At 50.7% G+C, this 57,671-nt stretch carries 55 protein-coding genes and 1 rRNA gene (1 of these 56 running past the window's edge); 30 read left to right on the top strand and 26 right to left on the bottom strand.

The features are described 5' to 3' along the window. Nucleotides 1-409: the 5' portion of a transcriptional repressor LexA gene (gene lexA / locus A9180_RS01535; protein WP_064525560.1), read on the bottom strand. 200 nt of this gene lie to the left of the window's left edge; the window shows 409 of its 609 coding nt (coding positions 1-409); it begins with the start codon at nucleotides 407-409; the stop codon falls past the left edge of the window. A gap of 109 nt (nucleotides 410-518) precedes the next feature. Then, nucleotides 519-887 (bottom strand): diacylglycerol kinase, encoded by a 369-nt coding sequence (gene dgkA / locus A9180_RS01530; protein ID WP_000002907.1) that lies wholly within the window; start codon nucleotides 885-887, stop codon nucleotides 519-521. A gap of 170 nt (nucleotides 888-1,057) precedes the next feature. Between dgkA and plsB the strand changes: the two genes are divergently transcribed. Further along, the gene (gene plsB / locus A9180_RS01525) at nucleotides 1,058-3,481 is read left to right on the top strand and encodes a glycerol-3-phosphate 1-O-acyltransferase PlsB (RefSeq protein WP_064525556.1); all 2,424 of its coding nucleotides are present in this window, start codon (nucleotides 1,058-1,060) and stop codon (nucleotides 3,479-3,481) included. 166 nt (nucleotides 3,482-3,647) lie between these two features. Here plsB and ubiA read toward each other — a convergent pair whose 3' ends face one another. The 5 genes from ubiA to malK form a co-directional block, all read right to left on the bottom strand. Next, nucleotides 3,648-4,520, bottom strand: a complete 873-nt coding sequence (gene ubiA, locus A9180_RS01520) for a 4-hydroxybenzoate octaprenyltransferase (RefSeq protein WP_064525553.1) — start codon at nucleotides 4,518-4,520, stop codon at nucleotides 3,648-3,650. 12 nt (nucleotides 4,521-4,532) lie between these two features. Further along, nucleotides 4,533-5,030, bottom strand: coding sequence for a chorismate lyase (gene ubiC / locus A9180_RS01515; protein ID WP_064525550.1), 498 nt, complete (start codon nucleotides 5,028-5,030; stop codon nucleotides 4,533-4,535). Nucleotides 5,031-5,208: 178 nt separating this feature from the next. Next, on the bottom strand, nucleotides 5,209-6,147 hold the full coding sequence (malM, locus tag A9180_RS01510) for a maltose operon protein MalM (protein WP_064525545.1): 939 nt from the start codon (nucleotides 6,145-6,147) through the stop codon (nucleotides 5,209-5,211). Nucleotides 6,148-6,480: 333 nt separating this feature from the next. After that, nucleotides 6,481-7,821, bottom strand: coding sequence for a maltoporin LamB (lamB, locus tag A9180_RS01505; protein WP_064525542.1), 1,341 nt, complete (start codon nucleotides 7,819-7,821; stop codon nucleotides 6,481-6,483). 71 nt (nucleotides 7,822-7,892) lie between these two features. Further along, the gene (gene malK / locus A9180_RS01500) at nucleotides 7,893-9,008 is read right to left on the bottom strand and encodes a maltose/maltodextrin ABC transporter ATP-binding protein MalK (RefSeq protein ID WP_064525541.1); all 1,116 of its coding nucleotides are present in this window, start codon (nucleotides 9,006-9,008) and stop codon (nucleotides 7,893-7,895) included. A gap of 364 nt (nucleotides 9,009-9,372) precedes the next feature. On the opposite strand from malK, the gene malE reads away from it, so the two are divergent. The 3 genes from malE (at nucleotide 9,373) to malG (ending at nucleotide 13,258) form a co-directional block, all read left to right on the top strand. Further along, the gene (gene malE, locus A9180_RS01490) at nucleotides 9,373-10,563 is read left to right on the top strand and encodes a maltose/maltodextrin ABC transporter substrate-binding protein MalE (protein WP_064525535.1); all 1,191 of its coding nucleotides are present in this window, start codon (nucleotides 9,373-9,375) and stop codon (nucleotides 10,561-10,563) included. A 245-nt stretch (nucleotides 10,564-10,808) separates the two neighbouring features. Next, a complete protein-coding gene (gene malF, locus A9180_RS01485; protein WP_064525532.1) occupies nucleotides 10,809-12,353 on the top strand; it encodes a maltose ABC transporter permease MalF in 1,545 nt (514 codons plus the stop codon). Between the two features lie 14 nt (nucleotides 12,354-12,367). After that, nucleotides 12,368-13,258, top strand: coding sequence for a maltose ABC transporter permease MalG (gene malG / locus A9180_RS01480; RefSeq protein WP_001252058.1), 891 nt, complete (start codon nucleotides 12,368-12,370; stop codon nucleotides 13,256-13,258). Nucleotides 13,259-13,352: 94 nt separating this feature from the next. On the opposite strand, the gene psiE is transcribed toward malG, so the two are convergent. Further along, nucleotides 13,353-13,763: a phosphate-starvation-inducible protein PsiE gene (gene psiE, locus A9180_RS01475; RefSeq protein ID WP_000202902.1), complete on the bottom strand. Its 411-nt coding sequence runs from the start codon at nucleotides 13,761-13,763 to the stop codon at nucleotides 13,353-13,355. Nucleotides 13,764-14,051: 288 nt separating this feature from the next. Here psiE and A9180_RS01465 point away from each other — a divergent pair, with 288 nt between their 5' ends. After that, nucleotides 14,052-14,330 carry a hypothetical protein gene (locus tag A9180_RS01465; RefSeq protein ID WP_064525529.1) on the top strand — a complete coding sequence of 93 codons (279 nt, stop codon included), beginning with the start codon at nucleotides 14,052-14,054 and terminating at the stop codon, nucleotides 14,328-14,330. A gap of 46 nt (nucleotides 14,331-14,376) precedes the next feature. On the opposite strand, the gene A9180_RS01460 is transcribed toward A9180_RS01465, so the two are convergent. From A9180_RS01460 to pgi, 5 genes are all read right to left on the bottom strand, one after another. Beyond that, complete coding sequence (locus tag A9180_RS01460; RefSeq protein ID WP_064525526.1) at nucleotides 14,377-16,473, bottom strand: YjbH domain-containing protein; 2,097 nt, start codon at nucleotides 16,471-16,473, stop codon at nucleotides 14,377-14,379. Continuing rightward, entirely contained in the window at nucleotides 16,473-17,210 is a 738-nt protein-coding gene (locus A9180_RS01455) for a capsule biosynthesis GfcC family protein (protein WP_064525523.1), read from the bottom strand. Before A9180_RS01455 ends, A9180_RS01460 begins: the two co-directional genes overlap by 1 nt. Next, a complete protein-coding gene (locus A9180_RS01450) occupies nucleotides 17,207-17,845 on the bottom strand; it encodes a YjbF family lipoprotein (protein ID WP_064525519.1) in 639 nt (212 codons plus the stop codon). The genes A9180_RS01455 and A9180_RS01450 overlap by 4 nt, the downstream gene beginning before the upstream one ends. 114 nt (nucleotides 17,846-17,959) lie before the next feature. After that, nucleotides 17,960-18,202 (bottom strand): exopolysaccharide production protein YjbE, encoded by a 243-nt coding sequence (gene yjbE, locus A9180_RS01445; protein ID WP_000757333.1) that lies wholly within the window; start codon nucleotides 18,200-18,202, stop codon nucleotides 17,960-17,962. A gap of 511 nt (nucleotides 18,203-18,713) precedes the next feature. Beyond that, nucleotides 18,714-20,363: a glucose-6-phosphate isomerase gene (gene pgi / locus A9180_RS01440; RefSeq protein WP_000789986.1), complete on the bottom strand. Its 1,650-nt coding sequence runs from the start codon at nucleotides 20,361-20,363 to the stop codon at nucleotides 18,714-18,716. 293 nt (nucleotides 20,364-20,656) lie between these two features. Here pgi and lysC point away from each other — a divergent pair, with 293 nt between their 5' ends. Further along, nucleotides 20,657-22,006 (top strand): lysine-sensitive aspartokinase 3, encoded by a 1,350-nt coding sequence (gene lysC / locus A9180_RS01435; RefSeq protein WP_064525516.1) that lies wholly within the window; start codon nucleotides 20,657-20,659, stop codon nucleotides 22,004-22,006. A gap of 61 nt (nucleotides 22,007-22,067) precedes the next feature. On the opposite strand, the gene A9180_RS01430 is transcribed toward lysC, so the two are convergent. Further along, nucleotides 22,068-22,409, bottom strand: a complete 342-nt coding sequence (locus tag A9180_RS01430) for a Mor transcription activator family protein (protein ID WP_001402759.1) — start codon at nucleotides 22,407-22,409, stop codon at nucleotides 22,068-22,070. Between the two features lie 537 nt (nucleotides 22,410-22,946). Here A9180_RS01430 and A9180_RS01425 point away from each other — a divergent pair. From A9180_RS01425 to A9180_RS01330, 20 genes are all read left to right on the top strand, one after another. After that, nucleotides 22,947-23,234, top strand: coding sequence for a putative holin (locus A9180_RS01425; RefSeq protein WP_074399402.1), 288 nt, complete (start codon nucleotides 22,947-22,949; stop codon nucleotides 23,232-23,234). A gap of 2 nt (nucleotides 23,235-23,236) precedes the next feature. Then, nucleotides 23,237-23,842, top strand: coding sequence for a lytic transglycosylase domain-containing protein (locus A9180_RS01420; protein ID WP_064525510.1), 606 nt, complete (start codon nucleotides 23,237-23,239; stop codon nucleotides 23,840-23,842). A gap of 12 nt (nucleotides 23,843-23,854) precedes the next feature. Further along, nucleotides 23,855-24,208 carry a hypothetical protein gene (locus A9180_RS01415; protein WP_064525508.1) on the top strand — a complete coding sequence of 118 codons (354 nt, stop codon included), beginning with the start codon at nucleotides 23,855-23,857 and terminating at the stop codon, nucleotides 24,206-24,208. 231 nt (nucleotides 24,209-24,439) lie between these two features. After that, a complete protein-coding gene (locus A9180_RS01410; protein WP_064525505.1) occupies nucleotides 24,440-24,895 on the top strand; it encodes a Gp37 family protein in 456 nt (151 codons plus the stop codon). Further along, the gene (locus A9180_RS01405; protein ID WP_064525502.1) at nucleotides 24,892-25,089 is read left to right on the top strand and encodes a hypothetical protein; all 198 of its coding nucleotides are present in this window, start codon (nucleotides 24,892-24,894) and stop codon (nucleotides 25,087-25,089) included. Before A9180_RS01410 ends, A9180_RS01405 begins: the two co-directional genes overlap by 4 nt. Next, the gene (locus A9180_RS01400) at nucleotides 25,079-26,503 is read left to right on the top strand and encodes a phage tail sheath subtilisin-like domain-containing protein (protein WP_064525499.1); all 1,425 of its coding nucleotides are present in this window, start codon (nucleotides 25,079-25,081) and stop codon (nucleotides 26,501-26,503) included. Before A9180_RS01405 ends, A9180_RS01400 begins: the two co-directional genes overlap by 11 nt. Then, nucleotides 26,503-27,027, top strand: a complete 525-nt coding sequence (locus A9180_RS01395) for a phage major tail tube protein (protein WP_064525496.1) — start codon at nucleotides 26,503-26,505, stop codon at nucleotides 27,025-27,027. The genes A9180_RS01400 and A9180_RS01395 overlap by 1 nt, the downstream gene beginning before the upstream one ends. A gap of 50 nt (nucleotides 27,028-27,077) precedes the next feature. After that, nucleotides 27,078-27,395, top strand: coding sequence for a phage tail assembly protein (locus A9180_RS01390; RefSeq protein WP_064525493.1), 318 nt, complete (start codon nucleotides 27,078-27,080; stop codon nucleotides 27,393-27,395). A 188-nt stretch (nucleotides 27,396-27,583) separates the two neighbouring features. After that, nucleotides 27,584-29,959, top strand: coding sequence for a phage tail tape measure protein (locus A9180_RS01385; protein ID WP_064525490.1), 2,376 nt, complete (start codon nucleotides 27,584-27,586; stop codon nucleotides 29,957-29,959). Further along, nucleotides 29,959-30,912, top strand: coding sequence for a phage tail protein (locus A9180_RS01380; protein ID WP_064525487.1), 954 nt, complete (start codon nucleotides 29,959-29,961; stop codon nucleotides 30,910-30,912). The genes A9180_RS01385 and A9180_RS01380 overlap by 1 nt, the downstream gene beginning before the upstream one ends. Continuing rightward, entirely contained in the window at nucleotides 30,912-31,121 is a 210-nt protein-coding gene (locus A9180_RS01375; protein WP_001269711.1) for a tail protein X, read from the top strand. Before A9180_RS01380 ends, A9180_RS01375 begins: the two co-directional genes overlap by 1 nt. After that, a complete protein-coding gene (locus A9180_RS01370) occupies nucleotides 31,109-32,149 on the top strand; it encodes a phage late control D family protein (RefSeq protein WP_064525484.1) in 1,041 nt (346 codons plus the stop codon). Before A9180_RS01375 ends, A9180_RS01370 begins: the two co-directional genes overlap by 13 nt. A gap of 9 nt (nucleotides 32,150-32,158) precedes the next feature. After that, complete coding sequence (locus A9180_RS01365; protein ID WP_064525481.1) at nucleotides 32,159-32,860, top strand: phage baseplate assembly protein V; 702 nt, start codon at nucleotides 32,159-32,161, stop codon at nucleotides 32,858-32,860. A 98-nt stretch (nucleotides 32,861-32,958) separates the two neighbouring features. Beyond that, a complete protein-coding gene (locus A9180_RS01360; protein WP_064525478.1) occupies nucleotides 32,959-33,318 on the top strand; it encodes a GPW/gp25 family protein in 360 nt (119 codons plus the stop codon). Further along, nucleotides 33,309-34,424 (top strand): baseplate J/gp47 family protein, encoded by a 1,116-nt coding sequence (locus tag A9180_RS01355; protein ID WP_064525476.1) that lies wholly within the window; start codon nucleotides 33,309-33,311, stop codon nucleotides 34,422-34,424. The genes A9180_RS01360 and A9180_RS01355 overlap by 10 nt, the downstream gene beginning before the upstream one ends. Continuing rightward, nucleotides 34,417-35,049, top strand: coding sequence for a phage tail protein I (locus A9180_RS01350; RefSeq protein ID WP_064525473.1), 633 nt, complete (start codon nucleotides 34,417-34,419; stop codon nucleotides 35,047-35,049). Before A9180_RS01355 ends, A9180_RS01350 begins: the two co-directional genes overlap by 8 nt. Before the next feature lie 2 nt (nucleotides 35,050-35,051). Next, the gene (locus tag A9180_RS01345) at nucleotides 35,052-36,533 is read left to right on the top strand and encodes a tail fiber protein (protein WP_064525470.1); all 1,482 of its coding nucleotides are present in this window, start codon (nucleotides 35,052-35,054) and stop codon (nucleotides 36,531-36,533) included. After that, nucleotides 36,533-37,186, top strand: a complete 654-nt coding sequence (locus tag A9180_RS01340) for a DUF4376 domain-containing protein (RefSeq protein WP_064525468.1) — start codon at nucleotides 36,533-36,535, stop codon at nucleotides 37,184-37,186. The genes A9180_RS01345 and A9180_RS01340 overlap by 1 nt, the downstream gene beginning before the upstream one ends. Continuing rightward, on the top strand, nucleotides 37,183-37,638 hold the full coding sequence (locus A9180_RS01335) for a hypothetical protein (protein ID WP_064525465.1): 456 nt from the start codon (nucleotides 37,183-37,185) through the stop codon (nucleotides 37,636-37,638). Before A9180_RS01340 ends, A9180_RS01335 begins: the two co-directional genes overlap by 4 nt. Before the next feature lie 513 nt (nucleotides 37,639-38,151). Next, entirely contained in the window at nucleotides 38,152-39,294 is a 1,143-nt protein-coding gene (locus A9180_RS01330; protein ID WP_064525461.1) for a lipopolysaccharide N-acetylglucosaminyltransferase, read from the top strand. 70 nt (nucleotides 39,295-39,364) lie between these two features. Here A9180_RS01330 and A9180_RS01325 read toward each other — a convergent pair whose 3' ends face one another. Further along, entirely contained in the window at nucleotides 39,365-40,156 is a 792-nt protein-coding gene (locus A9180_RS01325; protein WP_064525458.1) for a nucleotidyltransferase domain-containing protein, read from the bottom strand. A 317-nt stretch (nucleotides 40,157-40,473) separates the two neighbouring features. On the opposite strand from A9180_RS01325, the gene A9180_RS01320 reads away from it, so the two are divergent. After that, the gene (locus A9180_RS01320) at nucleotides 40,474-40,746 is read left to right on the top strand and encodes a DUF3811 domain-containing protein (RefSeq protein ID WP_001207629.1); all 273 of its coding nucleotides are present in this window, start codon (nucleotides 40,474-40,476) and stop codon (nucleotides 40,744-40,746) included. On the opposite strand, the gene rluF is transcribed toward A9180_RS01320, so the two are convergent. The 3 genes from rluF to A9180_RS01305 all read right to left on the bottom strand — a co-directional run bounded on the left by rluF (nucleotide 40,747) and on the right by A9180_RS01305 (nucleotide 42,318). Beyond that, a complete protein-coding gene (gene rluF / locus A9180_RS01315; RefSeq protein WP_064525455.1) occupies nucleotides 40,747-41,619 on the bottom strand; it encodes a 23S rRNA pseudouridine(2604) synthase RluF in 873 nt (290 codons plus the stop codon). It lies immediately after the preceding gene. 88 nt (nucleotides 41,620-41,707) lie between these two features. Beyond that, nucleotides 41,708-42,025 carry a CcdB family protein gene (locus A9180_RS01310; protein WP_064525452.1) on the bottom strand — a complete coding sequence of 106 codons (318 nt, stop codon included), beginning with the start codon at nucleotides 42,023-42,025 and terminating at the stop codon, nucleotides 41,708-41,710. Then, on the bottom strand, nucleotides 42,025-42,318 hold the full coding sequence (locus A9180_RS01305) for a type II toxin-antitoxin system CcdA family antitoxin (protein WP_064525449.1): 294 nt from the start codon (nucleotides 42,316-42,318) through the stop codon (nucleotides 42,025-42,027). Before A9180_RS01305 ends, A9180_RS01310 begins: the two co-directional genes overlap by 1 nt. A 186-nt stretch (nucleotides 42,319-42,504) precedes the next feature. On the opposite strand from A9180_RS01305, the gene pepE reads away from it, so the two are divergent. Next, nucleotides 42,505-43,194, top strand: a complete 690-nt coding sequence (gene pepE, locus A9180_RS01300; protein WP_000421749.1) for a dipeptidase PepE — start codon at nucleotides 42,505-42,507, stop codon at nucleotides 43,192-43,194. 89 nt (nucleotides 43,195-43,283) lie between these two features. Here pepE and A9180_RS01295 read toward each other — a convergent pair whose 3' ends face one another. The 3 genes from A9180_RS01295 to metH all read right to left on the bottom strand — a co-directional run bounded on the left by A9180_RS01295 (nucleotide 43,284) and on the right by metH (nucleotide 49,508). After that, a complete protein-coding gene (locus tag A9180_RS01295; protein ID WP_064525446.1) occupies nucleotides 43,284-44,915 on the bottom strand; it encodes a Na/Pi cotransporter family protein in 1,632 nt (543 codons plus the stop codon). A 170-nt stretch (nucleotides 44,916-45,085) separates the two neighbouring features. Then, complete coding sequence (locus A9180_RS01290; RefSeq protein ID WP_064525442.1) at nucleotides 45,086-45,535, bottom strand: hypothetical protein; 450 nt, start codon at nucleotides 45,533-45,535, stop codon at nucleotides 45,086-45,088. A 289-nt stretch (nucleotides 45,536-45,824) separates the two neighbouring features. Next, nucleotides 45,825-49,508 (bottom strand): methionine synthase, encoded by a 3,684-nt coding sequence (gene metH / locus A9180_RS01285; RefSeq protein WP_064525439.1) that lies wholly within the window; start codon nucleotides 49,506-49,508, stop codon nucleotides 45,825-45,827. A gap of 199 nt (nucleotides 49,509-49,707) precedes the next feature. Between metH and iclR the strand changes: the two genes are divergently transcribed. Then, nucleotides 49,708-50,532, top strand: coding sequence for a glyoxylate bypass operon transcriptional repressor IclR (iclR, locus tag A9180_RS01280; RefSeq protein WP_000226399.1), 825 nt, complete (start codon nucleotides 49,708-49,710; stop codon nucleotides 50,530-50,532). Between the two features lie 16 nt (nucleotides 50,533-50,548). Here the strand turns inward: iclR and aceK are convergent, their stop codons facing one another. The 4 genes from aceK to metA all read right to left on the bottom strand — a co-directional run bounded on the left by aceK (nucleotide 50,549) and on the right by metA (nucleotide 56,715). After that, nucleotides 50,549-52,273 carry a bifunctional isocitrate dehydrogenase kinase/phosphatase gene (aceK, locus tag A9180_RS01275; protein WP_064525436.1) on the bottom strand — a complete coding sequence of 575 codons (1,725 nt, stop codon included), beginning with the start codon at nucleotides 52,271-52,273 and terminating at the stop codon, nucleotides 50,549-50,551. Between the two features lie 308 nt (nucleotides 52,274-52,581). Next, entirely contained in the window at nucleotides 52,582-53,886 is a 1,305-nt protein-coding gene (gene aceA, locus A9180_RS01270; protein WP_000857847.1) for an isocitrate lyase, read from the bottom strand. A gap of 29 nt (nucleotides 53,887-53,915) precedes the next feature. Next, nucleotides 53,916-55,517, bottom strand: coding sequence for a malate synthase A (aceB, locus tag A9180_RS01265; protein ID WP_064525432.1), 1,602 nt, complete (start codon nucleotides 55,515-55,517; stop codon nucleotides 53,916-53,918). A gap of 268 nt (nucleotides 55,518-55,785) precedes the next feature. Then, nucleotides 55,786-56,715 carry a homoserine O-succinyltransferase MetA gene (gene metA, locus A9180_RS01260; RefSeq protein WP_064525428.1) on the bottom strand — a complete coding sequence of 310 codons (930 nt, stop codon included), beginning with the start codon at nucleotides 56,713-56,715 and terminating at the stop codon, nucleotides 55,786-55,788. A 156-nt stretch (nucleotides 56,716-56,871) separates the two neighbouring features. On the opposite strand from metA, the gene A9180_RS01255 reads away from it, so the two are divergent. Further along, nucleotides 56,872-57,315, top strand: a complete 444-nt coding sequence (locus A9180_RS01255; RefSeq protein ID WP_064525425.1) for an acetyltransferase — start codon at nucleotides 56,872-56,874, stop codon at nucleotides 57,313-57,315. 124 nt (nucleotides 57,316-57,439) lie between these two features. On the opposite strand, the gene rrf is transcribed toward A9180_RS01255, so the two are convergent. Next, a 5S ribosomal RNA gene (rrf, locus tag A9180_RS01250) occupies nucleotides 57,440-57,555 on the bottom strand. Nucleotides 57,556-57,671 lie beyond the last annotated feature (116 nt).

Below are 57,671 nucleotides of genomic sequence, written 5' to 3'. Positions count from 1 at the left end.
GGGTTTTATGCACCGCCAGCAAGTCGCCGTCCATAATGCCGATATCTTTCATCGACATCCCACTGACGCGCAGCAGGAAATCGGCATTCGGTTTGAACAGGGAAGGATCGACCTGATAATGACCTTCAATATGCTGCTGCGCCAGAAGCGGTTCACCGGCAGCCACACGACCTACCAGTGGCAATCCTTCTTCCTCTTCCTGCAACAGACGAATCCCGCGCGATGCGCCGGAAACAATTTCAATCACGCCTTTGCGTGCCAGCGCCTTCAGATGTTCTTCTGCCGCATTTGGGGAACGGAACCCCAAACGCTGCGCGATTTCCGCACGCGTCGGCGGCATACCTGTCTGGCTGATGTGATCACGGATGAGATCAAACACCTCTTGTTGCCTGGCCGTTAACGCTTTCATTCCGCCCCCTGGGTGTATATACAGTTATGCTGTGAGTATATACAGCAAAAGGTGATTTTGGAACCATAAACTGCACAATAAACCAGAGATTTATCGAATTCTGGAAGCGTCATCCAAAATGCGACCATAACAGAATGCACCAGGTAATCACGGCGACGATAATGGCGATCAGCACCGCGGCGGAGCCCATATCTTTCGCCCGCCCGGAAAGCTCATGGTATTCAGAACCAATACGGTCAACCACCGCTTCGATGGCACTATTGAGAATTTCCACAATCATCACCAGCATGACAGAACTAATAAGCAGTACGCGGGTTATTGCATCCACATCCAGCCAGCAGGCAATGACCACTGCCAACAACACCGCCACGCCTTCCTGACGGAATGCCGCTTCGTTGATCCATGCGGCACGTAAACCTTTCCAGGAATAGCCAGCGGCTTTGATAATTCGAGTGAATCCAGTGGTATTATTGGCCATCGAAAGAACCTTTTTACATTATGAGCGTCAATATCAGTGTACCGTTGAATCCGAAGATTACGGTTAGCGTAACGTCGCGCGAAACATAAGCGGATACCACAGAATTTCCCATGACTTTCTGCTATCCTTCCCGCGCATTAGCATTATTAACCAGAGGCTTTACATCGTTTATGTCCGGCTGGCCACGAATTTACTACAAATTACTGAATTTACCATTAAGCATCCTGGTAAAAAGCAAGTCTATTCCGGCAGATCCTGCCCCGGAACTGGGACTCGATACCTCTCGTCCAATTATGTACGTTTTACCGTACAACTCAAAAGCGGATTTGCTGACGTTGCGCGCCCAGTGCCTGGCGCACGATCTGCCTGACCCATTAGAGCCGCTGGAAATAGACGGCACGTTACTGCCACGCTATGTGTTTATTCACGGCGGGCCGCGTGTTTTCACCTATTACACGCCGAAAGAAGAGTCCATTAAGCTGTTCCACGACTATCTCGATCTGCACCGTAGCAACCCGAATCTGGATGTGCAAATGGTGCCAGTATCGGTGATGTTTGGTCGTGCGCCGGGGCGTGAAAAAGGTGAAGTGAATCCACCTCTGCGCATGCTCAACGGCGTGCAGAAATTTTTCGCCGTGTTATGGCTCGGTCGCGACAGTTTTGTGCGTTTCTCTCCGTCAGTTTCGCTGCGCCGCATGGCTGACGAACACGGCACGGATAAAACCATCGCCCAAAAACTGGCGCGCGTGGCGCGTATGCACTTTGCCCGCCAGCGTCTGGCTGCTGTGGGGCCGCGTCTACCCGCTCGTCAGGATTTGTTCAATAAACTGCTCGCCTCGCGCGCCATTGCCAAAGCGGTAGAAGATGAAGCGCGCAGCAAAAAAATCTCCCATGAAAAAGCGCAGCAGAACGCTATTGCGCTGATGGAAGAGATTGCGGCGAACTTCTCTTACGAGATGATCCGCCTGACTGACCGTATTCTGGGCTTCACCTGGAACCGACTTTATCAGGGCATCAACGTCCATAACGCCGAGCGCGTTCGCCAGCTGGCCCACGACGGTCATGAGCTGGTGTATGTGCCTTGCCACCGTAGCCACATGGACTACCTGCTGCTTTCTTACGTGCTGTATCACCAGGGGCTGGTGCCGCCGCATATCGCCGCCGGGATCAACCTGAACTTCTGGCCTGCCGGGCCGATTTTCCGCCGTCTGGGGGCATTCTTTATTCGCCGTACTTTTAAAGGCAATAAACTTTATTCCACCGTTTTCCGTGAGTATCTCGGCGAGCTGTTCAGCCGTGGTTATTCCGTCGAGTACTTTGTGGAAGGTGGTCGTTCCCGTACAGGCCGTTTGCTGGATCCGAAAACCGGTACGCTGTCGATGACTATTCAGGCGATGCTGCGTGGTGGTACACGTCCGATTACGTTGGTTCCGATCTACATCGGTTATGAGCACGTCATGGAAGTGGGTACTTACGCCAAAGAACTGCGCGGCGCGACGAAAGAGAAAGAGAGCCTGCTGCAGATGCTGCGCGGCTTAAGCAAACTGCGTAATCTCGGTCAGGGCTACGTCAACTTCGGTGAACCAATGCCGTTGATGACCTACCTTAACCAGCACGTGCCAGACTGGCGTGAATCTATTGATCCAATCGAAGCGGTGCGTCCGGCCTGGTTAACGCCGACGGTGAATAACATTGCTGCCGATCTGATGGTACGCATTAACAACGCGGGCGCGGCTAACGCCATGAACCTGTGTTGTACTGCACTGCTGGCGTCACGTCAGCGCTCACTCACTCGCGAACAATTGACTGAGCAGCTTAATTGTTATCTCGATTTGATGCGCAACGTGCCTTACTCCACGGACTCTACTGTTCCTTCGGCCAGTGCCAGCGAGCTTATCGATCACGCGCTGCAGATGAACAAGTTTGAAGTTGAGAAGGATACTATCGGCGACATCATCATTCTGCCGCGCGAGCAAGCGGTACTGATGACCTACTATCGCAACAACATTGCGCATATGTTGGTCCTGCCTTCGCTGATGGCGGCGATTGTGACGCAGCATCGCCACATCTCCCGCGGCGTATTGATGGAGCACGTCAATGTGCTGTATCCAATGCTGAAAGCGGAGCTGTTCCTGCGCTGGGATCGCGACGAGTTACCGGGCGTGATTGATGCGCTGGCGAATGAAATGCAACGTCAGGGGCTGATTACCCTGCAAAATGACGAACTGCATATCAATCCGGCGCACTCCCGCACGCTTCAGTTGCTGGCCGCAGGCGCGCGCGAAACGCTACAACGTTATGCGATTACCTTCTGGTTATTGAGCGCTAACCCGTCGATCAACCGCGGTACGCTGGAGAAAGAGAGCCGCACCGTGGCACAACGTCTCTCCGTGCTGCACGGTATCAACGCACCGGAGTTCTTCGACAAAGCAGTGTTCAGTTCTCTGGTCCTGACACTGCGTGATGAAGGGTATATCAGCGACAGCGGCGACGCCGAACCGGCAGAGACGATGAAGGTCTATCAGTTGTTGGCGGAGTTGATTACGTCCGATGTACGTTTGACGATTGAGAGTGCGACGCAAAGCGAAGGGTAATCGGTGAGCGTTGCCGGATGCGGCGAAAACGCCTTATCCGGCCTACAATAACCTGCAAAATCAATAAATTGCGATGTGTTATGTAGGCCTGATAAGCGCAGCGCATCAGGCAGCTTTTCACAGAAAAAAAGCCGGATGACCATGATCCTCCGGCTTTTTTACATCGTCAGAAATGCCAGTAACTCATTGCCAGCCCTAAAAACAGCACCAGGCCAACATAGTTATTATTCATAAATGCTTTAAAGCAGGCTTCGCGCTCGCGGTTGGCAATCAGTTTTTGTTGATAAACAAACAGTGCGCCCGCGACCAGAATTGACCAGTAATATCCCCAGCCTAAGCCATTTAACTCGCCGACAATCGCCATCAGCACCAGTACGCCAATCTGCAAAATGCCGATAATCAACTTATCGTATTGGCCGAACAAGATGGCGGTGGACTTAATGCCAATCTTCACGTCATCGTCACGATCGACCATCGCATACTGCGTGTCATAAGCCACCGCCCACAGAATATTGGCAAGGAACATCAGCCAGCAGCTTAACGGCACCGATTCACTCACCGCGGCAAAAGCCATTGGAATCGACCAGCCAAACGCCGCGCCCAGCACCACTTGCGGTAAATGGGTATACCGCTTCATAAACGGGTACACCCACGCCAACGCCAGTCCGGCAATCGACAACAGAATGGTCATCGTGTTCAGCGTCAATACCAGTAGGAACGAAATCAGCACCAGCACCACAAATAGCGTTCGCGCCTCTTTCTCCGTAACCGCTCCGCTGGGAAGCGGTCGGTTTGCTGTGCGCTTCACATGACCATCAAATTTACGGTCAGCGTAGTCATTCACCACGCACCCGGCGGCGCGCATCAGCCAGACGCCAGCGACGAACACCGCCAGAATCCAGAGTTGGGGAACACCCGGCGTTGCCACCCACAACGCCCACAATGTTGGCCAGAGCAGCAGTAACGCGCCTATTGGCTTATCCGTACGCATTAAGCGATGAAACGCCAGCAGCTTATTCTGCGTCAGACTCCACTCCATATTTTTTTCCTCTTAGTACAACGGTGACGCCGGTAAAAACAGTTCAGTCAGCAACAGCGGCTTACCGCTTAATCGCAGGCGGGAACGGCGCCCCCAAAGTCCGGCATCACGGCCTATCTCAATAAAGTCCCGGGTTAATGTCGATGATGTGAACAGATAACGTCCTAATGGCGTTTTACCCAATTTTTGTAACGCCAGCTCGGGGCCACTTAACGTTGACACAGGGACGACGGTACGCCCGGCAAGCCAGGGTTCCCCATCGGCACATAGCAAAATTTCACGTAACCAGTAACGAGGTTCTTTCGGTAGCAGCGGTAATTCTTCGGGGATTTCATTCTGTTCGACAAATCCTTCGCGGATCATCGTCACGCTCACCGTTTTTCCCTGCTGTTCAAAACGTTTAGTCATGGAATCTTCGAGCAACAACCAGTCGAGTAGTTGCGGTTCCAGCGCAGGGATCTCTGCAAAATAGCGCAGCGCACGCAGTTGCGTTAACGCGGGGTGTGACATGCCGAACTCTCCGTTACATAACGTAAAGGCATTGTATCGCAGAAAAGCGATAACGGGAGATGTAAAGCATATTAAGTGATCTAATGCGCAACAAAAACGCAACAATCACATGGAAAGAGAAAAAAAGGTGCGCCAGGAGACGCACCAGTTGTTGCAAAATCAGCACTGTGGGGCGTAATTACCCCTTGCCTTTTACACTGCTGATAAAGGTGGAACGGGCAGATGTCGATCCCAGGCGTTCAGCTTCATCAAGCAGTTTTAACGCCTTATCAACATCACCTTTCGCGACAGCGTTTTTGATCGCGGTATTAAAATAACTTTCCGTGTCGTTGAGCATCGGTTCACTTTTCTTCGCTGGCGCCGGAGCTGGCGTTGCTGCGACTGGTGCCGTATAGGTCGCCGGAGCCGCAGTGTTGCCCACGGTCACCGGGCCTGGGCCAGATGAACCAAATAGCGGTCCCACCAGCACACTGGAGCTGGAGTTGGTTTTCACTTTCAGTTTCAGCAGACCATCGGTGGTATGACGGGCTACCGGGTCTGGAATATCAGGGATCGAGTTGCCGACGCCTTTGGCATAGGCTTTTGCCGGGTCGAGTAGTTGTGTCGTCTGCTGGAGATCTTTTTCAGTGGTAAAGACCAGAACATACAGTTTTTGCTGCCCCAACGCTGGCGTCAGGCGCATAACCCCTTCCAGACGATCTGCGCTCATGACGCCTGGTTCCTGGTAGGTGAAATAACTGCTGGGGAAGAAGGCTGATGGGGTCATGTTCTGATCAAGAATCAGCACGTTCGGCACAAATACGCTAGTTTGTTTGTTCACTTCGCTGGTCAGCGTAAGGGTCAGTTCGCCAATATTTGCCGGAACGCTGTATGCCGCAACCGGGCCGCTGATACCAGGAACGTTCAAACGTTGGCCGCCAGTCGCTAACTGGGTAGTCTGAGTTTTGGATTGATCGACGGGTGTCCAGGTTAATTGTTGTAGTGCGGCAGATGGAATAGCTGGTGCGTCACTGGTGTTTTGCGGTACGTAGTTGACGTCGGCAAGGCTAATTCCAGGCGCGCTCGCCAGCAACCCTGCTGATAAACAGAGGGCGATGAGACTTTTATTCATTTTCATTGTTTTCACCTCAAAATCTGGAGTTCAGCGGTAGCCAGGCAATAGCGCGCTTAACCCGATAATCAGAAGGGCTTACGCCCCTTATAGATAATGACAACCTGTTTTCATGCCGGATGCGGCGTGAACGCCTTATCCGGCCTACATTCGCCAACAGTTGTAGGCCTGATAAGACGCGACAGCGTCGCATCAGGCATTGATTACCGGATGCGGCGTGAACGCCTTATCCGGCCTACATTCACCAACAGTTGTAGGCCTGATAAGACGCGACAGCGTCGCATCAGGCGTTGATTACCGGATGCGGCGTGAACGCCTTATCCGGCCTACGATTAGCTATTACCACCAGATTTCCATCTGGGCGCCGAAGGTCCACTCGTCGCTATCGCCGCGACCGAAGCTTCCGCCTTCGAAGTTCGCCGGAACGGCTTTACCGTAGTTCGGGTTGGAAGAGGAACTACCGTTGTAGTCATAGCCCCATTTCTCATCCCACTTAGCGTAGGTTGCGAAGACACGGATTGCCGGGCGTGACCAGATGCTGTCGCCAGCCTGCCATTGTTGTGCAAGGGTGATTTTGTACTGATTGTTCTTGTCGCCAGTACGCTGGGATTCGACGTTGTCGTAGCCCACTTCCAGCAAGGTACTCATGATCGGCGTCCACTTGTACATCGGACGAATACCGACGGTCCACCATTTGGTGCCGTTGTCGTTATCCCAGTTGATGTCCTGGTACATACCCACGTACATCATGTCCCAGTTGTCACCCATAGAAATCGCACCATGATCCAGGATACGCAGCAGGTGACCGTTGTTGTTGATATTGTAGGCAAATTTTTCGTTATCAAACGCAACGCCAGAACCCTGCGACAGACCTTTACCCTGCGAGGTCATCGAGTCAGTAGCGTACTGAACAACAAACTTGTTAAAGCCTTTCAGGATGCTCTGGGTATGCTCGGCAGTGAACATCCAGCCATCTTTCGATGCACCATCAACCAGACGGTAGTTATCACGCAGGTTAGCGCGACCATAGTCGACACCCAGCTCTAAAGTTCCGCCCGGGTTGATTTCCATCTGCGCTAAACGCACGTCGAAGACATCGTTCGCTGTCTCGTTGGTATAGTCATAAATATTGTTGCTGGCGAAAGAGGAGGAACCACCTGCTTCAGAAGAGCGGGTTGCTGCCAGAGAGAGTTTACCGAAGCCAACATCAATGTTTTCCAGACCGGCACCAGGACCAGAAATATCCCAGTAGTAGAAGTCGATCATATGAACGTCATGACGCTGATAGAAACGCTTACCGGCCCAAATGGTGGAACCAGGCAGCCATTCAATCAGGTTTTTACCCTGCACGTTCGCTTCACGGAAGGCCGGATCGGTGGCTTCCCAGTCATTCTGTTGTGCTACGGAATAGGCCACGTTAGTGTCGAAATAGAAGCTCTTATCGCCCTCTTTCCACACTTCCTGTCCCAATTTTAATTCAGCATAAGTTTCACATTCGTTGCCAAGACGGTATTTACTTTGAGCACCGGTAGTCTGGAAACACTGTTGTTCACCGCCGCTCCCTGTCCAGCCGATACCGGAACGAGCGTAACCGTGGAAATCCACAGCCATTGCCTGAGCAGACATTACGCCCGCTGCGACGGCAACCGCCAGAGGAAGTTTGCGCAGAGTAATCATCATTCTATCTCCTGAGTCATTGCTTTTCTTTTTTCACATCACCTGTCACAGGTTTTGTGTCTTTTGTAGGGTGCTTAAACGCCCGGCTCCTGATGCAGTCGACGACACGCAGTGCCATCTTCACGGAACAGATGGCAACGCTCTGGCGGCAGGCCGATAGCGAATGTGGCACCTTCTTCTACCAACACTACGTCAGACTGGCGGTACACCAGGTTTTGACGAATGGAAGGGATCTGGATATGAATTTGGGTTTCGTTGCCGAGTTGTTCGACGACCTGAACTTCACCTTCAAGGATGACGTCGGCAATATCACTTGGCAGTAGATGTTCCGGGCGAATGCCAAGTGACATGTTGGCTCCGACCTGAACGTTGTGGCTTTCAACCGGAAGCCAGACTTGCTGGAGGTTTGGCATCGGCAGCTCAACCTGGACTTGATCGATTGCAACGGCGGTCACTTTTACCGGCAGGAAGTTCATCTTCGGCGAACCGATAAAACCGGCGACAAAGCGGTCGGCCGGGTAGTGATACAACTCAAGCGGTTTCCCGACCTGCGCCACGCGCCCGGCATCCAGTACCACGATTTTATCGGCCAGCGTCATCGCTTCGACCTGATCGTGGGTGACGTAGATCATCGTGCGGCCCAGACGTTTATGCAGGCGGGAGATTTCGATACGCATCTGCACACGCAGCGCAGCATCAAGGTTGGAGAGCGGTTCATCGAGTAAAAACACGCTTGGCTCGGCCACCAGTGTTCGACCAATCGCCACTCGCTGACGCTGCCCACCGGAGAGTGCCTTCGGTTTGCGATCCAGCAAGTGCGCCAGTTGCAGAACTTCCGCCACCTGGTTAACGCGCTGGTTGATCACCTCTTTCTTCGCGCCCGCCAGTTTCAGGCCAAAGGACATGTTTTCTGCCACTGACAGATGGGGATAGAGCGCATAGGACTGGAACACCATTCCGACGCCGCGTTCGGCTGGCGGGGTGTCGTTCATTCGTTTCTCACCGATGAACAGGTCGCCGCTGGTAATCGTCTCAAGGCCGGCAATCATGCGCAGTAATGTTGATTTACCGCAGCCAGATGGCCCGACAAACACCACGAATTCGCCTTCGTGGATCTCGAGATTAATATCTTTCGATACCACGACCTCACCCCAGGCTTTCGTTACATTTTGCAGCTGTACGCTCGCCATGCCCTTCTCCCTTCGTTACAACCTGTCATCGACAGCAACATTCATGATGCGGTGACTATGCTTCATCGACAGATGGCTTAAATCCTCCACCCCCAGGCTTTTTTATGGGGGAGGAGGCGGGAGGACGAGAAGAAGGCATCTGCATACTAATCCGATGAAAAGTACGGAAATTCGTGAAGTTGCTTGCAAAAATCATGGCGATTTTATGTGCGCCAACCCGCAATACTGCTGCTTCTGTGACAGAGATCACGCAAAGCGAAGGTGGGGCGTAGGGGCAAGGAGGATGGAAAGAGGTTGCCGTATAAAGAAACTAGAGTCCGTATAGGTGTTTTCACAAGCACTTCACCAACAAGGACCAGAGATTATGAAAATAAAAACAGGTGCACGCATCCTCGCATTATCCGCATTAACGACGATGATGTTTTCCGCCCCGGCTCTCGCCAAAATTGAAGAAGGTAAACTGGTAATCTGGATTAACGGCGATAAAGGCTACAACGGCCTCGCTGAAGTCGGTAAGAAATTCGAGAAAGATACCGGAATTAAAGTCACCGTTGAGCACCCGGATAAACTGGAAGAGAAATTCCCTCAAGTTGCGGCAACTGGCGATGGTCCGGACATCATCTTCTGGGCGCACGACCGCTTTGGCGGCTACGCCCAGTCAGGCCTGCTGGCTGAAATTTCCCCGGACAAAGCGCTCCAGGACAAGATATATCCGTTCACCTGGGATGCCGTGCGTTTTAACGGCAAACTCATTGCTTACCCAATTGCAGTTGAAGCGTTATCGCTGATTTATAACAAAGATCTGCTGCCGAACCCGCCAAAAACCTGGGAAGAGATCCCGGCGCTGGATAAAGAACTGAAAGCGAAAGGTAAGAGCGCGCTGATGTTCAACCTGCAAGAACCGTACTTCACCTGGCCGCTGATTGCTGCCGACGGTGGTTATGCGTTCAAGTATGAAAACGACAAATACAACGTGAAAGACGTTGGCGTGGATAACGCTGGCGCGAAAGCGGGTCTGACCTTCCTGGTTGATCTGGTTAAAAACAAACACATGAATGCGGATACTGATTACTCCATCGCAGAGGCAGCCTTTAACAAAGGAGAAACTGCGATGACCATTAATGGTCCGTGGGCATGGTCCAACATCGATACCAGCAAAGTGAACTACGGCGTGACGCTGCTGCCGACCTTCAAGGGGCAACCGTCCAAACCGTTCGTTGGCGTGCTGAGTGCAGGCATTAACGCGGCCAGTCCGAACAAAGAGCTGGCGAAAGAGTTCCTCGAAAACTACCTGCTGACCGACGAAGGTCTGGAAGCGGTGAATAAAGATAAACCGCTTGGCGCCGTGGCGCTGAAGTCTTACCAGGATCAGCTGGCGAAAGATCAGCGCATCGCCGCCACCATGGATAACGCCAAGAATGGTGAAATCATGCCGAACATCCCGCAGATGTCCGCCTTCTGGTATGCCGTGCGTACCGCAGTGATCAACGCAGCCAGTGGTCGTCAGACTGTTGATGCCGCGCTGAAAGATGCACAGGGTCGTATCACCAAGTAATGCTGTGAAATGCCGGATGCGGCGTAAACGCCTTATCCGGCCTACGAAAACGAAACGTATGTAGACCTGATAAGACGCACCAGCGTCGCATCAGGCAGTTGTTGCCGGATGCGGCGTGAACGCCTTATCCGGCCTACGAAAACGAAACGTATGTAGGCCTGATAAGACGCACCTGCGTCGCATCAGGCAGTTGTTGCCGGATGCGGCGTAAACGCTTTATCCGTCCTGGAATGAGGAAGAACCCCATGGATGTCATTAAAAAGAAACATTGGTGGCAAAGCGACGCGCTGAAATGGTCAGTGTTAGGTCTGCTCGGCCTGCTGGTGGGTTACCTTGTTGTTTTAATGTACGCACAAGGGGAATACCTGTTCGCCATTACCACGCTGATTTTGAGTTCAGCGGGGCTCTATATTTTCGCCAACCGTAAAGCTTACGCCTGGCGCTATGTTTATCCGGGAATGGCAGGAATGGGGCTATTCGTCCTCTTCCCTCTGGTTTGTACCATCGCCATCGCCTTCACCAACTACAGCAGCACCAATCAGCTTACCTTTGAACGCGCTCAGGAAGTTCTGTTGGACCGCTCCTGGCAGGCAGGGAAAACCTATAACTTTGGGCTTTATCCCGCGGGCGACGAGTGGCAACTGGCACTCACCGACGGCGAAACCGGCAAAAATTATCTCTCAGACGCTTTCAAATTTGGCGGCGAGCAAAAACTGGAACTGAAGGAAAGCGCCACGCAGCCTGAAGGCGAGCGTGCGAATCTGCGCGCGATTACCCAGAATCGTCAAGCCCTGAGCAACATTACTGCCATTCTGCCGGATGGTAACAAAGTGATGATGAGCTCCCTGCGCCAGTTCTCTGGCACTCAGCCGCTGTACACATTAGGCGATGACGGTACGCTGACCAATAATCAGAGCGGCGTAAAATATCGTCCAAACGACCAGATTGGTTTTTACCAGTCCATCACTGCTGACGGCAACTGGGGTGACGAAAAACTCAGCCCAGGTTATACCGTGACTACTGGCTGGAAAAACTTTACTCGCGTCTTCACCGACGAAGGGATCCAAAAACCGTTCCTCGCAATTTTCGTCTGGACCGTGGTGTTCTCGCTTATCACCGTCTTTTTAACGGTGGCGGTCGGCATGGTGCTGGCGTGTCTGGTGCAGTGGGAAGCGTTGCGCGGCAAAGCTATCTACCGCGTACTGCTGATTCTGCCCTACGCGGTGCCATCGTTTATTTCAATTTTGATTTTCAAAGGATTGTTCAACCAGAGCTTTGGTGAAATCAACATGATGTTGAGCGCGCTGTTTGGCGTGAAGCCCGCCTGGTTCAGCGACCCGACCACCGCACGAACGATGCTGATTATCGTCAACACCTGGCTGGGTTATCCGTACATGATGATCCTCTGCATGGGCTTGTTGAAAGCGATTCCGGACGATCTGTATGAAGCCTCAGCAATGGATGGCGCAAGTCCGTTCCAGAACTTTTTTAAGATTACGCTACCGCTGCTGATTAAGCCGCTCACACCGCTAATGATCGCCAGCTTCGCCTTTAACTTTAACAACTTCGTGCTGATTCAACTGTTGACCAACGGCGGCCCGGATCGTCTTGGCACCACCACGCCAGCCGGTTATACCGACCTGCTCGTTAACTACACCTACCGTATCGCCTTTGAAGGCGGCGGTGGTCAGGACTTCGGTCTGGCGGCGGCGATTGCCACGCTGATCTTCCTGCTGGTGGGTGCGTTGGCGATAGTGAACCTGAAAGCCACGCGAATGAAGTTTGATTAAGGGAGATAACAAAAATGGCAATGGTCCAACCGAAATCGCAAAAAGCACGTTTGTTTATTACTCACCTGCTACTGCTACTTTTTATCGCGGCGATTATGTTCCCGCTGCTGATGGTCGTTGCAATCTCGCTGCGCCAGGGAAACTTCGCAACCGGTAGCCTGATCCCGGAACAAATCTCATGGGATCACTGGAAACTGGCGTTAGGTTTTAGCGTTGAACAGGCTGATGGTCGCATTACGCCACCGCCGTTCCCGGTACTGCTGTGGCTATGGAACTCGGTGAAGGTCGCCGGAATTTCCGCGATTGGTATCGTGGCGCTCTCTACCACCTGCGCCTACGCCTTCGCCCGTATGCGCTTTCCTGGCAAAGCGACGCTGCTGAAAGGGATGCTGATTTTCCAGATGTTCCCGGCGGTACTCTCACTGGTGGCGTTGTATGCGTTATTTGACCGCCTGGGCGAGTATATTCCGTTCATCGGCCTGAATACCCACGGTGGCGTTATCTTCGCGTACCTGGGTGGGATTGCACTGCACGTCTGGACCATCAAAGGTTATTTCGAAACCATCGACAGCTCGCTGGAAGAAGCGGCGGCGCTGGACGGCGCGACACCGTGGCAGGCTTTCCGCCTCGTCCTGTTACCGCTGTCAGTACCGATTCTGGCGGTGGTGTTCATCCTGTCGTTTATTGCTGCCATTACCGAAGTTCCGGTCGCATCATTGTTACTGCGTGACGTGAACAGCTACACCCTGGCCGTGGGTATGCAGCAATACCTCAACCCGCAAAACTACCTGTGGGGCGATTTTGCTGCCGCTGCCGTGATGTCTGCATTACCCATCACCATCGTCTTCTTGCTGGCCCAACGCTGGCTGGTCAACGGCCTGACGGCAGGTGGTGTGAAAGGTTAAAGATGTTGTTGTGCCAATGTTATGCCGCTACACCCTCAACTTACGTTATCCCAACTTGTGACTGTTATTCGGCGCTCTTCGGAGCGCCTCTTTTTTATTCCCGCTTCAGCCGTTTCGAATTACACAGCCATAGGGTTATCACCAGTAGCAGGATCGCCGCAGAGTAGATCAACACATCCAATGGTGATTTATGATCGACGATGATCAAGCGCACAATGGCGGTGATCCCGATATAGACAAAGTAACGTAGTGGGAAGTGAAAACCGGACTGAAAGTATTTCACAATCAGGGCGATAAATTCGAAATAGAGAAAGTAAACCACCAGCCCTTCCACCAGCTCGTACTTGCTGGTTTGTTCTGGCGCGAACAGCACATCAGCCAGATGCACCGTTTCTTTACCGAGAAAGACAACCAGAATCAGGCCCAGGCACAACAGGCCAAGATTGAGTACGGTCTGCAAAATAGTGGAGATAAACTCCACGCGGGGACGAGATAGCGACGTCATAACAGCCCTCCAACTCAGTGGCGAGCTTCCTGTATAACGTAAAAATGTGACGGAGATCTATATTTTTTGTGTATGTTTTGTTCAACCTGAAGTTAGATGGCTCCTTCCGCCAACGCCAGATGCGGCGTGAACGCCTTATCCGGCCTACACGTTGGTGCTAATCCGTAGGCCGGATAAGCCGCGCCTGGCGGCGCATCCGGCAAGACACACTGCCCAAAAAATCACCCATTCAGGTGATTCCCAGCCACCAGCAATGCGCGAAAAATCGACAATGTTCCTCTGGAACAAATGAAACGTAACCTGATAAAGGTGGTAAAAATGAAGCCTTATTTTGCTGCTTTGTTGTTATCAGTCTCTGTTCTTCCTGCTTTTGCCGGTCCGCTCGGTACTGCTGATAAAGCCGACCTTCCGCAAAGCAATGTCTCCAGCCCAATGATGGCCCAGTCGCTCAGGCAACCAGACCTGCAACCGATATCGACGGACAGGAAGACAGAATGTTTTCGCCTTTACACACCAGATCGCAAACCGGGGGTAAACTGCGTTCCTGATGGCTCGACAGGCCATTAAGAGTGAAGGTGCCAGTGATTGCGAAAACTGGCACCTTTCCCATGACTTAGCGGAAATTCACGCTACGGTCGCTGGTCATGTCATACAACTGGAACTTACGCCCAAGTTGCTGACCACCGTCACGCGTCAGCGGCGTCCAGCCAATCGCCGCACGGCTACGTGTCGGGCCAGACGAGAAGAGATCCAACGGTACAGAGACATACACGCCTTTGGTGAAGTCCCCTTCCCCATACTCCTCTTTCGAAACATTAGTGATCGTGGCATAGCCGCCAACCACCACGCCGCTATCAAAGCGTTTGGCTATCTCCAGCGTGCCGCCTTTATCCCCTGCCAGATACTGCCCGACGCTGGCTTTCACTAACACATCCTGAGCGAAAGATGGCGTCCAGTACGCGGTCAGATGTCCGGTTTTCACGCTGTAATCGGTGAATTTCATCATATCTTTTGCGCTACGCCAGTCGCGCTGTTTAACGTAGTTGGCATCCAGACCTAACGCCCAGTTGCTATCCAGCGGGCGATACAACACTTCTGCCCCCACACCGCCAAACATGGTTTCGAGATAACCGCCGTAGACCTGACCGTAGAAGCCGTTGCCCAGATGCTGGAAGTAGTTGGCTTGCAGGTTATTCACATAGACATCATTCTGCACATACTCACGCACATGGGTACGAACGCGCGGTAAGTGCGAGTCCTGTGGTGGATTGGTGTAGTTAAACTTGTCGTAGTTGTTCGCCAGGTTCGCAAACAGGCTACCGGTGGTGAGCAGATGGTCTGTCAGCCACAAATCCGCCGTTCCCATCACGCCAAGTTGGTACATGTAAAAGTTTTCCGGGCCACCGACTGACTGGTTTAAGACCGGATCGATATGGAAATCAAAGCGCGATTTGTCGATATACCATCCCTGCTCGGTGGACGCAGGAACCACCGGCTCGACGCGTTTTTGCGCCAGCTTCGTTTCGTGGCCCAACGGCTCTCCGGCGAGATGTTTTTTCAGGCTGGCGACATCGGTTTCCGTCGTCACCTGCGGCATGTTAAGGCGGTTTTCCGTGATACGGATCGTCTTGATCCCATCCGGCAGATCGTTCATCACGATCCGATTAGCACGGATGATCCCTTCACGCGAATCACGATATTTCACTTGCTCGCCGCTGACGTATAACGTATCGCCTTTCGTCTGGATCTGCGGATCGGCCAGTCCGGCGTTGTATTTCAACAGCGTTAACTGATTCGCCACCACCGAGTGCTGCAAAATGGCATCCTGTGGCTGCGGTTGATATTGCGGGCGGGCGTTATCGTTGTACGAAGGACGTAGATCGTTAAAGTTGGTGCGCAGCGTGACGCCAAACATAAAGGTGTTACCGCGTTCATAGCTAAGGTTAACGTCGGCCCAATCGGTAACGCGATAAATCGCCCCGACGTTAAACTTACTTTTTTGCTCCAGCTTCCCGGCAAAATCCTGCTGATAATTATTGCCCTCATATTCCAGTTTCAGGCGCAGCGGCTGCCAGGGCGTCTGGTATTCCACGCCGCCAAACAGTGAGGCCGGGCCGTGGAACATCTGGCTGCCGTCGATAGATCCCGCCTGTTTGTAGCTGTTATCGCGATAGCAATATTTATCACTGGCTGAACAGAGCGGATTTTTTACATTACCGCTGGTGCCCAGATATCCCCAGCCCAGGCCAAGCGTAAAATCGAACGGCCCCCAGGCTTTGCTGGCGACAAGATATTCCGCATCAAACAGCCCCGTACCGCCGATATCCCGCGCACCAACCGCTATCTGTGGCAGCCAGTAACTCTCTTCCCACAAACGCAGTTTGAGATCGAAGGCTTTATCTTTGTACGTTTGATCACCAGAGAACGCTTCGACGCTGCTGTACTGGCGGGTGCGCACGTCGGTGTAGCGTAGCGTTGTTTCCAGCCACGGGAAGAGTTGCACTGAGGCAGAGTAATAACGGTACTGATCGTTATCGCGATAGTTCAGACTTAACTCCCCTTCCCGCGCCATACGAGCGGTGGGTGTTTGTAACAAACCGACTCCGCCGAAATCCGATTGCGACGGGCCAATGGGTGCAGGATACGTTTCGCCGTAGCAGGCTGTGCTAATGCCCAGTGCCAGCAAGCTGAACAGATGTCTTTTTTTCATTATTGCGGTATCCGCTGCGTCAGAGTCTGAAGAATGTCGGCGTTCAGGGCGTCAGGCGCCTTACTCCAGACGGAGTCCGCCAGGCCAACATAAATAATGCTGCCGGGCATCGGCTCTACGTGACGCTTGTTCCAGTAAGCCACCGGCGCTTTTTGCGTGCGTCCGTCCGGGTAAACGACCCACGCATAGCTGCGATCCGCACCACTAAGCAGGCTCTGGCCGGAGAGATAGCTCGCCACATCGCGACCAGGGGTGAATGGCTGATTGCCAGGACGGCTGATAAGCCCGAACAGCGTGACAGTGGACGGTGGTGGTCCGACCCACAGCGTGTAGTTGCCCTGCAACGGCGGATTACCGCGTTCGGCAACGCGCACGATATCGGGATCAAGATTGATTTTTTGCCTGCCAGTCACCTTCAACACCTGAATTTGCTGGCGTAAAGCGTTAATGGCGGCGGCATCGTCGGTGCTGGAATCTGCGGCCAGTTCTGCCAGCCGTGTCAGCAACGCCTGCTGCTGGCGCAATGCTGCCGCCGTTGCCAGCTCTTCGCTGATCACCGCTCCGGGCCACCAGCTATTCGCCAGTCGTGGTTGCCCCACCAGATCAATTAAATGCTCTGCGCCCGTTAGCGTTTTGGCTTCGCTGTTGCCATTGCTGAATACCTTGACGGTTCCCGTCGCAAAGACCGATGACGCTCCCACGCTCAAAATCAACGCGACAATAGTTTGTTTAATCACTGTTTTGCCGCCTTGATGAGAGTGGTTTTCACCGGGAAGTAGTCCGCGCCGAGATACTGTTCCGACTGGCGAATTTGACCTTCGCTATCGATCCAGTAGCGGTTATGCCAGCGCGCCTGGTCGGTTGAGACTTCTTCGTCCAGCACACGAACCGGGGTTTCATCGCTGCCGACTTTGACGGTATCGGTACCATCCCATTTGAAGACCGAGCGTGCGGTGGCGTAGCGCACCTGCTTATACTCGGTCCAGCCCATCGTGCGGGTCCATGTTGCGCCATCAACGATTTGTGCGGGTTTGATCAGCGGGTCAGCGGCAAGGTTATTCACTTCAATCAGGTTGTCGCCGCCAAGCAAAGTCTTCACCAGACGCCCATGTTGTGTGACGAGAGTCGCCTGATCCTGAGTGACCCATTTTTGTTGTCCGTCTTCAGCAAAGGCCAAAACGACAAATAACTGTGGACCACCATTAAGCTGCATGTACTGGCTGGCGTAGGGCATATTTTGAATATCATCGTCCGTCAGTTGTACGCCTGGCGTACCGAACAGACTGTCCCACAGTGAATTGCCCAGCTCTTGAGTAGTGGCTGAACACGCCTGTAATAACAGGCAGATAAGAATGAGTGCAGGTCGCTTCACGACTCTTCTCCAGAGGGGCAGAATAACCACACCGGAGTGTGGTTATGGTAAATCCCCGTCATACTTCAAGCCTCAGATGCGATGACTCGAATTATTTTGGGGATACATACGTTATTACTGGGTACTGGTGGTCGTGGTTGTGGTGGTTCCGGTATTAGAACCATCACCGCCACCGGTTGCCGCGAGCGCGACACCCACCGCCGAGCTTACGGTGCTGACGCTGGTCGCGGAGGAACTCCCCGCCGAAACCGACGTTGCCGCCGACCCTGCCGCTTCGCCCACCTGTACAGGTGCAGCCCACGCAGAAGTCGCCGCAAGCGCAGATATGGCAAAAATGCCATACAGAACTTTTTTCATAAGAATTTCCCTTCATTGAATGAATGGAGATTTACCCAAAAACATTTCGGGCGGGATCGAGTATACACAACTAAAGCATGCGAATTACGGCGCGGGTAATTAGTGATGGGGTTTTAGGATAATTGGAATGAATATCAATTATATATTTTCATTATATATAAATAATCATGTAAATCATTAAGTTAAAATAAACACAAAAGTGATTAACCTGCGTATTTTCCGAAATTATCACAGACTAAAAATCTATTTTAGGATTAACCTCACGGTATGGCTTTTGTTAAATCACAGACAAGGGGATTTATCTGATAAAACAATGCCGACTTATAGTCGGCATTTTTATTAAGGTTATTTAATCAATTGTGCTATGTATCAATTGCCGAATACGACGTACATATCGGCAGAGACCTGTAGGCCTGATAAGACGCGACCGCGTCGCATCAGGGCACCGGTTGCCGGATGCGGCGTAAACGCCTTATCCGGCCTACGTAGCGACATCAGGCATGCACGATGATTAACCGCGCCATGCTTTATAGCGGTTAATCAGCCCATTGGTTGAGCTATCGTGGCTGCTGATTTCTTTGTCATCTTTCAGCTCCGGCAGAATGCGGTTCGCCAGCTGTTTACCCAGCTCCACGCCCCACTGGTCAAAGGTGAAGATGTTCAGGATCACGCCCTGAGTAAAGATTTTGTGCTCATACAGCGCAATCAATGCCCCCAGGCTAAACGGAGTGATTTCGCGCAGCAGGATAGAGTTGGTCGGGCGGTTGCCTTCGAACACTTTGAACGGCACTACGTAGTCGAGCGTTGCCGGATCTTTACCCTGATCGCGATACTCCTGTTCAACCACTTCACGGGATTTACCAAACGCCAGCGCTTCAGTCTGAGCGAAGAAGTTAGACAGCAGTTTCTGGTGGTGATCAGAGAGCGGATTATGAGTGATAGCCGGGGCGATGAAATCACACGGCACCATTTTGGTTCCCTGGTGGATCAGCTGGTAAAACGCGTGCTGACCGTTCGTACCTGGTTCACCCCAGATAATCGGGCCAGTCTGGTAATCCACGACGTTACCGTTACGGTCAACGTACTTACCGTTGGACTCCATATTGCCCTGCTGGAAGTACGCCGCGAAACGGTGCATATACTGGTCGTACGGCAGAATCGCTTCAGTTTCAGCGCCAAAGAAATTGTTGTACCAGATGCCGATCAGCGCCAACAGTACAGGCAGGTTTTTCTCCGCAGGCGTGGTGGAGAAATGCTTGTCCATCGCATGTGCGCCAGAAAGCAGTTCAACGAAGTTATCAAAGCCAATGGAGAGAACAATCGACAGACCAATCGCTGACCACAAAGAGTAACGGCCGCCGACCCAGTCCCAAAACTCGAACATGTTGGCGGTATCAATACCAAACTCGCCGACGGCTTTGGCGTTGGTGGAAAGCGCAGCGAAATGTTTCGCAACGTGTTTTTCATCACCTGCCGCTTTCAGGAACCAGTCACGCGCGCTATGAGCGTTGGTCATGGTTTCCTGAGTAGTAAAGGTTTTGGATGCTACCAGGAACAGCGTGGTTTCCGGGTTTACTTTTTTCAGCACTTCCGCGATGTGAGTCCCATCGACGTTAGAAACAAAGTGCATGTTCAGGTGATTTTTGTACGGACGCAGTGCTTCAGTCACCATGTACGGACCAAGGTCAGAACCGCCGATACCGATGTTCACCACGTCGGTGATTGCTTTGCCGGTATAGCCTTTCCACTCACCAGAAATAATCGCTTCCGAGAAGGTTTTCATCTTCTCCAGCACTGCGTTAACTTCCGGCATGACATCTTTGCCATCAACCAGAATCGGGGTGTTGCTACGGTTACGCAGCGCCACGTGCAGCACGGCACGGTTTTCGGTGCGGTTGATCTTCTCGCCAGAGAACATCGACTTAATCGCGCCCGCCAGATCGCACTCTTTCGCCAGATCCTGCAATTTCGCCAGCGTCTCTTCGGTGATGCGGTTTTTGGAGTAATCCACCAGCATCTGATCGTCGAAGGTTGCGGAGAACTTAGAAAAACGATCGCCGTCTTTAGCAAAAAGATCGGCGATCGTTACGTCTTTCATTTCATCGAAGTGTTTCTGTAGTGCCTGCCAGGCTGCGGTCTGTGTTGGATTGATGTTTTTCATTAGCAATACTCTTCTGATTTTGAGAATTGTGACTTTGGAAGATTGTAGCGCCAGTCACAGAAAAATGTGATGGTTTTAGTGCCGTTAGCTCGACTGGCTAGCGAAGAGGGTAAAAAGTATCGCTGTTATAAGCACAATTTCTCACCACTCCCGCTGCATGAAAAATCCGCATAATCCCAGCGTTGACAGCCTCCCCCACACCTTTTATTTATAAATACGGTTTGCGCCTGCACCGGTTTCAGTTCTGCCTTTGTGCCATGGTCGCTTCTTCCACTCCCTGACACGAGGTAGTTATGCCCGATATTGTTGTCTCTAAATTTGGTGGTACTAGCGTTGCTGATTTTGACGCCATGAATCGCAGCGCCGACATTGTGCTTTCCGATGCAAATGTGCGTTTAGTCGTCCTCTCGGCTTCCGCCGGGATCACTAATCTGTTGGTTGCTCTGGCTGAAGGACTGGAACCAGCTGAACGCTTCGCAAAACTTGATGCTATTCGCAATATCCAGTTCGCTATTCTGGAACGTCTGCGCTACCCCAATGTCATCCGCGAAGAGATTGAACGTCTACTGGAGAATATTACTGTGCTGGCGGAAGCTGCTGCACTGGCAACCTCTCCAGCGCTAACTGATGAACTGGTCAGCCACGGCGAACTAATGTCTACCCTGCTGTTTGTGGAGATTCTGCGTGAGCGCAATGTTCAGGCCCAGTGGTTTGATGTGCGTAAAGTGATGCGCACAAACGATCGCTTTGGCCGCGCGGAGCCAGATATTGCTGCGCTGAAGGAACTGTCTGCGCTGCAACTAACCCCACGTCTCAGCGAAGGTTTAGTCATCACTCAGGGCTTTATTGGGAGTGAAAGTAAAGGGCGAACCACAACACTTGGTCGCGGCGGTAGTGACTACACGGCGGCACTATTGGCAGAAGCGTTAAACGCTGCTCGTGTCGATATCTGGACAGATGTGCCGGGGATTTATACTACCGACCCACGCGTCGTGCCTGATGCTAAACGAATTGATGAAATCGCCTTTGAAGAAGCGGCTGAGATGGCAACCTTTGGCGCCAAAGTACTTCATCCGGCAACCTTACTGCCTGCAGTGCGCAGCGATATCCCGGTGTTTGTCGGTTCAAGTAAAGATCCGCGTGCTGGCGGTACTTTGGTGTGTAATAAAACCGAAAATCCGCCGTTGTTCCGTGCGCTGGCTCTGCGTCGCAAACAAACGCTGTTAACCCTGCATAGCCTGAATATGCTGCATTCTCGCGGCTTCCTCGCGGAAGTTTTCGGCATTCTCGCACGGCATAATATTTCGGTGGATTTAATTACTACGTCTGAGGTGAGCGTGGCGCTGACCCTCGACACTACCGGTTCAACGTCAACGGGCGATACGTTGCTGACACAATCGCTGCTGATGGAGCTTTCAGCGCTGTGCCGGGTGGAAGTGGAAGAAGGCCTGGCACTGGTGGCTCTGATTGGTAACGACCTGTCAAAAGCCTGTGGCGTTGGCAAAGAGGTGTTTGGCGTACTTGAACCGTTCAACATTCGCATGATTTGCTACGGCGCTTCCAGCCATAACCTGTGCTTCCTGGTACCAGGCGAAGACGCGGAGCAAGTCGTGCAGAAATTGCATAGTAATTTGTTTGAGTAAACGATCAGTACAGGCGAGTTGCGACTCCGTATCGCTACTCGCCATGCCGGTGCAATCATCACTACATACGACTCTGCTGCTTCTCCGTATGCACACGTTTGACTATCTTATAAATCCATTGCAGCGTCAGATTATATTTCTTCGCTAATTCGGCGTAGTTGCGCCCATCGCACTCGCTATAGATTTGGTAGTCACGCTCCGATGCTCGTCCGGAGATCCCCTTAGGGAAATAAATGCTTTGCCCACCCCAGTTGCGCATCATTCGATCGGCAATGGCAAAACCCACATTTTCTGCCGATGAGCTGTCCAGATTAATGCTCTCAATCAGAACTTGCGATGCATGAAAAGCCAGGTCGTTAATGATCTCCGGTGTCCGGGCCATCTCTTTTGATTTTCGTATCATTTTTCATCTCCATATATCTTGCATCCTGTATAAGACCCGATGCGTGTAAAACCACGGATATACGCTAAACAGTTGTTATTACTGTTACTCAATACATTCAACAAACAAATAAACAATTATCAGAAGTATAAAACTTTAATATCAATGAACTTCATAAATTCACAAAATAAATATATTGCTTGCGTTATGTTTCTTGCCAACAGGAGTACCATTTTACACGATGCTGTATGTGTATACAGTATTATTTTTACCTGTAGTGTAAAAATAACGTTCTCCTCACAGTCGCTAAATTTCTTAAACAAACTTTAAAAATCAAATAACTATCGACTACCTCTACGATCCACCATCATCTTTCCCCTGCATAATGACGCGCTTATTCTCCAGGTCAACTTTTACTCTTTTATTGATGGGGGGATTTATTAGCGGGCATGTTCATTTATAGAGAATCTATTTTTTAAAGTTATTTATTAAAGCCTTTTTCATTCTTCACTGGAGGGTTCTGACGACACTAAACGCTCACTTATGAGGAGATATCGTATGAAAAAAATCACATTTCCCCGGCTTTCCGGTTGGCTGGCTGCAGCCATTGCTCTGATTGCATTGATCGGCTGGACCTCTTCAGCACAAATCCCGGTCGTCATTTATAAACTAAGCCTGGTTTCGCTTTCCGCAGTACTGGGATACTGGCTCGATCGCAGTTTGTTCCCCTGGGCACGACCTGACTCTTTTTCCCCCTGGAAGGAGCCGCGTTGCTGCGCGGCGGCAATGATTCGTCGGGCTATCATCGTTGCTGCCGTCTGCCTTTCCGTCGCGTTAGGGCTATAGTGATGTGGCTGAAATATATCGTGTCTATGATTATTTTCGTTCTTTTCCCGCTTAACGCCTCTGAACCGCCGCGAGCCTCTCTGGCATGGCGAAACGAACTAATTCGTACCGCTCGAGAAGTCTGGGGACTGAACGCCCCAGTGGCTGACTTTGCCGGGCAATTACATCAGGAGTCTGCCTGGCTGCCAATGGCACGTTCCCCTGTTGGCGCGCAGGGTATGGCGCAATTTATGCCTGCTACAGCGACATGGATAAGCCAGTTGTATCCACAACTGCGTGAAAACAAACCGTATAACCCAACCTGGGCAATTCGCGCGCTGGTGCAATATGACCAGCATTTGTGGAAAAACATCTCTGCGAAAAATGATTGTCAGCGTATGGCATTTACCCTAAGCGCCTATAACGGCGGTCAGGGATGGGTTAACCGGGATAAAAAACTGGCTGCATCCAAAGGGTTAGATGCCACTATCTGGTTTGGTCATGTCGAGCAAGTCAACGCCGGGCGCAGCCCCTCGAACTGGCGAGAAAATCGTCGCTACCCAAAGATGATTCTCTATCAACACGCCGCCCGCTATTTACTCTGGGGACAGGCAAGCTGTCTTCACTAATCAGAGGGGCCGATGAAACTCAGTATCGATTTTTGGGAAGTGATCTCCCTTATGCTTTCCTTCGTTGGATTAATATTTGCTGCCGGAAAATTGCTGTTAGCACAAATTGAAAAACGACTTAATGAACGTTTTGAGTCTCTGGAAAATGCCCGCAGGGAATCAGAAACAAGTTGGTCGAAACTGGAAAGAGAATTTCTCGAATTTCGTGCCGAGCTTCCGCTGCATTATGTCCGCAGAGAAGATTATCTTCGTGGGCAAGCTGTATTAGAAGCAAAGCTGGATGCCTTATATAGCAAAATCGAGCTGTTACAACGTGGCAGCTATACTCTAAATAATTCGAGTTGCAGGAAGGCGGCAAGCGAATGAATCTCCAGGAGCTTACATAAGTAAGTGACTGGGGTGAGCTAACGCAGACGCAGCACATGCAACTTGAAGTATGACGAGTATATTAAATACATCCCCACCTTTAGGTAAGCGTGGGGATTTTTATAGTCATTCAATTTTTTCTCTAAATCACATTAAAAGATTCTTCACCTTCACTGCTTCAGAATACATTTCAACGATAACGAAGTGAGCGGTAATTAAGGTACACCTCATATGAAAACTTTATCTGTAATGAATTATGTCGTGGTTAAATTACGTATTCGGCATCCTGAAATGGACATATTTATTTCATCTACGGACGCCCAAAAATATATTCCACAGACACAGCAAATTGCGGTGATTATTAATTATAGCGGTTCTGTCTTTACCACGCCCGAAAGCAGTGATGCCATTGTGCAACAGCAAATACTCCGCTTAACCGCCACCGTTATTGTTGGCAAAAATTGTGACGCGTTAAACGCACTGGATCGCATACGCAGCACATTGGGTGGCCTTCAGCTTCCTGATTGCGATCGTCTTCTTTGGCTTGAAAAAGAAACTAATACGGGTGAGAGCGGCGGTTTCTGCCGCTACATCCTGGAAATGGCGACCAGCTCGCTGTTTATCGCTGAACAGGAAAGCACGGATCTTCCCCTGCTTACGGAAGTTAATTACGAGGAAACGGAATGAAATACATCTACAACGGCCCGGCAAGCGGCGTCACCCTTGCCGACGGACAAGAAATCTTATTGTGGCCGAACAGTGAAATTGATCTGCCAGAAGACAACGAGTGGGTCATGACCATGATTGCCCGCAATCACCTGACTCCTGTCATCACTCAGGAAGAACAAAACAACGCAGAGGAAATTGTACATGGCAGCTAATTACCTGCACGGTGTAGAAACCATTGAAATTGAAACCGGCCCGCGTCCGGTTAAAGCGGTAAAATCCGCCGTCATCGCTTTAATCGGTACGGCCCCCTGTGGTCCGGTAAACAAACCAACATTATGCCTTTCTGAAAGCGATGCCGCGCAGTTTGGCGCAGGCATGGCTAACTTTACGATCCCGCAAGCGCTGAAGGCAATTTATGACCACGGCGCCGGTACGGTGGTGGTGATTAACGTACTAGATCCGGCAAAACATGGCTCCAGCATCAGCAATGAGAGTATCACTTTTGATGCTAACAACCAGGCGAGACTCGCTCACCGCAATGTGCGTAACGTGGTACTAAAGCCCTCTTCATCAAATTCAACAACCTATAACACCGCAGCATTTAGCGTAGATGAACAAACAGGCATAATTACCCGAAAAGGAGCCGACATTCCTCCTGGGGCAAAAGTTTGCGCCTATTATTCCTGGTGCGATCCTACAAAGGTTACCGCAGCCGATATTATCGGTGCCGTTAATACCGCAGGCGATCGCACGGGGATGAAACTGCTACAGGACACTTATAACCTGTATGGTTTCTACGCCAAAATCCTGCTTGCTCCCGTTTTCTGTACGCAAAAATCGGTGACTACTGAGCTAATTGCACAAGCGGAAAAACTCGGTGCTATCGCCTACATTGACGCCCCAATCGGTACTACATTCCAGCAGGTGTTAGCTGGACGCGGTTCGCAAGGCGCAATCAACTTCAACACCAGCTCTGACCGTGCGCGTTTGTGCTATCCGCACGTCAAAGTTTATGACGGCGCAACCAACCAGGAAATTCTCGAACCGCTCTCTTCGCGCGCTGCCGGGCTGCGTGCCAAACTGGACGTGGAGAAAGGTTTCTGGTGGAGCAACTCAAACCAGGAAATTCAGGGTATTACCGGTATCGAACGTTCACTTTCCGCGATGATCGATGACCCGCAAAGTGAAGTGAATCAGCTCAACGAAAACGGCATTACCACTATTTTCAATAGTTACGGCTCTGGTCTGCGTTTATGGGGCAACCGCACTGCAGCATGGCCGACCGTGACCCATATGCGTAACTTTGAGAACGTTCGCCGCACGGGTGATGTGATTAACGAGTCGATCCGCTATTTCAGCCAACAGTATATTGATATGCCTATTAATCAGGCACTTATTGACGCGCTAACCGAATCGGTAAATACCTGGGGCCGAAAACTGATTGCCGACGGCGCACTGCTTGGCTTTGAGTGCTGGTACGATCCGGCGAGAAATTCACCGACTGAACTCAGCGCCGGGCATTTATTGCTGAGCTATAAATTCACCCCGCCGCCGCCGCTGGAACGTCTGACGTTTGAAACTGAAATTACTTCTGAATACTTAGTCTCTCTGGAGAGCAATAGCTAATGGCTGGAAAAATTCAAATTAATCGTATTACCAACGCCAATATTTATCTCGATGGTAATAACCTTTTAGGTCGTGCAACCGAAATTAAATTGCCGGATGTCAGTTTAATTATGCAAGAGCATAAGGCACTGGGCATGGTGGGTAAAATCGAACTCCCGGCTGGTTTCGATAAACTGGAGGGGGAAATTAAATGGAACTCCTTTTATCATGACGTCATGCGTAAAACGGCAAATCCGTGGCAGGCGGTAGCATTACAGTGCCGCTCCAGCATTGATTGCTATAACTCCCAGGGGAAAGCGAATCAATTAGCATTAGTGACACATTTAACCGTGATGTTTAAAAAGAATCCACTGGGCACATTTAAACAGAATGAAAACCCGGAATTCAGCAGCGCCTTTGGCTGCACTTATATTAAACAAGTAGTCGATGGCGAAACACTGCTGGAACTGGATTACCTGGCGAATATTTTCCGCGTTAACGGCGTGGATCAATTAAGTACCTATCGCAATAACATCGGTGGTTAAGTTATTCGGGGCTACCGCCCCGAACTTCGCAAAATAAATAAGGATACAAAATGACAGAACACTATATCTTACAGTTTCCGTTTACTTCAGCGGCGGGAGACGTAATTAACACTCTGCAATTACGTCGCCTGAAAGTAAAAGATATGCGCAACGCACGCCGAATCAGCGAAAAGCCAGAAGAATGGGATGAACCGCTGATGGCGGCGATGACCGGACTGGTGCCGGAAGATTTAGCTGAAATGGATTTGCTGGATTACCAGGCGTTGCAGAAACGATTTCAATCCATGCTTAGCGTGGCTACAGAATCCTCCCTTGCTATGGCAGGCAATGGCGCTACTGGCGAGATGGTTTCGCTTTCCGCCCAGTGAGATCGACGCGCTCACAATAGATGACTTTAGCAACTGGCTGGATGAAGCCAGCGCTCAAATAAAGATCGAATATGACTCGCAGACCTGATGTCTGCGAGTTCTTTAAAGCCCGCCAGGTTTATTTCTTCCCTGCCCATTTTTCAGAAAACTAACCAGCGGGCCATCACCAATCTATAAGAGAAACAATTTTGGCCAACGATATTATTACCCTGCTTCAGACGCGTAATGAGACGTTGACGCAGGCAATAGCCCGTTACGGCTCACTCAACGCCAGAACATTGTTAGCTCTCTCTTCTCAGCAAGCGACAGTAATCAAACTAACGCAGCAACTTGCCGATTCTGCTCTCCGCCTGGAGGAAAATAGCCGGAACCGCGCTGATCTGATGGAGAAAACCCAAACATTTGCCGGGCAATTTAACAAGGTATTCAATGTTGAAGCCCCTGACTGGAAGTTGCCGTATGAGTTTCAGGACAACATGGTCAATATAGCGACCAAAGGTGGGATGAATGATACAACCAGCGTGACGCTCAGCCTTAACCTGCGCGACTGGAGCATGGATTTTAACCAGCAGCAGACCACATTACAGAACGCAGCCCAAACGCTGATCGAAGGCAATTTGTCGTCGTTGCAGGATCTCAACCGTTATATGCCGGAGATCGCCAAAGCTGCCACCGCCACACGCGAAAGTGCTGAAACATGGGCGAATGCCGCGCTCACAACTCATGATCGCCTGAATATTGCGCCAGAAAATTTCCACGCCGCGCAAAACATGATGTACGACATTAGCAAAAGCGGTGGGCCTGCCGTTGCCGAGCAAACGCAGTGGATAGACAAATTTGCAGGTAAAACGGGTGCGCAAGGTTTAGAAGGTATGGCTGAACTGACCGCCACAATGCAGATCGCCATGAAAAACGGTGCCAGCGCCAGTGCGGCGGCGGAGAATTTCGACCACTTTCTGCAAACCACCTTTTCGAAAAAAACCGATAACTGGTTCGCCAGCCAGGGCGTCGATCTGCAAGGCTCTCTGCTTGAACATCAGCAAAACGGCATGGGTGTTAGCGAAGCCATGACTCATATCGTGCAAATGCAGCTTGAGAAGATGAATCCGGCGATCCTCGGCACCTTCAAACGCACCATGCAGATTGAGGATTTATCTGCTCGCGGCAATGCACTGCAATCGATGGTGACGCAATTTAATCTGGGTGAAATGTTCGGCGATGCACAAACTGTGGAATTCCTGGCTCCTATGTTGGCGAATATGGAAGAGTATCGCCAGTTAAAAACTTCCGCCATGCAAGCCAGCAGCAAGAATCTGATTGACTCCGACTTTTCTGCGCAGATGGCCTCGCCTATTGAACAGACTAAAGCGTTACAGCTGGCGTTAAATGATTTATGGCTCAGCATTGGCTTGCAATTAATGCCGCTGATTGGCGAGCTGGCGCAAAGCCTTACGCCAGTGATTCGCCAGTTCAGCGCCTGGATACGTGAACACCCGGCGCTGGTGCAAAACATTGCGAAAATCGTCGGGGCGATTTGGCTGTTTAACGGCGCACTGAATGTTTTAAAGCTGGGCGCGAACTTCATCGCCTCGCCGTTTATTCGTCTGGTCGATATCTTCCTGAAAGTCAGGGCAAGTCTGGCGCTCACAGGCGCAGCGAGTAAGGTACTATCGGCGGTTAAGTCATTGGGTGGCGGCGCAAAATGGCTATCGCTACTGCTTGGTCGTGGCCTAATCGGAGCATTGAAACTGGTTGGTTTAACCGTTCTCTCGCTAGGCCGGGTGTTATTGATGAATCCCATTGGTCTGGTCATCACTGCGATTGCGGGCGCCGCTTATCTGATTTATCGCAACTGGGAGCCTATCTCAAGGTTCTTTTCGACCATCTGGCAACGTATCACCACGGCCTTTGACGGTGGCATTGCAGGAATTTGCCGGTTGATTCTCGACTGGTCGCCGCTGGAGTTGTTCTATAGCGCCTTTTCCAGTGTGATGAATTGGTTTGGCGTTGAGATGCCAGCGAGTTTTAGCGAGTTCGGCAGCAATCTTCTGGGCAGTCTGGTTGACGGCATAATGAATGCCTTCCCCGCTCTGAAAGGCATTATTGATCAGGTCAAAAACGTCTTACCGGACTGGCTAAAAACCACGATGGGTATTAGCACAGAAGGATCGGCTACGGCTGTTACAAGCACGACGAATACCGCATCCGTCTCCCCCGCAACCGTTGTTCCAGGCGTTGCCGGTGCAATTTTAACACCTCTGGTGGGCAAACAACTCGCGCCCCCCAGCAAAACGACAACGCCGCCATCGGCACCAGCGGCAAAAAATACAGCCACCAACCCCGCATCGGCTTCTTTACCTGGTAAATCCGTAACCAAACCGGCGACGCTACCTTCCCGTTCCTCAGGAAAAGTTCAGGTGAATTTTTCGCCACAAATTACCGTGCAGGGTAACGGACAAAACACCACTAAAGACATTCAGAACGTGTTGACGATGAGTAAACGCGAACTGGAAAGAATGATTAACGACGTAATGGCGCAACAACAGCGCCGGGGGTATGCCTGATGTATGCCGTTTTAGGAGAGATTGAATTTAAGGTTGTCACATTCTGGGACGGCTTTAAAAGCACAATGGGCGTGGATTACGCCACTCATGCCCGTATAGAGGGCAAACCCGGCGTGCAGTTTATTGGCGATAAGCTGGATATGCTGGCGCTGGAATTTTCTCTGCACAGCCAGTTTTGCCAGCCCACAACAGAGCTGAATCGACTGCGTGAAGCCATGCTTGCGCACAAAGCGATGGCACTGGTATTTGGCAATGGCGATTATCGCGGCTGGTTTGTGATTACAGAGTTAACCGCCACCCACCAGCACACCGATCCCTGGGGCAATGTGATTGCCCAAAGCGGAACGATGTCGCTCCAGGAGTACACTGGCGCTCCTAAAAATCCACTCTTACCCCCGGCGATTACCGCCCAGGAGCCCAACATCGAGGAAAAGGCGAGCGATTTTCCAGACATGGTGGAGTCCTGGTTTGATCAGATATTAAACGCCATTGAAGAAGGTATGCGTAAGGCTAAAGAGATGCTGGATGAACTGACTCAAGCCATTGAAGATATTAAAAAAACAGTGGCAAAGGTCAAAGCACTAATTAAAGAGGCCAAAGCGTTAAAAGAAAAGTGTGAAAAGATAATTACGTCGTTGAAAAAAACAATCGACGCCATCGAAACCCTGTTTAAACAACCAATAGATCTGCAAACGCTGGCAGGACTCCCAAAAGCGTTGTCGGCGCAGATTAAAGCTTTACTGGGTAACATGCCAGGTATCCGGGACTGCGCCAATGACGCCAGTACGCTGGTTGACCATGCTCAGGCGCTTTTCGACGACATTACCAGCGACATCGCCGAAGCGACGTTTGATAAAGCCGCAGCGTTGGTTGATCAGGCACGAACAACGGTACAACAAACCACTCCAGCAGTGAGCCAGCTTGCTGCCGCGACCATTACGAGGAGCTGGTGATGCGATACCTTGAACATATCACCACCGACGGCGAACGCTGGGATAATCTGGCATGGCATTACTACGGCGATGCGCTGGCTTATGAACGTATTATCGCCGCCAATCCACATGTCGCCATTTACCCGGTACTGCCTTCCGGTATTCAGCTCATTATTCCGGTCATTTCCGTCAACAAAACCTTATCGGAGATCCCACCATGGCTGAGATAAGCGTATCTGGTGGCGTCTTTGCCACGCTTGCGCCCATTTTTACCCTCTGGTATGGGCATAAAGATATCACTTATGACATCACGCCCTATGTCACCAGCATCAGTTACCACGACAGCATCAAAAACGAGTCGGATACCATCGCGATTACCCTGGATGATACCGATGGACGCTGGATAAAAGAGTGGTATCCCGGCAAAGGCGATACGCTGGCGCTGCATATGGGTTATCAGGGGGAGAAGCTTCTCGATTGCGGTCAGTATATTATTGATAAAATTGATATTTCAGCGCCACCTTCCACGGTAAATATTGATGGCATCGCCACTTCCGTCAATCAGGCGCTGCGCACCCGTAACAGCCAGGGTTTTGAAGAAACGACGCTTTCGGCTATTGCCAGCCGTATCGCGCAAACTCACGGTCTGAAGCTGGTGGGCAAAATCGAACCGCTGACGATTGACCGGGTGACACAGTATGGCGAAACCGATGTCGGATTTCTCAAGCGTCTGGCCAGTGAATATGGCTATGCCGTAAAAGTGACGACAAAAGAGCTTATTTTTTCACATCTGCCGACGTTACGCTGCCTGGCGCCAGTGAAAAGCATCGACCGCAAAGAGGTTTCCCACTTCACCTTCAAAGACACCATTAATCGCATCTACAAGAACGCCACCGTACAACATCAAAACAGTAAGAAAAAAGAGTTGGTTATCTACACACATGACAGCCAGCAAAAACCGTCCGCCCGTGGAGCAGGCACCAGTGCCGACACGTTAAAACTCAATAGCCGGGCGCCGGACGTTGGCGCGGCACAGGCAAAGGCCAACGCTGCACTCAACAGCCACAACGAATATCAGCAAACCGGAACGCTAAAGATGATGGGCTGCCCGGAACTGACGGCAGGCAATAAAATCGAGCTAACCGATTTTGGTGTGCTTTCCGGTCAGTGGCTGATTGATAAATCTACTCACAGTTTTGTGCGCAGCGGCTATACCACTGAAATCGACGTTTCGCGCGGGCCAGCGACCAGCCAGTAAGGAGGCAATATGAAAGGAGTAACCCGGCAAACGGGGATTATCAGCGATATTGACGAAACCAGCGTTCGGGTGCGGGTCACGCTGCCAGAGTGTGACAATCTGAAGAGCAACTGGCTTGCGGTACTTCAACGCAATTCCCAGGACAATAAAGACTACTGGCTACCGGATATGGGCGAGCAAGTGGAAGTTCTGCTGGACGATAACGGTGAAGATGGCGTGGTGCTGGGCGCAGTTTATTCTACGGTTGACACCGCGCCAGTGGCCTCGCGCGACAAACGTTACGTCCAGTTTTCTGATGGCGCAGCGTTTGAATATGACCGCAGCACCCACCAACTTACGATTAACGGCGGTATCGAGAAAATCGTGATTGAGGTTATCGACAGTACCCGCCTGACATCGCCCAACATTGAGATTAAAGCCCAACAGGTCAGCGTGACTTCCGATACCGTCGATGTTAAAGCGACCGATGTCAACATCGACGCCACTGAGGTCAATGTTAAAGCGGCAGCAGTGACGGTAGATGCGCCCATAAGTACCTTTACTGGTAACGTCACGGTAATGAAAAAACTCACCTGGCTTGGCGGGATGGCAGGAAGTGGAGGCATCGGTAACGCCGCCACGATAACCGGCAATGTCAACGTGATCGGCAACGTTCAGGCCAGCGGCACATTGCAGGACAGCGGAGGCAACTCAAACCACCATTCACACTAACTTTTAACCCGCCTGATGGCGGGTTTTCTCTTTTTAATCAATCAGTTTTCTAAATCGCTTTAATATCGCCACTGCCCGTTCAGGGCGAAAATACCCTCATGAACACAAAAACAAGACCCTCAACGCTGCACTGGCAACCAGCCTTGCAGCGGCCTGAAGAATACGTCTGCGGGCAGGATGATATTCACCAGGCAATACACATCATTCTGCGTACACCGCGCGGCAGTGATCCCCACAGACCGCTGTTTGGCAGCAACTTGTGGCACTACATCGATTACCCCATCGAGCGGGCAATCCCGCATGTGGTACGGGAGTCGGTGGAAGCCATCCGCCAGTGGGAACCGCGATGCCGGTTGCTGAAGGTGACACCAGTAATCGACGGTGAACATCTGACGTTACGTGTGCAATGGCGCGCCGCTGACGGTGTTATCAACTCAACGGAGGTGTTATGGCGATAGCCGAACCCAATTTTATTGACCGCGATCCTGCGCAAATTACCAGTGAGATGATTGCGCAATACGAAGATGCCAGCGGTAAAAAACTCTACCCGGCACAGGCCGAGCGGTTGCTTATCGACCTGTTTGCCTATCGTGAAAACCTTGTACGCATCGCCATTCAGGAAGCGGCGAAACAAAACCTGGTCGCGTATTCCCGCGCGCCAATGCTGGATTATTTAGGTGAACTGGTGGGCGTTCACCGTTTACCTGCACAACCGGCAAAAACGACGTTGCAGTTTTCGGTCGTCAGTACATATGCCAGCAATATCCTGATTCCCCAGGGGACGCGGGCCAGTGCCTCTGATAGCGTGATGTTCGCCACCGATGAAGATGTTCTGCTTCCGGCGGGAAGTTTGCATATCGCCGTTCCTGCCACCAGCCTCGCAACAGGTGAACAGGGTAACGGCTGGCAGCCTGCACAAATTAGCGCACTTGTCGACAGGATTGGTCATTATGACATCAACGTAACCAACCTGACTGCGTCAACGGGCGGCTGCGGTGAGGAGAGCGATGAGGCATTGCGCCAGCGTATCCAACTGGCACCAGAAAGCTTCAGCAATGCAGGCAGCTATGGCGCATACCGCTTTCATACGCTTTCTGTTAGCCAGTCGATTATTGACGTTGCAGTACTGGGACCAGATGAGGGGTTGCCAGAAGGCTGCGTGGAGATCTACCCGCTAACGCTGAATGGCCTGCCGGGCGTGGAACTGCTCGTGCAAATCGAACAGGAAGTTAGCAAGGAGAAAAAACGTCCGCTGACCGACAAAGTGAGTGCGAAATGCGCTCTTCGAGTACCGTATGAGATCCGTGCGCAGCTAACGCTGTTTACCACCGCCGATCAGGAGACAACGCTGGCTGCGGCGCGTAAAGCGATTAGCCTCTGGACGCAACAGCGGCAGAAACATCTGGGACAGGACATTGTGCCAAACCAGATAATCAAAGTGTTACAGGTCAATGGCGTCTATGACGTTGTGCTGAACTTGCCTACAAAACGCATTTTGCAGGCACATGAGTGGGCGGAATGCACCGCAATAGACGTCACGATTGCCGGAGTCAGCGATGGATAAATTGCTGCCGCCACCGCCGCTTGCCAGCGATGAGCGTTTTTCGATTCTGGCAAATATCGCCGCCGAGCGTTTTGCCCAACTCGATCTGACGGCGTTGATGGTTTATCTGGTCGACCTGGTTGATGCTTCGGCTTTGCCTACGCTTGCAGAACAATTTCACGTTCAGGGGCTGGAAGGTTGGTTATTTACCACCGATGAGCGGGAGAAGCGCGAGTTAATTAAGCAAGCCATTGAGCTGCATAAATATAAAGGAACAATTTGGGCGGTACGGCAGGTACTGGAAATACTCTCGCTACCCGGAACTATTTCCGAATGGTTTGAATATGGCGGGAAGGCTTATTTTTTTAAGGTTGATATAGAGCTGGTGGATAAAGGCATGGATGAAAACCTTTTCAATAATCTGGTAGAACTCATTCATGAATATAAAAACACACGTTCAAAACTGGAAGCATTAATTGTCTGGATCATTAACCAAAGTGCTATTCCTGTTATTGGTTGTGCACTTTATGGTGGTGAACTGACGACGGTTTTACCTTTCCAGATAAGGGAAGTACAGCAAAACACATCAATTTATTACGGAACAGGGCAATGGAGCCTTGAAATTACATCTATTTACCCGGAGTGATTATGGATAATGAGTTTTATACTCTGCTCACCAGCAGGGGGATGGTAAAAATTGCCAATGCCCTTGCAAATAAAAAACAGCTTCATCTACAAAAGATGGCCATTGGAGACGGCGGTGGGCAATATTATGAACCCACCGTCAGCCAAACTAAATTACGTCACGAAGTATGGCGTGGCGATTTAAATACATTAACCGTTGCGCCCAATAATCCTAACTGGTTAATTGCGGAACTTGTACTGCCCGAAAATATCGGTGGCTGGTATGTACGTGAAGTCGGTGTTTTTGATACTGACGGTGAACTCATTGCTATCGGTAAATTCCCTGAGTCGTATAAACCGCTATTACCCGGCGGCAGCGGTAAGCAAGTTTGCATTCGTCTTATTATGGAAGTTTCCAATACGGCAGCGGTAACACTCACCGTTGACCCCAGTATTGTGCTGGCAACGCGCGATTACGTCGATTCGCAACTGGATGAACATGAACGTTCAACTAATCATCCTGATGCTACGTTATCGCAAAAAGGCTTTACGCAGTTGAGTAACTCCACTGACAGCGATGACGAAACCAAAGCGGCTACGCCCAAAGCGGTGAAAGCAGCGATGATTGAAGCTCGAAATCATCGTCATACCTGGAGTCAGATTACTGATATTCCGGATGGCACGCTGGCGCAAAAAGGGATCGTGAAGCTTAATAACGCGACCAATAGTACCAGCACGACAGAGGCGGCGACACCGAGCGCGGTCAAGGCGGCGTATGACCTGGCGAATGGTAAGGCTGCGGGAAACCATACTCACCCATGGGGGCAGATTACGGGTGTTCCAGACGGCACCCTGTCGCAAAAAGGGATTGTGACGCTTAATAACGCGACGGATAGCACCAGTACGACTGAGGCGGCGACGCCTAGTGCGGTGAAGGCGGCGTATGACTTGGCGAATGGTAAGGCTGCGGGTAGTCATACGCACCCCTGGGGGCAGATTACCAATATTCCCGACGCAACTCTTGGTAAGAAAGGAATTGTTCAGCTAAGCAGTACCGTCCCTAATACCAGTACAACAGAAGCAGCAACGCCATACTCAGTTAAGGTTGCCTATGACCTTGCGAACACTAAAGCTCCGGCAAGCCATACTCATCCATGGAATCAAATTACTGGTATCCCGGACGGTACGCTGACGCAAAAAGGGATTGTGAAGCTTAATAACACAACAAACAGCACCAGTACAACAGAGGCGGCGACACCCAGTGCGGTGAAGGCTGCGATGGACAAAGCAAATACAGCTTTGAATAACACCACTGCATCTATATCAGATGTCAGACTGGGTGCTAAATTTGATCAGGTTATGGCAAAAGGGGGGCGCTATGAATTTCCTGGTAATGTTCTGACTGGGTTGAGAATTATCGGAGAAGTGGATGGAGATGATCTCGCTATATTTCGCCCACTTCAGATAAAGGTTAGAGGTTCTTGGTATACGGTAGGACAACTTTAATGGAATATAAAAATTTCACACTCTATAAACCGGCAGAAAGTATTGGTGGTATTTTTTATCTAAAATCTGATGACGATGTTGATTGGTACGAGGCACAAAAAAAATTTTCTGCCGAAACGTTAAAAATTGCTTATGACAGCACAGGTAGAATTTGCATTGCGGATACTGATGCATCAGCGATTTGGCCAATAAATTCATCTATCAGTGAGATCTCATCTGAGAATGTTCCTGATGATTTTTCAACAAATGGGAAATGGTTCTGGAATGGCGAAACGATAATCAATGCTGTAACAATCGTAACTGCTAAAAAAAATAAAATGGAGGATATCAAAAATCGACGAGATGAAATAACGGCAGACTACATCATCATCAACGACCATCACTTCCACAGTGATACCAGCAGCCGAATCCAACAGATCTCGCTCACTAAAATGGGTAAGGAGAAACAAATTCCGCCAGGTTTAATGTGGAAAACTAAAAATAACGGTCTGATTGAGTTAACCAACGAAATCGCCGCGCAGTTTGAATCCGTCACCATGGATCACGATATGCGCTTATTCGCCAACGCCCAACGTCATATCGCGGCGGTGGAAGCTCTGGACGATATTCAGGCGGTGCTCGATTACGATTACTCCACAGGCTGGCAACCATGAGTAAAACCACTGTCTGGCTCGCTTGTTATAAGGGCCGAACAGAGCACCGCGGTATTGCCCGACTGGCTGACTGGCTTACCCGTAAGATCACACGCGGTAGTTATTCCCACTGTGAATTAGCCGTTAAGCATGGTGAAAAGAGTTACCTTTGTTACTCCGCATCCCTACGCGATCGCGGCGTACGCGGAAAGATAATGCCATTACCGCCAGATAAGTGGGATATGCTGCCACTTAACTCCAGCCTTCAGGACGTTGAAGCTTTTTTCCATAAACATGATGGCAAAAAATATGACTGGCGCGGCGCGCTTGGAATTATCACCGGCAATAAAGAACAGCGCGATCGCCTGTTTTGCAGTGAATTTTGTGCTGAATTCCTGCAATTAAAAGATAGTTGGCGATACTCACCAAATCACCTGTATGCCTTAGTAAGTAACTGGCAATCCCATCCGTAAATAACACCGGGCACAGTGCCCGGTTCCTTATATACTCTAAATAGCTTATATAGACACATCCCCGATGCAAGCACGGTCAGACAGAGAAAATGGCCTCAGTGCCTTACCCCAAAAGGGCTGACCGAAAGTGGAACACTATTCCGCGAGGCTATTTAGAATCAGGCTATAAGGCATTCATAAAAAATATCATTCCACACAAAACATTTGCATAGAGAATAAAAAGCGATTTTTAAACATAAATATATTGCGTTATAAATCACTTCAAATATAGTTTGTCCTTTTGGCGCCCTCATAGACGATGCGAGGAAACAGCATGTTTACTGCCTCACTCCTCTGGAAAAGTAAGGTTATCACTAATAAAAATGAGTCAGATAACACGTTACTGTCTGCACGCCACAAAGATAGAGGCTTAAGTAGGGCAACATTCATACATACACTATGCACATACGCTGATTCCTCATTTGCTTATAAAAACTCAATAAAGCAAGGTAACAATAAAAAGGATAATTCATCATGGTTGATAAAATAATTTTCACTGTTACGCCAATTTTTTCCATTCCTCCACGTTGCGCTGCTGCTGTAGAAACCTGGATTTATCAGGTTGCTATGATGACAAGAATACCGAATAGAATTGTTTGTATAAAAGAAGAAGGTTATTCTGATACCACCACTGTCAGTGAACGATGCTCAATTCATCGCATCGGATTCAGTCGAATTTATAAACGCATATTTCAGAAATTGACGCGTATAGATCCCCTACCTTACTCTCAACGAATTTTGAATGTCGCTAACGATTTCAATATTACGGATAACAGTGTAATCATTGTACATAATAGCATGAAGTTATATCGTCAGATTCATGAGCGTTCACCTCAGGCAAAAATAGTAATGCATATGCATAACGCTTATGAGCCAAAAGGAATGGATGCCGATGTCAAAATGATCGTCCCCAGCAACTATTTAAAAAACTATTATCAGGGGTTCCTTCCTGATGCAGACATCGCTATAGTTCCAAATGGCACAGATCCATATAATACAGATAAGCACCATGCCAAAATCAACAGATCTGATCTGAACATATCCCCTGACAAGAAGATTATATTTTATGCGGGAAGAATATCTCCTGAAAAAGGGTTGATGTTACTTCTGCAAGCGTTTGAACTACTCATCAGAACCCATGATGATATAGAACTGGTTGTTATCGGAGATTATGCGAGCAAAAGTAAGGGTGAAAAAGGAATTTACCAACAGAAAATTCGAGAATTAGCAAAACAACTAGGTTCACACTGCCATATGTTAGGAGGTGTCGCTCCTGAGGAAATGTATCGCTATTATTCTCTGGCTGATTTAGTTGTTATTCCATCTCAATTTCAGGAGCCATTTTGTATGGTGGCAATAGAAGCGATGAGTGCAGGTAAACCTGTACTGGTGAGTACTCGAGGTGGAATGATAGAATTTGTAAAAGATAAAGATACCGGCTATCACCTGCAAGAGCCGATGACACCCGAAACAATTGCTGTAGATATAGAAAAAACACTTAACAATTCTGATTTACTTAGTGTTGCCCATCACGGAAAACAATTTGTCATGGAAAATTATTTATGGTGGCAAGTCACTCACAAGTTTGAAACTGTAATTAGCAATTGGTTTGATTGATCTAATTAAAACTTTAGCGACGAATTTTTTGAAAAATACTATTGACACAGTAAGAAAACAATACCGGGCTTTATGCCCGGCGCATTACTGTTTGATACAGCAAACTATCCAATTCCCGAACATCTCCATCTCGATTGTCCGGTAACACAGGTGGAATTTCTCCACGCGCCAGTTCTGCACGAATAAACTCATGCAGCAAAGGACGACGAGGGCCATATTCCGCTTCTCCCGCGCGCTGTTTGCGTTCCAGCAGTTCGTCTATTTCCGCGCGTAACGGCGCATCAAGTTCGCTTCCCGTCAGTAGATCAGCAAAACGCATTGGCGGTACGCCTTTTCCCGCTTCAACCCAACGCACGGCCAGCAGCGGACGCAGCACGTAAAAGTATTTTTTCAGCCGAACTTCGTCGCCTTGTAAATAACCGCGAAAGTTTTTCCGCGCCATCGAATAGTAATGCCAGCGCGCGCGCAGCGGAGAAAACCACTTCGGCACCATTGCCTTAAGCGCCGTTATCGTTTCTTCGTCTTGTTGATAGACCACCGGTGAATCCAGCCATTCTATCAGCGTCGGGTTCGCGCCTTTCAGCAATCCCAGCGCTTTGCGCCATTCCCAACCGGAGACATCTAACTCGTCATCGATGGGCAGTTCGATAACATCGCGCGGTGACTCCACCCGCAGATACCATTCCAGCGGATGAACATACAAAAAACGCACATCATAGTCACTGTCGGGCGAGGCAAATCCCCAGCCGCGACTTCCTGATTCACAGGCGTAAAGCACTTTCACGCCATAGCGCCTTTCTATTTCTTTTAACTGCTGCGATACCCGTTCGCGCATCGCAGCACTGACTCCATTTAATGGCATTTTTTTCATCCTTTGATGTTAACTAACCCGTGCAGAACCTGGTCCAGCCCACTGAAAACAGGGATGTTGTCAATACGAGAGCATTATTGCGAGAAACGTGCCAGAAATGAAATATTAGCTTTAACGCATTGAGTAATAAAAATTTAATTAGATTCAATAAGTTATCGATGAATGATTTTCGTTTAATTTTTTATCTTTATTTATCACTAATTATTTAAAAAGATAAATATTAAAGAGAAAGAAAAATGAATCTTATCGGTTCTGCTCGCAAATAAATTCCCGTACACTGAGCTATCCGATTAACTGAGGGCACCATCATGGCACTCCCCCGTATTACCCAAAAAGAGATGACTGAACGCGAGCAGCGCGAGCTAAAAACGCTGCTGGATCGGGCACGTATTGCGCATGGCCGCGTGCTGACCAACGCCGAAACTAACAGCATTAAGAAAGAGTACATCGATAAGCTGATGGTTGAGCGTGAGGCTGAAGCGAAAAAAGCCCGCCAGTTGAAGAAAAAGCAGGCTTATAAACCGGATCCTGAAGCGTCATTCAGTTGGTCGGCAAATACGTCAACGCGCGGCAAACGCTGATTAACGACCTTTTTTCTTCCGCCCCGGCGAAGTGAAACGCTTGCCGTTTGATGCCGGGCGGCCACCTTTTTCCGCCGTTTTTTCTACCTTCACCACCGGGCGTTTGATACCTGCCGTTTTCGGTTTGGCCTTCGCTTTAGGCTTCGCCTCGGAAGAGGAATTTTCAATGAGCTTAAAGAGATCGATAAGCTCATCATCGGTTAAATCACGCCACTCACCCAGCGGAATGCCACTTAAGCTGACGTTCATAATGCGCGTACGTTCCAGCTTTTTCACTTCGTAACCAAAGTGTTCACACATCCGGCGGATTTGACGGTTCAGCCCCTGCACCAGCGTAATGCGAAAGACAAACGGCGCTTCTTTTTTAACTTTGCACTTTTTGGTCATCGTCCCAAGAATCGGCACACCTGCCGCCATGCCACGAATAAATTCATCGGTAATCGGTTTATCCACCGTTACCAGATACTCTTTCTCATGGTCGTTACCCGCGCGGAGGATCTTATTGACCAGATCGCCATGATTGGTGAGAAAAATCAGCCCCTGAGAATCTTTATCCAGGCGACCAATCGGGAATACGCGTTTACTGTGGTTAACGAAATCGACAATGTTGTCGCGCTCACCATCTTCGGTGGTACTGACAATCCCCACCGGCTTATTCAGGGCGATAAGCACTAAATCTTCGGCTTCCCGAGGCTCAATCACCTGACCGTTTACTTTCACAACGTCGCCGGGTTTCACCTGATCGCCAATGGTGGCACGCTTGCCATTAAGGAACACATTGCCTTGCTCAATGTAGCGATCCGCTTCGCGGCGTGAGCAAATTCCGCTTTCGCTGATGTATTTATTTAAACGGACTGATGAGTCGGGCAGCATAAATTCTCCTGTAAAACGAGGAATATACCGTACCTCCTCTTCCTGAAAAACAGGATTTATGTGGGATACGATAAGTTACGTGCCAGCATTAATAGCCGTTTAATAAAAAATCGATAGCATCACGCAGTACGATTCGCTGTTGACTAAGATCAGCTATACGTTCTCCCAACTCTTTTAGCGGTATCCCTGTCATCATATGTGTCATCACCATGTGGTCCTGGCCCGCTATTGAAACCACCGGACAAACTTTTACCGGCGGTTTACCGCCCGGTAGCTGATCAAGTCTGACCGCCGGAGCAACAATGGCATGCTTTAATACATTGGCGACAGGATGTTGGAGATTGATAAGATAAGGATATACGTGACGCCCACTCCCCAGGTTCTCATAAGCACAATATTGCTCCATTAGAATGACCTTTGGTAATCGCTAAATGAACCGTTCTCATCCACCCACTGATTGACCGCATCAACGGATTCTTTATTTTCCCGCAACCAGATTTCTCTCTGATTCTGACGGATTTTTTCCAGTAACGCTTCAGTTAATACCGCCGAGAGATTGAGTTTGAGTTTACGTGCCTCTTCCAGAATCTCTGGTGCCAGCGAGACATTGACAGATTTTTTCACCTTCGACATCGTGCGCATAATTCCCTCCATCATGATGCGCATACTCTGTCTAAAAGTAGCGTAATTAGCGAGCATTTTTCCTCCAGTTCTCTTAGATATTTGTCGATAAATACCTCTGTTGCGAATACCTGTCACGCCTAATCATTCAAACTTGCGAGGCGCTTTCCAGAAGCAATGCGCAACATCGTGAGCCACGTCAGTAAGCGGTTAAAATCACAGTGATAGCATGCCTCCCGTGATTTCTTACTAACCGGAGAAGTAATGGAACTGCTTTTATTGAGTAACTCGACGCTGCCGGGTAAAGCCTGGCTGGAACATGCGCTGCCGTTGATTGCTGAACAGTTGCAAGGTCGTCGTTCAGCGGTGTTTATTCCTTTCGCTGGCGTAACGCAAACCTGGGATGATTACACCGCCAAAACGGCTGCGGTCCTCGCTCCGCTTGGCATTTCTGTCACCGGTATTCATAGCGTGGCCGATCCTGTTGCCGCGATTGAAAATGCTGAGATCGTGATTGTCGGCGGCGGCAACACTTTCCAGTTGCTGAAGGAATGCCGTGTGCGCGGTCTGCTGGCCCCCATTGTTGACGTGGTGAAACGTGGCGCGCTGTATATCGGCTGGAGTGCAGGCGCTAACCTGGCTTGCCCAACCATCCGTACTACCAACGATATGCCGATTGTCGATCCGCAAGGTTTCGATGCGCTGAATCTGTTCCCGCTGCAAATCAACCCGCACTTCACCAACGCGCTGCCGGAAGGCCATAAAGGTGAAACGCGCGAGCAGCGTATTCGCGAACTGCTGGTAGTCGCGCCAGAACTAACCATTATTGGTCTGCCGGAAGGTAACTGGATCACGGTGAGTAAAGGTCACGCTACGCTGGGTGGCCCAAATACCACTTATGTGTTTAAAGCCGGTGAGGAAGCGGTGCCACTGGAAGCGGGTCACCGTTTTTAAGTGAATTGCCGGATGCATTATCCGGCATCTTGTACACAGTGCCTGATGCGGCGCTTTACGCGTCTTATCAGGCCTACAGGGTCACGGTATTAATACTCGTCCCGTCCCTCATCTTCATCAGGCTGTTCCAGCACACTGTAAGCTACCGAACAAAACAGCGAGTTCAGGCGCTGCATGTCTCCCAGTAAGCCTAAATGTAGCGAACTGGTTTCAATGCTCTGCACGTTTTGCTGATGCAGGCGATCGACGTGCGCATGGGAATAGCGGCGATTAAGAATGCGAAAGCGGTGCTTGCTTCGGCGTAAACGACGAGCGCTGGTGACATCGCCAGAGAAGAACACCGACATCGCCAGTTTTAAATTACTGAGCAGTTGCTCATAGAGCGCATCCAGTTCCTTCAATCCATCAAGCGAAAATGCCCGCCGTGCTGCCAGCGATTTGTCAGCAATTTCGCTGCCCATGCGCTCGACGATATCAGAAGCCTGCTCCAGGTTGAGAGCCATTTCGATAATTTCCGCCCAGCGACGCGACTCTTCCTCCGCCAGCTCCTCTTTTGGCATCCGCGCCAGGTAAAGTTTAATCGCGGTATACAACACGTTGATATCATCCGCCAGCTTGCGCAGCTCTTTCTCTTCACGAGGTGCACCGTGCATTACTTTATTCAGCCCTTCCATCATCTGTTCCATGGCATCGCCAATGCGCAGGGTTTCACGGGCTGCATTTGCCAAAGCGAGGGTCGGCGTGTCCAGCGCGCTAACGTCCAGATGTTTTGGTTTTAGATGGGCATCCAGTTCGGGTTCATCGCGAATAATCGTTTTGCAAAACCGCGCCATCGGATCGACAAACGGCAGCATTACCAGACAGCGCACAAGATTGTAAAAGACGTGGAAATAGATAACCAGTTCCGCTTTGGGCAGCGATAACTTGCCCATAGTCTCGGCCAAAATATGGACAAACGGCAGGATAATCAGGCTACCCACCAGCTTAAACAGCAGGCTGCCCAGCGCAACACGGCGAGCAGCGGCATTAGCGGCACTGTTGTTGAGCATCGCCAGCAGGCCGGAACCGAGGTTAGCGCCGATGACCAGGCAGAGCGCTACCGGGAAGGAGATAATGCCTGCGGCGGTCAGAGTAGCAGTCAGCAGTACGGCGGCAAGACTTGAATAACTGATAATGGCGAACATCGCACCAATCAGCGCATCCAGCAGAATATCGCCAGTCAGCGAGGCAAAAATCACCTGAACGCCGTTTGCCTGGGTGATCGGCGTTACGGCCTGCACAATCAACTCCAGCGCCAGCAAAATCAGCCCAAGACCAATACCAACGCGGCCCAGTTGCCCGGCGCGTGATTGCTTGCGTCCGAGGAAAAAAATCACGCCGATAAAAATGAGTAATGGTGATAACCAGGATAAATCGAAGGTGAGGATTCGCGCCATTAGCGCCGTCCCGACATCTGCCCCCAGTACAATCACCAGCGCGGGCGCGAGAGCAACCAGATCCTGAGCGACGAACGAGGTCACCAACATGGTGGTGGCATTACTGCTCTGCACCAGTGCGGTAACGCCGATACCCGCGCAAAAGGCGAGCGGCTTCTTTTCGACGCTCCGGCTAAGAACAGTACGCAGGCGTGCGCCGAAGACGCGCATTACGCCCGTTCGGACAATATGCGTCCCCCAGACCAACAGGGCGACGGCAGAAAGCAGGTGAAGCAAGGTTAGCACGGAATCTGGTTCTCCTTTTTGTTATGCATTTCCTTGTTGAGGATTTTCTAATTATGTTGTTTTTATCCAGGCATTTCACCTGTGCATGCTCTCAGTATAAGAGATTTATACAAGAAAGCATTTTAAACCTCTTTTTTATAAAAATTTGTCTCTGCCTGTTGCTATTTTCGTCACATTTTTCCATAACGTTTACACCAGATAATCGTTGTCGTTTTTATAACTTCTGAGAAAATAAATAACGAAATATTTAAGACCAGGTTTTGAGAATTAAAATAATTAAGCAACAACGGTATTATAGAGATTGAGCAACTCACGGTAGCAAAACGCATGACTTCCTGAAAAGCAAAAAAAGGAAGACTGATCTCTTTTTGTCTTAAAAAACATTGCGCAGAAAAGAATAAAGAGATCATTAACACAATTTGTAGCGCAATAGTAGCGACCGCATAAGCGTAAAAACCGCCTTCAACACCGATATCCCGGAGTAAGGAGATTGAATGGACAATATCGGAATAGAAGGGAATACGGCCATTACCGATCGAGTAAAACAAATACGAGGCTATCGCAATAACATCCATGACGCCCCAAAAAAGAAGAATATATTTTTTATATTGCCTGTGCATAAAGTAAATCCTTTTTATGAAAAAATTCATTAATAAATATGAGCCTTATAATCCGCCGTTTTTATACTCTTCATACTTCCCGTTGTATGTGCTGCGCCTGTGGGTTATTCGGTGCCTCAGATTACAGGTAAAGTAGACTTTTTTCATGCCGCATGTGACATGAACGCTTTATCAGCCCCACAATAATCATGATATTGCAATGTCAATATAGGCTTGATAAGCGTAGCGCATCCGGCAATTTTACGTTTGCCATCAGTCTCAACCGGGGCAAATACCCCGGTATTTTAATTTACTCCGCGTCATACCCCAGATTTGGCGCCAGCCAGCGCTCAACTTCGGTAACGCTCATACCTTTACGACGGGCATAATCTTCAACCTGATCGCGTTGAATCTGCGCCACGGCGTAGTACTTGCTGTCCGGGTGGCTGAAGTACCAACCTGAAACCGACGCACCAGGCCACATCGCGAAAGATTCCGTGAGTTTCATGCCGGTGTGTTTTTCCACTTCCAGCAGCTCCCAGATGGTGGCTTTTTCCGTGTGTTCCGGGCAAGCCGGATAGCCTGGTGCCGGGCGGATGCCCTGGTAGTTTTCGCGGATCAGCTCTTCGTTGCTCAGGTTCTCGTTCGGCGCATAGCCCCAGTAAACTTTACGCACGCGCTCATGGAGATATTCCGCAAAGGCTTCCGCCAGACGGTCAGCAAGGGCTTTCACCATGATTTTGTTGTAATCATCGTGCTGTGCTTCAAAGGCATCAGCCAGTGCGTCCTCTTCCAGCCCGCCAGTCACGGCAAATGCGCCGATGTAATCCGCTTTGCCGGATAGCTTCGGCGCCACGAAGTCAGCGAGACAGTAGTTAGCGAAGCCCGTTTTTTCGGTCTGTTGACGCAGATGGTGGCTGACATTAATCACATGTGTACGCGTTTCGTCACGATAGATTTCAATGTCGTCTCCCACGCGGTTTGCCGGGAACAATCCCACCACGCCACGCGGGTTCAGCGTTTTCTCGGCGCTTAATTTATCCAGCATGTCGTTGGCGTCTTTAAACAGACGCTGCGCCTCAACGCCTACCACTTCATCTTCCAGAATGCGCGGATATTTCCCGGCCAGCGACCAGGTCATAAAGAACGGCGTCCAGTCGATGTAATTACGCAGCGTTTCGATGCTGGCTTCAACTTCCTGCACGCCGAGACGGTGCGCCACCGGTGGCGTATAGGCCTGCCAGTCAAAAGCGAAGTCGTTATCACGCGCCGCTTCCAGCGTGACCGGTGGTGTGCGCGGTTTCTTACGCCCGTGCTGAATACGCACGGTTTCGTACTCTTTGCGGGTACGAGCAACGAAACCATCGCGCTGAGTGTCGGAAAGCAGCGCCGCCACCACACCAACGGTGCGCGAGGCGTTCTGTACATACACCGTCGGGCCACTGTAGTTCTGCTCGATTTTCACCGCCGTGTGCGCTTTAGAGGTGGTCGCGCCGCCAATCAATAGCGGAATGGTAAAGCCCTGACGCTCCATCTCCTTCGCCACGTTAACCATTTCGTCCAGCGACGGCGTGATAAGCCCCGAAAGACCAATCAAATCAGCATTCACTTCTTTGGCGGTGCGGAGAATTTTTTCCGCAGGCACCATCACGCCGAGATCGACAATTTCGTAGTTGTTACATTGCAGCACCACGCCAACGATATTTTTACCAATATCGTGGACGTCGCCCTTCACGGTGGCTATCACCATCTTACCGTTGGTTTTGCCCTGCTCTTTGCTGGCTTCGATAAACGGTTCAAGATACGCCACCGCCTGTTTCATGACGCGCGCCGATTTGACCACCTGCGGCAGGAACATTTTGCCCTCGCCAAACAGATCACCGACCACGTTCATGCCGTCCATCAGCGGGCCTTCAATCACCTGAATGGGGCGTTCTGCCTGCTGACGGGCTTCTTCGGTGTCCTGTTCAATAAATTCGGTAATGCCTTTGACCAACGAGTATTCCAGACGTTTATTCACGTCCCATGAGCGCCACTCCGCCTGTTGGGCGTTAGCGGTGTCGTCGGTTTTGCTGCCGCGATATTTCTCGGCAAGTTCCAGTAAACGCTCGGTGCCATCGTCGCGACGGTTAAGGATCACATCTTCCACCGCGTCGCGCAGTTCAGCGGGCAGGTCGTCATAAATCGCCAGTTGCCCGGCGTTGACAATCCCCATATCCATACCGTTGCGGATAGCGTAGTAGAGGAACACCGCGTGAATAGCCTCGCGCACCGGATCGTTGCCACGGAATGAGAAAGAAACGTTAGAGACGCCGCCGGAGATCAACGCATGGGGAAGCTCACGTTTGATGTCTTCACACGCGCCAATAAAGTCCTGCGCGTAGTTGTTGTGCTCTGCAATACCAGTTGCGACCGCGAAGATGTTCGGATCGAAAATGATATCTTCCGGCGGGAAGCCGACTTCCTCGGTGAGAATTTTGTACGCCCGACGGCAAATCTCGATTTTACGCGCGCGGGTATCGGCCTGGCCCTGTTCGTCAAAGGCCATTACCACCACCGCCGCACCGTAGCGACGCAACAGTTTCGCATGATGGATAAAGGCGTCGACGCCCTCTTTCATTGAGATAGAGTTAACAATGCCTTTGCCCTGAATACACTTCAGCCCTTTTTCAATGACGTCCCATTTTGAAGAGTCGATCATAATCGGCACGCGGGCGATATCCGGTTCACCCGCAATCAGGCTGAGGAAACGCACCATCGCCGCTTCGGCGTCAAGCATCCCTTCATCCATGTTGATATCAATAATCTGCGCACCGTTTTCCACCTGCTGGCGCGCCACATCCAGCGCCTCGCTGTATTTATCTTCTTTGATCAGGCGTTTGAATTTGGCAGAACCGGTGACGTTAGTCCGCTCACCGACGTTCACAAACAGGCTGTCATCGCCAATGTTCAGCGGCTCCAGGCCGGACAAACGACAGGCGACGGGGATCTCCGGTAGTTTGCGCGGCGCTAATCCTTCTACTGCGCGACTCATTGCCGCAATATGTCGTGGCGTGGTGCCGCAGCAACCGCCGACGATATTGAGAAAGCCCGCTTGCGCCCATTCGCGGATGTGCTTCGCCATCGTATCGGCGTCGAGATCGTATTCACCAAAGGCGTTGGGCAGTCCGGCGTTCGGATGGGCGGTAACGTAGCATTCTGCAATACGTGACAGCTCCTGCACGTACTGGCGCAGTTCATCGGGTCCCAGCGCGCAGTTGAGGCCAAAAGTCAGCGCTTCGGCATGGCGAAGAGAATTATAAAATGCTTCGGTTGTCTGGCCGGAGAGCGTGCGCCCGGAGGCATCAGTAATGGTGCCAGAGATCATAATCGGCAGCTCAACGCCCAGTGCTTCGAACTCCGTTTTCACCGCAAAAATCGCCGCTTTGGCGTTAAGTGTGTCAAAAACGGTTTCAATCAGAATCAGGTCGGCACCACCTTCCACCAGCGCTTTGGTAGATTCGCGATAGGCCGCCACCAGCTGGTCAAAAGTGATGTTGCGGAATGCCGGATCGTTTACGTCCGGAGATATAGACGCCGTGCGGTTGGTTGGGCCGAGAACACCAGCAACATAGCGCGGTTTTTCCGGCGTGCGTGCGGTCCACTCGTCGGCACAGGCACGCGCCAGCTTCGCCGCCGCAAAGTTGATTTCCGCTGAAAGGGATTCCATCTGGTAATCCGCCATCGCAATAGTCGTGGAGTTGAAGGTGTTGGTTTCGATGATATCCGCGCCCGCTTCAAAGTAAGCGTTGTGGATAGCGGCAATCACTTCAGGCTTACTGAGCACCAGCAGGTCGTTGTTGCCTTTGAGATCGCACGGCCAGTCGGCAAAGCGTTCACCACGAAAATCGGCTTCGTTCAGCCGATAACTCTGGATCATGGTGCCCATACCGCCGTCCAGCACCAGAATACGTTCATTTAACTGCGCACGCAGTTGTTCAACTTTGCTACTCACACTCGCTCCCGACACGCTCAACCCAGACTGTAAAAAAATTCAACAAACCATACTGGCATAAACGCATCAGTGGTAAAAGCGACCACCACGCAACATGAGATTTGTTCAACATTAACTCATCGGATCAGTGTGGCTACTATTGCATTACACAGCAATAAAAATGAAAATGATTTCCACGATACAGAAAAAGGAGGCTGTCATGGTCGCACCCATTCCCGCAAAACGCGGCAGAAAACCCGCCGTTGCCACCGCACCAGCGACAGGACAGGTTCAGTCTTTAACGCGTGGGCTGAAATTACTGGAGTGGATTGCCGAATCCAATGGCAGTGTGGCGTTAACCGAACTGGCGCAGCAAGCCGGATTGCCTAATTCCACGACCCATCGCTTGCTAACCACGATGCAACAACAGGGCTTTGTCCGTCAGGTTGGCGAACTTGGACACTGGGCGATAGGCGCACATGCTTTTATGGTCGGCAGCAGCTTTCTCCAGAGTCGTAATCTGTTAGCCATTGTCCATCCTATTCTGCGCAATCTGATGGAAGAGTCTGGCGAAACGGTAAATATGGCGGTGCTGGATCATAGCGATCACGAAGCGATTATTATCGACCAGGTACAATGTACGCATCTGATGCGTATGTCAGCCCCTATCGGCGGTAAGTTACCGATGCATGCCTCTGGTGCCGGTAAAGCCTTTTTAGCCCAACTGAGCGAAGAACAGGTGACGAAACTTCTGCATCGCAAAGGCTTACATGCCTATACCCACGCGACGCTGGTGTCTCCTGTGCATTTAAAAGAGGACCTCGCCCAGACGCGTAAACGTGGCTATTCATTTGACGATGAGGAACATGCGCTGGGACTGCGTTGTCTCGCGGCGTGTATTTTCGATGAGCACCGCGAACCGTTTGCCGCGATTTCGATTTCCGGGCCGATTTCACGTATTACCGATGATCGCGTAACCGAGTTTGGCGCGATGGTGATTAAAGCGGCGAAGGAAGTGACGCTGGCGTATGGCGGAATGCGGTGACATTCTCGTCTCTGATTTATACGAATCGCACGCTAAACCGCTGCCTGCGTCGGTACGCATAAACATCTTCCACATGCCCTTCACGGATGCGTTTTTGTAATGCGCGCCAGTAGTCGGCGCGGAACAGGTCGGCGTGCATTTCTTCGAACAGCGGACCAATGCGCGGGTCGGCGCAAAGCCAGTGACGAAACTCTTCCGGGAAAACATCGCCCGGCGAGACGCTGTACCACGGTTCGCTGGCAAGTTCGTCTTCCGGGTAGCGCGGCGGCGGGATGTCACGGAAATTCACTTCCGTCATGTAGCAAATTTCATCGTAATCATAAAACACCACGCGCCCGTGACGAGTGACACCAAAGTTTTTAAATAACATGTCGCCGGGAAAAATATTGGCGGCGGCAAGTTGGCGAATAGCGTTGCCGTACTCCTCAATAGCGTCGCGCAGTTGTTGGCCCTCAACCTGTTCCAGCCAGATATTGAGCGGCACCATCCGCCGTTCGATATAGAGATGGCGAATCACAATCTGTTCGCCGAGATCGGTGATTTTTTCCGGCGCTTCCTGGAACAGTAATTCCATTAATGCCGGAGCAATTTGCCGCTTCTCCAGCACAAAGTTTTCAAATTCCTGGGTGTCCGCCATTCGACCTACGCGATCGTGCTCTTTAACCAGTTGATAGCAGGCACGAACATGAGCCGCAGACATCTCTTTCTGCGGCGCGAACTTGTCTTTGATGACTTTGAATACCCGATCAAAGCCCGGCAGCGTAAACACCAGCATCACCATTCCACGAATACCCGGCGCTTCAATAAACTGCTCATTACAGCCCTGTAGATAAACGAGATATTCGCGGTAACTTTCGGTTTTGGCGTGCTTCTGGCAGCCGATAGCCATATACAGTTCTGCGGTGGTTTTGCCAGGCAAAATTTCCCTAAGCCACTCGACCAGTGCGGCAGGCAGCGGCGCGTAAACCATAAAATAGGAACGCGCGAAGCCAAAGACAATGCTCGCTTCGGCGGTCGTCGTCAGGCAGGTATCAATAAATAACTCGCCGTCGTCCGTCTGGTGGATAGGTAGCAAAAATGGCAACGTGCCGGAAGGCGTGATCAGTTTGCCCACCAGCCAGGCGGCTTTATTGCGGTAAAATAGTTCGTTTGCCACCTGTAAATGGCTTTCGGCGAGGTTTCCTGTCCCCAGCGTTTCTGTCAGATGGCGAATGATGTAGTTGATATCCCGGTTTTTATTCTGCCAGCGCAGGCGCAGCGGCAGGTCGCTGAGGACGCGTATCAGTAACGCCTCCCAGCCGTGATCGGGATAAAAGTCTTTTGCCAGCGGGCGCGGAATGGTACGAAAGCGGCGCTCTGGCTGGGAGCTAAAGATAAAAAGCCGCTCGGGAGTGAGCGAGCGGTGGTCAAATAACCGACAGTACACGGAGTTAAAAAAGCTCTCCGCAATCTCGAAGCGCGGGTAATCCGGCAAAAGCCGTGTGTAGTGCTCTTTGACGCGCAGTAAAAATTCCGCGTCCGTGCTTTGGCCGTTAGTGATACAGCGCAGCTGTTCCACCACCAGACCAACGTGATGATCATAAAGATGGATACGGTTTTTCATCGCCTGCTGGACAGCGTGCCAGTCGGCTTGTTCGAAACGCTGCTGCGCCCCGGAAGTCACTTCGAGAAATCGACCATACTGAGCGTCGAAACCTTGCAAAATGGTTTGTGCAATCAGTAATTCCAGGCCACGCGGCATTTGTTGCCCTCGTCGGGAACAGAGAATTGCCAGATAAGACGCGCAAGCGTCACATCAGGCGTTGATTGCCGGATGCGGCGTGAACGCCTTATCCGACCTACGTGTCTACCACATTTGTAGGCCTGATAAGACGCGACAGCGTCGCATCAGGCACTTATTGCCGGATGCGGCGTGAACGCCTTATCCGGCCTACGTGTCTATCACATTTGTAGGCCCGACAAGACGCGACAGCGTCGCATCAGGCGCTCATTGCCGGATGCGGCGTGAACGCCTTATCCGGCATATAGTCAGCAACGATTGTCGGTTGCTTAGAACTGAGATTCTTCAGTGGACCCCGTCAGCGCGGTAACCGACGACGTACCGCCCTGAATAATGGTCGTCACTTTATCGAAGTAACCTGTGCCCACTTCCTGCTGGTGAGATACGAAGGTGTAACCATCTTTCGCGGCGGCGAATTCCGGTTGCTGCACTTTCTCAACGTAGTGCTTCATACCCTCGCCCTGGGCATAAGCGTTTGCCAGGTCGAACATGTTGAACCACATGCTGTGGATCCCCGCCAGGGTGATGAACTGGAACTTGTAGCCCATATCCGACAGCTGCTGCTGGAAGCTGGCAATAGTTTTGTCGTCGAGGTTTTTCTGCCAGTTGAACGACGGTGAGCAGTTATAAGCCAGCAGTTTGCCCGGGTATTTCGCGTGGATGGCTTCAGCAAAGCGACGCGCCAGTTCCAGATCCGGTGTAGAAGTTTCACACCATACCAGATCAGCATATGGCGCATACGCCAGGCCACGGCTGATTGCTTGCTCAATGCCTGCATGAGTACGGAAGAAGCCTTCGTTGGTGCGCTCGCCGGTAATAAATTCGCTGTCATACGGGTCGCAATCGGAGGTGATCAAATCCGCCGCATCAGCATCGGTACGTGCAACCAGTAAGGTTGGAACGCCCGTCACGTCCGCAGCCAGACGCGCCGCAACCAGTTTCTGGATTGCTTCCTGAGTTGGCACCAGTACTTTACCGCCCATATGGCCGCATTTTTTCACGGACGCCAGCTGATCTTCGAAGTGAACTGCCGCTGCACCGGCTTCAATCATCGCTTTCATCAGTTCAAAGGCATTAAGTACACCACCAAAACCGGCTTCCGCATCAGCAACGATCGGCAGGAAGTAATCGACATAACGAGGATCGCCCGGCTCAATGCCAGCAGACCACTGGATCTGATCCGCACGGCGGAAAGTATTGTTGATCCGCTCCACCACAGCAGGAACCGAGTTCGCCGGATAAAGCGACTGATCCGGGTACATGCTTGCCGCCAGGTTAGCATCCGCAGCTACCTGCCAGCCAGACAGGTAAACCGCTTCGATGCCCGCTTTCGCCTGTTGCAGCGCCTGACCACCAGTCAGTGCGCCGAGGCTGTTGATGTAGCCTTTTTTCGACTCGCCGTGCAGGAGCCGCCACATTTTTGCCGCGCCCAGTTGTGCCAGCGTGCATTCCGGGTTGACCGAACCGCGTAATTTCACCACGTCCTCCGCGCTGTATGGGCGGGTAATGCCTTCCCAGCGCGGTTGAGTCCACTCTTTCTGTAATTCTTCAATTTGTTGGGTACGGGTTTTCATGTGCAGATGCTCCATAGTTATGTGGTGGTTTACGCTAACAGGCGGTAGCCTGGCAGGGTCAGGAAATCAATTAACTCATCGGAAGTGGTGATCTGTTCCATCAAGCGTGCGGCATCGTCAAAACGCCCCTGAGAGAAACGTTCTTCACCCAGTTCGCTGGCAATAACCTTCATCTCTTCGCCCAGCATCTGGCGGAACAATGCTTTGGTAACTGGTTTGCCATTGCTCAATGTTTTTTGATGATGGATCCACTGCCAGATAGAGGTACGGGAAATTTCAGCCGTCGCCGCATCTTCCATCAGGCCGTAAATCGGCACGCAGCCGTTGCCGGAGATCCACGCTTCGATATACTGCACAGCCACGCGAATGTTGGCGCGCATACCTTCTTCGGTGCGTTCACCATCACAAGGTGCCAGTAGTTGATAGGCAGTAATCGGCGCGTCTTGTTCGCGCATCACCTCAAGCTGGTTTTTACGGGAACCGAGAATGTCGTTGAATACCGCCATTGCCGTGTCAGCAAGGCCTGGATGGGCGATCCACGTGCCATCGTGACCGTTATTGGCTTCCAGCGCTTTATCCGCTTTCACTTTGTTGAGCACCTGGCTATTGCGCTCTTCATCTTTACTCGGAATAAACGCCGCCATACCGCCCATCGCAAATGCACCGCGTTTATGGCAGGTTTTGATTAGCAGACGTGAGTAAGCATTGAGAAACGGCTTATCCATCGTCACTGCCTGGCGGTCTGGCAGGACGCGATCGGAATAGTTTTTCAACGTTTTGATATAGCTGAAAATATAATCCCAGCGACCGCAGTTCAGACCAACAATATGGTCACGCAGCGCGTGAAGGATTTCGTCCATCTGAAACACGGCGGGCAGCGTTTCAATCAGCAACGTCGCCTTGATGGTGCCGCGCGGCAGGTTAAAGCGATCTTCTGCATAGCTGAAGACTTCGCTCCACCAGGCCGCTTCCTGCCAGGACTGGGTTTTCGGCAGATAAAAATAGGGGCCACTACCTTTTGCCAGTAAGGCCTGGTAGTTGTGGAAGAAATAGAGCGCAAAATCAAACAAGCTGCCAGGAATCGCTTCGCCGCGCCAGGTGACATGTTTTTCCGGCAAGTGCAGACCGCGTACCCGACAAATCAAAACCGCTGGATTGGGCTTGAGCTGGTAAATTTTGCCTGCTTCATTGGTGTAACTGATGGTGCCGTTAACCGCATCACGCAGGTTAATTTGCCCGTCGATCACTTTGTTCCAGTCCGGGGCCAGTGAATCTTCGAAATCGGCCATAAAGACTTTCACATTGGCGTTGAGCGCGTTGATCACCATCTTGCGCTCTACCGGGCCAGTTATCTCTACGCGGCGGTCTTCTAAGTCCGCAGGAATCCCGCGAATTTTCCAATCAGCATCGCGAATGGAAGCTGTTTCCGAAATAAAATCAGGCAACGTCCCGTTATCGATATCCTGCTGTTGCTGAATACGCGCTGCCAGAAGTTTATTGCGTTGTGGCGTAAAATGCGTCACCAGTTCAGTCAGAAATTCTACCGCCTCAGCAGTGAGAACTTGCTTTTCTTGCTCGCCATACGGCCTTGTGAAAGCCAGTTCATCGGTTGTTGTTGCCTGTTCAGTCATCGTGCAGCTCCTCGTTATGGATCCGAAAACTTCCCCACTGTGAACGAAGGATCGTTGTGCGCTTTTCGTTCAGCACAACTAAGACTACTCATTTAAAATGCAAAATCAAAAACAATTTCCATTTTAAATAAAAATGTATGTTAACTTATTGATAACAGTATGAATAAAATTTATTCACCTGTTGATGTATATTTCGGAAATAAAAAAGGCACCCGAAGGTGCCTGAGGTAAGGTGCTGAATCGCTTAACGATCGAATGCCGCAGAAGATTAATCCAGCGTAGGATTCATACGGCGTAGATCGTATGGCGTGATCTGGTAGACGTAATAGTTGAGCCAGTTGGTAAACAGCAAATTACCATGACTGCGCCAGCTCGCGCGCGGTTTGTTTTGCGGATCGTTATGCGGAAAATAGTTATACGGTACATCCGGACTCAGCCCGGCTTCCACATCGCGAAAATATTCCTGCGCCAGTGTATGCGCATCGTATTCGGGATGGCCCGTCACAAAGGCGATACGCTTGTCTTTACTGGCAAACAGGTAGGCATCTCCTTGTTCCGTCTCCGCCAGAATCTCCAGATCGGTGTAATCACGAATCAACGCGGCAGGGAAATCGGCATAGCGCGAATGTGGCGCCAGAAATGAATCATCAAAGCCACGCGTCAGAAGCGCATGCGGATGGAGAATGTGGTGCTCGTAGACGCCAGAGAGCTTATCGGTGCGGGTTTGTTTGGGGATACCGTAGAGAATATTGAGCGCGGCCTGTACCGCCCAGCAGACAAACAGTGTTGAGGTGACGTGATCTTTCGACCACTCCAGCACCTGTTTGATCTGTGGCCAGTAGGCAACGTCATTAAACTCCACCAGTCCCAACGGCGCACCGGTAACTATCAGGCCATCAAAGTTATGATCCTGAATATCTTCAAAGTTACAGTAGAAGTTGTTCAGATGCTCTGTGGGCGTGTTGCGCGACTCGCGAGAATCGATGCGCAACAGCTGAATATCGACCTGCAAAGGCGAGTTTGAAAGCAGGCGTAAGAACTGATTTTCAGTTTCGATCTTCTTCGGCATCAGGTTAAGGATAAGAACCTTTAGCGGACGAATTTCCTGACCAGACGCACGAGAAGTCGTCATTACAAAGACGTTTTCTTCGCGCAAGAAATTGACGGCGGGCAGCTCGTCCGGCACACGAATCGGCATAACCTGATTACCTCACTACATACGCTTATACGTTTAGACATCCAGATAGCTGAAGATAACCAGAAAATTTGCCAATGTCGAGCCTGCATGTTGAAGGTGAGAAAGTTTCAAGGAAAAGGCTGCGTTAGAATATAAGCATGAATAAAAGGAGTGAAAATGGTTATTAGCATTCGCCGTTCACGGCACGATGAAGGGGAAGCGCTCGTTGCGATTTGGTGTCGTTCTGTCGATGCTACCCACGATTTTTTGTCAGCAGAGTATCGGGCTGAACTGGAAGAACTTGTACGTTCCTTTCTGCCGGAAGCGCCGTTGTGGGTCGCGGTTAATGAGCAGGATCATCCGGTTGGGTTTATGTTGTTAAGTGGACAGCATATGGATGCGCTGTTTGTGGATCCTGATGTGCACGGCTGCGGTGTAGGGCGGATGCTGGTGGAGCATGCGCTCTCAATGGCCCCGGAACTGACAACCAATGTTAATGAGCAAAATACGCAGGCGGTGGGGTTCTATAAAACGATGGGGTTTAAGGTTACGGGACGATCGGCAGTTGACGATCTGGGGAAACCGTATCCGCTGGTGAATCTGGCGTATGTGGAGGAATAATGCGGTGTTACTCCTTGCCACGCCCTGCGTAGGACGGATAAGACGCGCCAGCGTCGCATCCGGCATTTTTTCTGCACAAGCGCAAAAAGGCCATCCTGACGGATGGCCTTTCGCTTTATTTGATGCCTGGCAGTTCCCTACTCTCGCATGGGGAGACCCCACACTACCATCGGCGCTACGGCGTTTCACTTCTGAGTTCGGCATGGGGTCAGGTGGGACCACCGCGCTACTGCCGCCAGGCAAATTCTGTTTTATCAACACGTCTTTCTCCGACCTGTCGATTTAATCTGTATCAAGCTGATATTGTCGTCTCTTCGCCAAAACATCTTCGGCGTTGTAAGGTTAAGCCTCACGGT

The sequence above is a fragment of the Escherichia sp. B1147 genome (assembly GCF_001660175.1).
In the GTDB taxonomy this organism is placed as follows: domain Bacteria; phylum Pseudomonadota; class Gammaproteobacteria; order Enterobacterales; family Enterobacteriaceae; genus Escherichia; species Escherichia whittamii.
This window is presented reverse-complemented; position numbering and strand designations above follow the sequence as displayed.

Excerpts from the sequence above, each read along its gene's own strand:
- dgkA (WP_000002907.1), bottom strand. The coding sequence starts at position 887 with ATGGCCAATAATACCACTGGATTCACTCGAATTATCAAAGCCGCTGGC.
- plsB (WP_064525556.1), top strand. The coding sequence starts at position 1,058 with ATGTCCGGCTGGCCACGAATTTACTACAAATTACTGAATTTACCATTA.
- ubiA (WP_064525553.1), bottom strand. The coding sequence starts at position 4,520 with ATGGAGTGGAGTCTGACGCAGAATAAGCTGCTGGCGTTTCATCGCTTA.
- ubiC (WP_064525550.1), bottom strand. The coding sequence starts at position 5,030 with ATGTCACACCCCGCGTTAACGCAACTGCGTGCGCTGCGCTATTTTGCA.
- malM (WP_064525545.1), bottom strand. The coding sequence starts at position 6,147 with ATGAAAATGAATAAAAGTCTCATCGCCCTCTGTTTATCAGCAGGGTTG.
- lamB (WP_064525542.1), bottom strand. The coding sequence starts at position 7,821 with ATGATGATTACTCTGCGCAAACTTCCTCTGGCGGTTGCCGTCGCAGCG.
- malK (WP_064525541.1), bottom strand. The coding sequence starts at position 9,008 with ATGGCGAGCGTACAGCTGCAAAATGTAACGAAAGCCTGGGGTGAGGTC.
- malE (WP_064525535.1), top strand. The coding sequence starts at position 9,373 with ATGAAAATAAAAACAGGTGCACGCATCCTCGCATTATCCGCATTAACG.
- malF (WP_064525532.1), top strand. The coding sequence starts at position 10,809 with ATGGATGTCATTAAAAAGAAACATTGGTGGCAAAGCGACGCGCTGAAA.
- malG (WP_001252058.1), top strand. The coding sequence starts at position 12,368 with ATGGCAATGGTCCAACCGAAATCGCAAAAAGCACGTTTGTTTATTACT.
- psiE (WP_000202902.1), bottom strand. The coding sequence starts at position 13,763 with ATGACGTCGCTATCTCGTCCCCGCGTGGAGTTTATCTCCACTATTTTG.
- A9180_RS01465 (WP_064525529.1), top strand. The coding sequence starts at position 14,052 with ATGAAACGTAACCTGATAAAGGTGGTAAAAATGAAGCCTTATTTTGCT.
- A9180_RS01460 (WP_064525526.1), bottom strand. The coding sequence starts at position 16,473 with ATGAAAAAAAGACATCTGTTCAGCTTGCTGGCACTGGGCATTAGCACA.
- yjbE (WP_000757333.1), bottom strand. The coding sequence starts at position 18,202 with ATGAAAAAAGTTCTGTATGGCATTTTTGCCATATCTGCGCTTGCGGCG.
- pgi (WP_000789986.1), bottom strand. The coding sequence starts at position 20,363 with ATGAAAAACATCAATCCAACACAGACCGCAGCCTGGCAGGCACTACAG.
- lysC (WP_064525516.1), top strand. The coding sequence starts at position 20,657 with ATGCCCGATATTGTTGTCTCTAAATTTGGTGGTACTAGCGTTGCTGAT.
- A9180_RS01430 (WP_001402759.1), bottom strand. The coding sequence starts at position 22,409 with ATGATACGAAAATCAAAAGAGATGGCCCGGACACCGGAGATCATTAAC.
- A9180_RS01425 (WP_074399402.1), top strand. The coding sequence starts at position 22,947 with ATGAAAAAAATCACATTTCCCCGGCTTTCCGGTTGGCTGGCTGCAGCC.
- A9180_RS01420 (WP_064525510.1), top strand. The coding sequence starts at position 23,237 with ATGTGGCTGAAATATATCGTGTCTATGATTATTTTCGTTCTTTTCCCG.
- A9180_RS01415 (WP_064525508.1), top strand. The coding sequence starts at position 23,855 with ATGAAACTCAGTATCGATTTTTGGGAAGTGATCTCCCTTATGCTTTCC.
- A9180_RS01410 (WP_064525505.1), top strand. The coding sequence starts at position 24,440 with ATGAAAACTTTATCTGTAATGAATTATGTCGTGGTTAAATTACGTATT.
- A9180_RS01405 (WP_064525502.1), top strand. The coding sequence starts at position 24,892 with ATGAAATACATCTACAACGGCCCGGCAAGCGGCGTCACCCTTGCCGAC.
- A9180_RS01400 (WP_064525499.1), top strand. The coding sequence starts at position 25,079 with ATGGCAGCTAATTACCTGCACGGTGTAGAAACCATTGAAATTGAAACC.
- A9180_RS01395 (WP_064525496.1), top strand. The coding sequence starts at position 26,503 with ATGGCTGGAAAAATTCAAATTAATCGTATTACCAACGCCAATATTTAT.
- A9180_RS01390 (WP_064525493.1), top strand. The coding sequence starts at position 27,078 with ATGACAGAACACTATATCTTACAGTTTCCGTTTACTTCAGCGGCGGGA.
- A9180_RS01380 (WP_064525487.1), top strand. The coding sequence starts at position 29,959 with ATGTATGCCGTTTTAGGAGAGATTGAATTTAAGGTTGTCACATTCTGG.
- A9180_RS01375 (WP_001269711.1), top strand. The coding sequence starts at position 30,912 with ATGCGATACCTTGAACATATCACCACCGACGGCGAACGCTGGGATAAT.
- A9180_RS01370 (WP_064525484.1), top strand. The coding sequence starts at position 31,109 with ATGGCTGAGATAAGCGTATCTGGTGGCGTCTTTGCCACGCTTGCGCCC.
- A9180_RS01365 (WP_064525481.1), top strand. The coding sequence starts at position 32,159 with ATGAAAGGAGTAACCCGGCAAACGGGGATTATCAGCGATATTGACGAA.
- A9180_RS01360 (WP_064525478.1), top strand. The coding sequence starts at position 32,959 with ATGAACACAAAAACAAGACCCTCAACGCTGCACTGGCAACCAGCCTTG.
- A9180_RS01355 (WP_064525476.1), top strand. The coding sequence starts at position 33,309 with ATGGCGATAGCCGAACCCAATTTTATTGACCGCGATCCTGCGCAAATT.
- A9180_RS01350 (WP_064525473.1), top strand. The coding sequence starts at position 34,417 with ATGGATAAATTGCTGCCGCCACCGCCGCTTGCCAGCGATGAGCGTTTT.
- A9180_RS01345 (WP_064525470.1), top strand. The coding sequence starts at position 35,052 with ATGGATAATGAGTTTTATACTCTGCTCACCAGCAGGGGGATGGTAAAA.
- A9180_RS01340 (WP_064525468.1), top strand. The coding sequence starts at position 36,533 with ATGGAATATAAAAATTTCACACTCTATAAACCGGCAGAAAGTATTGGT.
- A9180_RS01335 (WP_064525465.1), top strand. The coding sequence starts at position 37,183 with ATGAGTAAAACCACTGTCTGGCTCGCTTGTTATAAGGGCCGAACAGAG.
- A9180_RS01330 (WP_064525461.1), top strand. The coding sequence starts at position 38,152 with ATGGTTGATAAAATAATTTTCACTGTTACGCCAATTTTTTCCATTCCT.
- A9180_RS01325 (WP_064525458.1), bottom strand. The coding sequence starts at position 40,156 with ATGCCATTAAATGGAGTCAGTGCTGCGATGCGCGAACGGGTATCGCAG.
- A9180_RS01320 (WP_001207629.1), top strand. The coding sequence starts at position 40,474 with ATGGCACTCCCCCGTATTACCCAAAAAGAGATGACTGAACGCGAGCAG.
- rluF (WP_064525455.1), bottom strand. The coding sequence starts at position 41,619 with ATGCTGCCCGACTCATCAGTCCGTTTAAATAAATACATCAGCGAAAGC.
- A9180_RS01310 (WP_064525452.1), bottom strand. The coding sequence starts at position 42,025 with ATGGAGCAATATTGTGCTTATGAGAACCTGGGGAGTGGGCGTCACGTA.
- A9180_RS01305 (WP_064525449.1), bottom strand. The coding sequence starts at position 42,318 with ATGCTCGCTAATTACGCTACTTTTAGACAGAGTATGCGCATCATGATG.
- pepE (WP_000421749.1), top strand. The coding sequence starts at position 42,505 with ATGGAACTGCTTTTATTGAGTAACTCGACGCTGCCGGGTAAAGCCTGG.
- A9180_RS01290 (WP_064525442.1), bottom strand. The coding sequence starts at position 45,535 with ATGCACAGGCAATATAAAAAATATATTCTTCTTTTTTGGGGCGTCATG.
- iclR (WP_000226399.1), top strand. The coding sequence starts at position 49,708 with ATGGTCGCACCCATTCCCGCAAAACGCGGCAGAAAACCCGCCGTTGCC.
- aceK (WP_064525436.1), bottom strand. The coding sequence starts at position 52,273 with ATGCCGCGTGGCCTGGAATTACTGATTGCACAAACCATTTTGCAAGGT.
- aceA (WP_000857847.1), bottom strand. The coding sequence starts at position 53,886 with ATGAAAACCCGTACCCAACAAATTGAAGAATTACAGAAAGAGTGGACT.
- aceB (WP_064525432.1), bottom strand. The coding sequence starts at position 55,517 with ATGACTGAACAGGCAACAACAACCGATGAACTGGCTTTCACAAGGCCG.
- metA (WP_064525428.1), bottom strand. The coding sequence starts at position 56,715 with ATGCCGATTCGTGTGCCGGACGAGCTGCCCGCCGTCAATTTCTTGCGC.
- A9180_RS01255 (WP_064525425.1), top strand. The coding sequence starts at position 56,872 with ATGGTTATTAGCATTCGCCGTTCACGGCACGATGAAGGGGAAGCGCTC.